52 protein-coding genes (1 of these 52 running past the window's edge) are annotated in these 57,671 nt (G+C 49.8%); 31 read left to right on the top strand and 21 right to left on the bottom strand.

Annotated features, from left to right (window positions below):
* Positions 1-1,435: the 3' portion of an oleate hydratase gene (locus tag HF569_RS05925; protein WP_168850002.1), read on the top strand. It extends 260 nt beyond the left edge of the window; only the last 1,435 of its 1,695 coding nucleotides appear in the window; the start codon falls outside the window, past its left edge; its stop codon occupies positions 1,433-1,435.
* 185 nt (positions 1,436-1,620) lie between these two features.
* Here the strand turns inward: HF569_RS05925 and lepB are convergent, their stop codons facing one another.
* The gene (gene lepB, locus HF569_RS05920; RefSeq protein ID WP_168901687.1) at positions 1,621-2,205 is read right to left on the bottom strand and encodes a signal peptidase I; all 585 of its coding nucleotides are present in this window, start codon (positions 2,203-2,205) and stop codon (positions 1,621-1,623) included.
* Between the two features lie 185 nt (positions 2,206-2,390).
* Here lepB and HF569_RS05915 point away from each other — a divergent pair, with 185 nt between their 5' ends.
* From HF569_RS05915 to HF569_RS05900, 4 genes are all read left to right on the top strand, one after another.
* On the top strand, positions 2,391-2,783 hold the full coding sequence (locus HF569_RS05915; protein WP_168849997.1) for a cytidine deaminase: 393 nt from the start codon (positions 2,391-2,393) through the stop codon (positions 2,781-2,783).
* 349 nt (positions 2,784-3,132) lie between these two features.
* Complete coding sequence (locus tag HF569_RS05910) at positions 3,133-3,483, top strand: PadR family transcriptional regulator (RefSeq protein ID WP_168849996.1); 351 nt, start codon at positions 3,133-3,135, stop codon at positions 3,481-3,483.
* A 2-nt stretch (positions 3,484-3,485) separates the two neighbouring features.
* Positions 3,486-4,901 carry a DUF4097 family beta strand repeat-containing protein gene (locus tag HF569_RS05905; RefSeq protein ID WP_168901686.1) on the top strand — a complete coding sequence of 472 codons (1,416 nt, stop codon included), beginning with the start codon at positions 3,486-3,488 and terminating at the stop codon, positions 4,899-4,901.
* Between the two features lie 867 nt (positions 4,902-5,768).
* Positions 5,769-6,296 carry a MarR family winged helix-turn-helix transcriptional regulator gene (locus HF569_RS05900; protein ID WP_168849993.1) on the top strand — a complete coding sequence of 176 codons (528 nt, stop codon included), beginning with the start codon at positions 5,769-5,771 and terminating at the stop codon, positions 6,294-6,296.
* A 95-nt stretch (positions 6,297-6,391) separates the two neighbouring features.
* Here HF569_RS05900 and HF569_RS05895 read toward each other — a convergent pair whose 3' ends face one another.
* Together HF569_RS05895 and HF569_RS05890 are read right to left on the bottom strand one after the other, a co-directional pair.
* Entirely contained in the window at positions 6,392-7,720 is a 1,329-nt protein-coding gene (locus tag HF569_RS05895; RefSeq protein WP_168901685.1) for an MFS transporter, read from the bottom strand.
* Between the two features lie 33 nt (positions 7,721-7,753).
* The gene (locus tag HF569_RS05890) at positions 7,754-8,272 is read right to left on the bottom strand and encodes a DUF1440 domain-containing protein (RefSeq protein WP_168901684.1); all 519 of its coding nucleotides are present in this window, start codon (positions 8,270-8,272) and stop codon (positions 7,754-7,756) included.
* A 224-nt stretch (positions 8,273-8,496) separates the two neighbouring features.
* On the opposite strand from HF569_RS05890, the gene HF569_RS05885 reads away from it, so the two are divergent.
* The 7 genes from HF569_RS05885 to HF569_RS05855 all read left to right on the top strand — a co-directional run bounded on the left by HF569_RS05885 (position 8,497) and on the right by HF569_RS05855 (position 17,037).
* On the top strand, positions 8,497-10,767 hold the full coding sequence (locus HF569_RS05885; RefSeq protein ID WP_168901683.1) for an ATP-binding cassette domain-containing protein: 2,271 nt from the start codon (positions 8,497-8,499) through the stop codon (positions 10,765-10,767).
* A 262-nt stretch (positions 10,768-11,029) separates the two neighbouring features.
* The gene (locus HF569_RS05880; RefSeq protein WP_168849989.1) at positions 11,030-11,419 is read left to right on the top strand and encodes a tautomerase family protein; all 390 of its coding nucleotides are present in this window, start codon (positions 11,030-11,032) and stop codon (positions 11,417-11,419) included.
* Between the two features lie 174 nt (positions 11,420-11,593).
* Positions 11,594-12,439: a GRP family sugar transporter gene (locus HF569_RS05875; protein WP_168901682.1), complete on the top strand. Its 846-nt coding sequence runs from the start codon at positions 11,594-11,596 to the stop codon at positions 12,437-12,439.
* A 122-nt stretch (positions 12,440-12,561) separates the two neighbouring features.
* Entirely contained in the window at positions 12,562-14,097 is a 1,536-nt protein-coding gene (locus tag HF569_RS05870) for a hypothetical protein (RefSeq protein ID WP_168901681.1), read from the top strand.
* A gap of 463 nt (positions 14,098-14,560) precedes the next feature.
* Positions 14,561-15,343, top strand: a complete 783-nt coding sequence (locus tag HF569_RS05865; protein ID WP_168901680.1) for a WxL domain-containing protein — start codon at positions 14,561-14,563, stop codon at positions 15,341-15,343.
* A gap of 120 nt (positions 15,344-15,463) precedes the next feature.
* The gene (locus HF569_RS05860) at positions 15,464-16,528 is read left to right on the top strand and encodes a DUF916 and DUF3324 domain-containing protein (protein WP_168901679.1); all 1,065 of its coding nucleotides are present in this window, start codon (positions 15,464-15,466) and stop codon (positions 16,526-16,528) included.
* 29 nt (positions 16,529-16,557) lie between these two features.
* Entirely contained in the window at positions 16,558-17,037 is a 480-nt protein-coding gene (locus HF569_RS05855; RefSeq protein ID WP_168901678.1) for an LPXTG cell wall anchor domain-containing protein, read from the top strand.
* Between the two features lie 107 nt (positions 17,038-17,144).
* Here the strand turns inward: HF569_RS05855 and HF569_RS05850 are convergent, their stop codons facing one another.
* Positions 17,145-17,306, bottom strand: coding sequence for a hypothetical protein (locus HF569_RS05850; protein WP_168901677.1), 162 nt, complete (start codon positions 17,304-17,306; stop codon positions 17,145-17,147).
* Entirely contained in the window at positions 17,306-17,860 is a 555-nt protein-coding gene (locus tag HF569_RS05845; protein ID WP_168901676.1) for a hypothetical protein, read from the bottom strand. The genes HF569_RS05850 and HF569_RS05845 overlap by 1 nt, the downstream gene beginning before the upstream one ends.
* Before the next feature lie 89 nt (positions 17,861-17,949).
* Between HF569_RS05845 and HF569_RS05840 the strand changes: the two genes are divergently transcribed.
* From HF569_RS05840 to HF569_RS05825, 4 genes are all read left to right on the top strand, one after another.
* Positions 17,950-18,594, top strand: a complete 645-nt coding sequence (locus HF569_RS05840) for a Crp/Fnr family transcriptional regulator (protein WP_168901675.1) — start codon at positions 17,950-17,952, stop codon at positions 18,592-18,594.
* Between the two features lie 100 nt (positions 18,595-18,694).
* Positions 18,695-19,069, top strand: coding sequence for a GntR family transcriptional regulator (locus HF569_RS05835; protein WP_168901674.1), 375 nt, complete (start codon positions 18,695-18,697; stop codon positions 19,067-19,069).
* A complete protein-coding gene (locus HF569_RS05830) occupies positions 19,062-19,772 on the top strand; it encodes an ATP-binding cassette domain-containing protein (protein ID WP_168901673.1) in 711 nt (236 codons plus the stop codon). The genes HF569_RS05835 and HF569_RS05830 overlap by 8 nt, the downstream gene beginning before the upstream one ends.
* Positions 19,765-20,529: an ABC transporter permease gene (locus HF569_RS05825; RefSeq protein WP_168901672.1), complete on the top strand. Its 765-nt coding sequence runs from the start codon at positions 19,765-19,767 to the stop codon at positions 20,527-20,529. The genes HF569_RS05830 and HF569_RS05825 overlap by 8 nt, the downstream gene beginning before the upstream one ends.
* An 88-nt stretch (positions 20,530-20,617) precedes the next feature.
* Here HF569_RS05825 and HF569_RS05820 read toward each other — a convergent pair whose 3' ends face one another.
* The 5 genes from HF569_RS05820 to HF569_RS05800 all read right to left on the bottom strand — a co-directional run bounded on the left by HF569_RS05820 (position 20,618) and on the right by HF569_RS05800 (position 25,550).
* A complete protein-coding gene (locus HF569_RS05820; protein ID WP_332870963.1) occupies positions 20,618-21,973 on the bottom strand; it encodes a hypothetical protein in 1,356 nt (451 codons plus the stop codon).
* 143 nt (positions 21,974-22,116) lie between these two features.
* Positions 22,117-22,779, bottom strand: coding sequence for an ABC transporter permease (locus tag HF569_RS05815; RefSeq protein WP_168901671.1), 663 nt, complete (start codon positions 22,777-22,779; stop codon positions 22,117-22,119).
* Between the two features lie 2 nt (positions 22,780-22,781).
* Positions 22,782-23,711 (bottom strand): osmoprotectant ABC transporter substrate-binding protein, encoded by a 930-nt coding sequence (locus HF569_RS05810; RefSeq protein WP_168849976.1) that lies wholly within the window; start codon positions 23,709-23,711, stop codon positions 22,782-22,784.
* 10 nt (positions 23,712-23,721) lie between these two features.
* A complete protein-coding gene (locus HF569_RS05805) occupies positions 23,722-24,348 on the bottom strand; it encodes an ABC transporter permease (protein WP_168849975.1) in 627 nt (208 codons plus the stop codon).
* Positions 24,345-25,550: a betaine/proline/choline family ABC transporter ATP-binding protein gene (locus HF569_RS05800; protein ID WP_168901670.1), complete on the bottom strand. Its 1,206-nt coding sequence runs from the start codon at positions 25,548-25,550 to the stop codon at positions 24,345-24,347. Before HF569_RS05800 ends, HF569_RS05805 begins: the two co-directional genes overlap by 4 nt.
* Positions 25,551-25,995: 445 nt before the next feature.
* Here HF569_RS05800 and HF569_RS05795 point away from each other — a divergent pair, with 445 nt between their 5' ends.
* Positions 25,996-26,463, top strand: a complete 468-nt coding sequence (locus HF569_RS05795) for a hypothetical protein (protein ID WP_168901669.1) — start codon at positions 25,996-25,998, stop codon at positions 26,461-26,463.
* 212 nt (positions 26,464-26,675) lie between these two features.
* On the opposite strand, the gene HF569_RS05790 is transcribed toward HF569_RS05795, so the two are convergent.
* From HF569_RS05790 to purH, 8 genes are all read right to left on the bottom strand, one after another.
* Positions 26,676-27,899 (bottom strand): MFS transporter, encoded by a 1,224-nt coding sequence (locus HF569_RS05790; RefSeq protein ID WP_168901668.1) that lies wholly within the window; start codon positions 27,897-27,899, stop codon positions 26,676-26,678.
* 149 nt (positions 27,900-28,048) lie between these two features.
* Entirely contained in the window at positions 28,049-29,284 is a 1,236-nt protein-coding gene (locus HF569_RS05785; RefSeq protein WP_168901667.1) for an MFS transporter, read from the bottom strand.
* A 274-nt stretch (positions 29,285-29,558) separates the two neighbouring features.
* Complete coding sequence (locus HF569_RS05780; RefSeq protein ID WP_168901666.1) at positions 29,559-30,515, bottom strand: Dyp-type peroxidase; 957 nt, start codon at positions 30,513-30,515, stop codon at positions 29,559-29,561.
* A gap of 609 nt (positions 30,516-31,124) precedes the next feature.
* Positions 31,125-32,294 (bottom strand): MalY/PatB family protein, encoded by a 1,170-nt coding sequence (locus HF569_RS05775; RefSeq protein ID WP_168901665.1) that lies wholly within the window; start codon positions 32,292-32,294, stop codon positions 31,125-31,127.
* Positions 32,294-33,148 (bottom strand): DUF3737 family protein, encoded by an 855-nt coding sequence (locus HF569_RS05770; protein ID WP_168901664.1) that lies wholly within the window; start codon positions 33,146-33,148, stop codon positions 32,294-32,296. Before HF569_RS05770 ends, HF569_RS05775 begins: the two co-directional genes overlap by 1 nt.
* 108 nt (positions 33,149-33,256) lie before the next feature.
* Positions 33,257-35,329, bottom strand: coding sequence for a glycosyltransferase family protein (locus tag HF569_RS05765; RefSeq protein WP_168901663.1), 2,073 nt, complete (start codon positions 35,327-35,329; stop codon positions 33,257-33,259).
* 11 nt (positions 35,330-35,340) lie between these two features.
* Entirely contained in the window at positions 35,341-36,366 is a 1,026-nt protein-coding gene (locus tag HF569_RS05760; RefSeq protein ID WP_168901662.1) for a glycosyltransferase family 2 protein, read from the bottom strand.
* A 195-nt stretch (positions 36,367-36,561) separates the two neighbouring features.
* Entirely contained in the window at positions 36,562-38,091 is a 1,530-nt protein-coding gene (gene purH / locus HF569_RS05755; protein ID WP_168901661.1) for a bifunctional phosphoribosylaminoimidazolecarboxamide formyltransferase/IMP cyclohydrolase, read from the bottom strand.
* 569 nt (positions 38,092-38,660) lie between these two features.
* On the opposite strand from purH, the gene HF569_RS05750 reads away from it, so the two are divergent.
* From HF569_RS05750 to HF569_RS05730, 5 genes are all read left to right on the top strand, one after another.
* Positions 38,661-40,010, top strand: coding sequence for a GH25 family lysozyme (locus HF569_RS05750; RefSeq protein ID WP_168901660.1), 1,350 nt, complete (start codon positions 38,661-38,663; stop codon positions 40,008-40,010).
* Positions 40,011-40,028: 18 nt separating this feature from the next.
* Positions 40,029-40,676: a hypothetical protein gene (locus HF569_RS05745; protein ID WP_168901659.1), complete on the top strand. Its 648-nt coding sequence runs from the start codon at positions 40,029-40,031 to the stop codon at positions 40,674-40,676.
* Between the two features lie 736 nt (positions 40,677-41,412).
* A complete protein-coding gene (locus HF569_RS05740) occupies positions 41,413-42,588 on the top strand; it encodes an AI-2E family transporter (RefSeq protein ID WP_168850010.1) in 1,176 nt (391 codons plus the stop codon).
* 180 nt (positions 42,589-42,768) lie between these two features.
* On the top strand, positions 42,769-44,220 hold the full coding sequence (locus tag HF569_RS05735) for an ABC transporter permease (protein ID WP_168901658.1): 1,452 nt from the start codon (positions 42,769-42,771) through the stop codon (positions 44,218-44,220).
* Between the two features lie 12 nt (positions 44,221-44,232).
* On the top strand, positions 44,233-44,901 hold the full coding sequence (locus HF569_RS05730; RefSeq protein WP_168901657.1) for an ABC transporter ATP-binding protein: 669 nt from the start codon (positions 44,233-44,235) through the stop codon (positions 44,899-44,901).
* A gap of 87 nt (positions 44,902-44,988) precedes the next feature.
* Here HF569_RS05730 and HF569_RS05725 read toward each other — a convergent pair whose 3' ends face one another.
* Both HF569_RS05725 and HF569_RS05720 read right to left on the bottom strand, forming a co-directional pair.
* Positions 44,989-45,483 carry a GNAT family N-acetyltransferase gene (locus HF569_RS05725; protein WP_232842576.1) on the bottom strand — a complete coding sequence of 165 codons (495 nt, stop codon included), beginning with the start codon at positions 45,481-45,483 and terminating at the stop codon, positions 44,989-44,991.
* A gap of 13 nt (positions 45,484-45,496) precedes the next feature.
* Positions 45,497-45,949, bottom strand: a complete 453-nt coding sequence (locus HF569_RS05720; RefSeq protein WP_168901655.1) for a MarR family winged helix-turn-helix transcriptional regulator — start codon at positions 45,947-45,949, stop codon at positions 45,497-45,499.
* Positions 45,950-46,092: 143 nt separating this feature from the next.
* Here HF569_RS05720 and HF569_RS05715 point away from each other — a divergent pair, with 143 nt between their 5' ends.
* From HF569_RS05715 to HF569_RS05675, 9 genes are all read left to right on the top strand, one after another.
* Positions 46,093-47,487, top strand: a complete 1,395-nt coding sequence (locus HF569_RS05715; protein ID WP_168901654.1) for an FAD-binding oxidoreductase — start codon at positions 46,093-46,095, stop codon at positions 47,485-47,487.
* A gap of 298 nt (positions 47,488-47,785) precedes the next feature.
* Positions 47,786-49,423 (top strand): alpha-glucosidase, encoded by a 1,638-nt coding sequence (locus HF569_RS05710; RefSeq protein ID WP_168901653.1) that lies wholly within the window; start codon positions 47,786-47,788, stop codon positions 49,421-49,423.
* Between the two features lie 279 nt (positions 49,424-49,702).
* Positions 49,703-50,173, top strand: coding sequence for a MarR family winged helix-turn-helix transcriptional regulator (locus tag HF569_RS05705; protein WP_168850014.1), 471 nt, complete (start codon positions 49,703-49,705; stop codon positions 50,171-50,173).
* A gap of 324 nt (positions 50,174-50,497) precedes the next feature.
* Positions 50,498-51,253: a nicotinamide riboside transporter PnuC gene (pnuC, locus tag HF569_RS05700; protein ID WP_168850015.1), complete on the top strand. Its 756-nt coding sequence runs from the start codon at positions 50,498-50,500 to the stop codon at positions 51,251-51,253.
* Positions 51,254-51,409: 156 nt separating this feature from the next.
* Positions 51,410-52,330 carry a magnesium transporter CorA family protein gene (locus tag HF569_RS05695; protein ID WP_168850016.1) on the top strand — a complete coding sequence of 307 codons (921 nt, stop codon included), beginning with the start codon at positions 51,410-51,412 and terminating at the stop codon, positions 52,328-52,330.
* A gap of 288 nt (positions 52,331-52,618) precedes the next feature.
* Positions 52,619-54,379 carry a pyruvate oxidase gene (gene spxB, locus HF569_RS05690; RefSeq protein WP_168901652.1) on the top strand — a complete coding sequence of 587 codons (1,761 nt, stop codon included), beginning with the start codon at positions 52,619-52,621 and terminating at the stop codon, positions 54,377-54,379.
* A 136-nt stretch (positions 54,380-54,515) separates the two neighbouring features.
* A complete protein-coding gene (locus HF569_RS05685) occupies positions 54,516-54,968 on the top strand; it encodes a MarR family winged helix-turn-helix transcriptional regulator (protein WP_168901651.1) in 453 nt (150 codons plus the stop codon).
* Positions 54,958-56,358, top strand: a complete 1,401-nt coding sequence (locus HF569_RS05680) for a DHA2 family efflux MFS transporter permease subunit (protein ID WP_211089648.1) — start codon at positions 54,958-54,960, stop codon at positions 56,356-56,358. The genes HF569_RS05685 and HF569_RS05680 overlap by 11 nt, the downstream gene beginning before the upstream one ends.
* A 111-nt stretch (positions 56,359-56,469) precedes the next feature.
* Positions 56,470-56,889: a hypothetical protein gene (locus tag HF569_RS05675; RefSeq protein WP_168850020.1), complete on the top strand. Its 420-nt coding sequence runs from the start codon at positions 56,470-56,472 to the stop codon at positions 56,887-56,889.
* 158 nt (positions 56,890-57,047) lie between these two features.
* Here the strand turns inward: HF569_RS05675 and HF569_RS05670 are convergent, their stop codons facing one another.
* The gene (locus tag HF569_RS05670) at positions 57,048-57,299 is read right to left on the bottom strand and encodes a hypothetical protein (protein ID WP_168850021.1); all 252 of its coding nucleotides are present in this window, start codon (positions 57,297-57,299) and stop codon (positions 57,048-57,050) included.
* Between the last annotated feature and the right edge of the window lie 372 nt (positions 57,300-57,671).

Below are 57,671 nucleotides of genomic sequence, written 5' to 3'. Positions count from 1 at the left end.
CTTACTTGACCGGATTCCATCGGCGACTGAGGCAGGCATGACGGCTGCCGAGGATACGCGGGACTTTGACGCTCATCACCGGACCTATGATATTGCCCGGTTGATGGAAGGCGGCAAAGGTATCATCGATGGCGGCAAGCTGGGCTTGAACAACAAAGATCGGGTATTGTTGTCTAAGCTGGTCTTAATGCCAGATGAAGAGGAAACTAAGCTGGATAACGTGACGATCGCTGAATACTTCAAAGACGATCCGCACATGTTCCAGACTAACTTCTGGTACATGTGGGAAACCACGTTTGCTTTCCGAATTCAGAGTTCGGTTCAAGAATTACGCCGCTACATGCACCAAATGATCTATGAATTTACGCAAATTGAACACTTGGTTGGGGTTAACCGGACCCGTTACAACCAATTTGAAAGTATGATGTTACCACTGATCAACTACTTAAAGGATGAGGGCGTCACCTTCATTTCCAACCGGATTGTGACGGATTGGGAGTTCGCTGACAGTGCGATGCAAGACGAGATTACGGTTACTGGTTTACACGTCAAGAACGTGGAAGACGGGACCGAAGAGCTGGTTGACATCGACGACGACACGGCTGTGATCTTCACCAACGGGTCAATCACTGACTCGGCAACGATGGGGGATTACAACACGCCGGCCCCAGAGAACATGGAATACGGGATCAGTGCCGCTCTGTGGAAGAAAGCCACGGAACGCTTCTACAACTTGGGGACGCCGGATAAGTTCTTCGATGACCGGAAGAATTCTGAATGGGTCAGCTTCACGTTGACGACTAAGAACCACCTGTTATTGAATGAAATTACCCGGATTACGACGCAAGTTCCTGGTAACGCGTTGAACTCCTTCATTTCGACCACCCCGATTACCCCATTAGGGCAAAAAGATGTGAACATGTCGATTGTGGTGCACCACCAACCACACTTTACGACGCAGAAACCTAATGAATCCGTTATCTGGGGTTACTTCCTGTATCCACGGCGTCAGGGTGAATTTGTCCACAAGCAATACATCAAGATGACCGGGAAGGAAATGGCGCAAGAACTGATTGGGCAATTGTCCAAGGTTGATCCAGGTCCTAATAACATTAAGAACCATGAAGCGGAAATCCTCGACAGTATTGTCAACAACATTCCAGTTTACATGCCATATGCGTCAGCCCTGTTCAATAACCGGGCAAAGAGTGATCGGCCAGAGGTTATTCCAGCACACTCCACGAACTTGGCCTTTACCGGTGAATTCGTTGAGCAACCTTACCAGATGATCTTTACGGAACAAAGTGCGACCCGGTCTGGTGAAATCGCCGCCTTCCACTTTGCTGGTGTGCCAATGGATAACTTGGTTGATACGCCACGTTATGACAAAGATCCGAAGACGTTGATGAGAGCAACGAAGAAGATGTTTAGTTAAGGATTACGATTTAGGAATAGGTGATTGAGAGGAGCGGGTGTCGACCCGCTTTTCTTTTTGACCAAAAAAGACGCTCCCAAGCCCGACAGATAATTGTCAGACTGGAGAGCGTCTCTGAGTTGAACAGGTCCTTGTGTTGCCTGTTTAACCATTTTTAGTAAGAAGCGAGTTGGGTCGTGTGCTGACTAACTCGCCCGATCATTCACGTTAATCCGATGTTGCTTGGTTCCTTGCCAGAATGGCACCTTCACGACACCCATGATTTTGTCGGCTTCGACGTAACCCCAGGCCCGGCCATCTTCAGAGATGCTCCGGTGATCGCCTAGCACGAAGTAGTGGCCCTTGGGAACGGCATTGCCTTTATAAGACCAGTTGTGATCCTTGGCAAGACTGCTCAGGGTCCAGTTCCCAGTGCCCGTGGTTCGTTCAGATTTGCTAATAAATGATTGGTTAATTTTATGATTGTTGACGTAGATGTAGCCGTTCTTGCTGACGACCTTATCGCCAGGTAGCCCGATGACCCGCTTCACGTAGTTCGTGTCTTTAGCGGCGTTGGGATCTTCACCGAAGGCATCGAAGACGATCACGCTCAGACGTTTAACGGGTAGTGGCTTCACCACAATCATCCGCTCTGTGTCGGCCAGATTCGGTTCCATGGATCCACCAGAAACCTTGACGACTTCCAGCCCATACGTCCGCACCAGAAAAACCAAGATAGCGGCAACGAGAATGGGGATAACCCAACTTAAGATGTTGCGTAACATTTTCATTTCGACAGAAAGCTCCCCTAAAATTAAGTTTAATAAGGCTAAGTGTACCATGAGTTCTTGGCTGAAATAGCGGTTTGATTAAAAGTTAAAGAAAACCCTAGAAATTTCGTTCGAATGGTAGCGCTTTCTTTGAAACTATGTCACAATTAAGGAGCACCATAGACCTATGCTAAGGAGGAAACACCATGGCGGAGCGAGAAGAATTATTGCAAGTTGCTACTGATATGTTGGACCGTGCCTACACGCCGTACTCACATTTTCATGTGGGGGCAGCAGCGGTAGGTGCTAGCGGTAAAATTTACGGTGGTTGTAATATTGAAAACGCGGCATACGGCTCGACTAACTGTGCCGAACGGACGGCGATTTTTTCAGGAATTGCTGCCGGCGAAAAGAGATTCACGGCACTGCTGGTGACGGGGAACACGGATCAGCCGATTGCCCCTTGTGGCACCTGTCGTCAGGTGATTAGCGAGTTCTTTGATCAAGATGCGGTGATTTACCTGACGAACCAAAAGGGCGCGCTGGCAGAGACTACGGTTGCAGGACTCTTACCAGGGGCTTTCTTGGAGCTGAAGTAAGTAAATATCCGGCTACATATGGACTGGGAAGTGATTTCCCAGTCTTTTTATTTGCTGTTAGAAAAGTTTAACCACGGATGATGCTGCGGTCATCAAACTTGGAGCTGGTGAAATTTTCTCGATGGGGTGAATGGTAAATGGCGCCTTTGAGACGTGGTTTACGGCTCAAAGCGAGGTCAGAGACCGCTCTGTGGCTCTGGCCGTCCTCCCCACAGCGATCCAGCCCAAATTTGGCGAACGGTAAGGCGGAAAGCGACGAGTAAAATACTACTCTGAAATAATTACTTTGACACGCACAGTAGTATGTGATACATTAAATGCATGCAAATGAACGAAAGGAAGTGGCAACATGGCTGAGGTGATCTCTAAAGATTTAATCCGGGGCCATACGGATACGATTGTCTTGAATATTTTGCAACAGGGTGACAGCTACGGGTATCAAGTGGCGAAGCGGGTGCGTGAGCTCAGTCATGGGCACTACGAATTAAACGAAGCGACGCTGTACACGGTATTTCGCCGTTTGGAAAAGAACGGGGCACTGACGGACTACTGGGGAGATGAGACCCAGGGCTCGCGCCGGAAGTACTATCACGTGACAGCCGTAGGACAGCAAATGCTGACTGAAAAGACGGCGGACTGGCAGTTTGCCAAGCCGATTATCGATGATTTGATTACAGGCAAGATTATTGAGGAGGATTAGGCATGGATGATATTACGATGGACATTCGCACGCGGTTAGATCAACGGTTTAGCCAGTATCAACCTTCCCGCGCGTTGACGGAATTAAAAGAAGAACTAGTCGGTGATCTCACCGAAGCAGTGACGGATAAGATCAATCAGGGGATGGCCGCCCCAGAGGCCCTTGACGAAGCGATGGCGCAGTTGGGGGATATCGACAGTCTCCTCAAAGAAGTGGCGGATGAAGATGCTCAGCGCGATCAGGCAAAGGCCGCGGAGCAGGATGAGCCAACCACCCGGTCACACGTCCAGATTGGCAAGCTCCACATTACGGATGATCAGGTTACTTGGGGTGATCACGTGGTGGTTGATGGGGATAACGATAAGGTTGATCTCGGAAAGTTGGTCCAGGTCGATGGCGATCACGTTTCAGTGGGCAATGGCTTTATTGATGTGAACGGCGATGACGTTAAGATCAATGGTGAACGGCCACAGCGCGCTTACGTCGGCTCACTCAAGCTGGTCAATACGCAATCCTTTGCGATCGGCGACGTGAAGAAATTGGTGATCGACTATCCCGACGCAGCCCTCAAAATTGGCCAGGCCAGCGCTTCAGAAATTGTGGTCAATGAATACATGAGTCGTGACAGTGAACGTTTCTACCTGCATGGCCGCCAATATGGGACCCAGTTGGAAATTCATCAGGGTGATCGGCCGCGGCTATGGCCGCTACACGTGCGCACGGAGATCTTCATTCCTAGTGCGCTAGCGGGACAGGTTCAGGTGCACGCGGGCAATGGAAGTTTGGAGCTCAGCGACCTGCGTTCGAACGCTGATTACGATGTACACGCCACTAACGGCGCTATCCGGGCATTTAACAACCAAGTGATGAACGTCGCCATTCGGTCAACCAACGGCGCCGTACGGGTGGATCAACTGACGGCGACCGGCTATCAGGTCACGAGTACCAATGGCGCAGTGACCCTGGCGAATGTGGATGGCGATGGTAAGATTGAGTCTTCCAATGGCGCTATTCGCCTGACGGATCAGACGGGGAATACGACGCTAAATTCGCGCAATGGGGCTATCCGCATTGAGGGCCTCACTGGTCAAGTCAATGGGACCTCTCGTAACGGGGCGATCCGGGTTCATCGGCTGAGTGGCGGTGGTCACTTACATTCCGGCAATGGCAAAATTAGCGTAGACGTTTCCGAGTTAACGACCGACTTACGGTTGACCGGTAACGGCGGCGCGAGTGTGGAAATGCCTGGTCAGGCAACGTACAAGTTCGACGTACGGAACGATGATGGTTCCCTAAGAGTTCCCCGGGTGGCGCAGCTTACATTGGATGACAGTCACCATAAGATTGGTGCAATTGGTGAGGATGCGACCCACACGGTTATGATTGATACAGTTCATGGAAGCATTCGACTTGATTAATGAACAAAGTTCCTCTAAACTATTGGCAATTGCTAATGGTTTAGGGGAGCTTTATTTTTTGGGGTAATATTTTCGCAAATGAGCGGTTGAACCCCTTCAATGAGTCAAACTATGCAAAATTGCAATTGTTACCAGCTTAAATAATCTGGTGCAGAATTTGCAGGACTGGAAGCGTTATAATCAAAAGTGGTTCACGCGAATTTTGCCGTAGTTTAATTGGCAATAAAGGGGCGATAAACAGGGGATAAATACGGAAGATAGCGTTTACCGTAAATTGTAAATAAAATACCAACAATTTACGAAAAAAGGTTTATTTTTTGGTCAATTGAGGAGATACTAGAGGGAGTTACCGTATGGTTGAATCATAAAGGTGCCACCAAGATTGAAATTGGTGTAGTTTTACCTGACTGATCTGCGCAAGGGGAATCTTGCGGGAACGGCCGGCTGCTAGACCGAGGTAAACGGTCGTCGGCGAAATAAAGTCTACGGTTCCCGTATAGGTAATATTGTGGCTATTAATTGTAGTCAGTTGATTTTTTTGGTAAGCAGTTTGGAGTAACGTTTTAATTTGTTGACGAGCTGGGGTGAACATTTTTATCACGTCCTTGATTTGATGATTGAATCTATTATAGAACGTGTGTTTGGTTTTGGAAACCACAATCGCTAATTTTTTATTAAAACGATAATTTGTTTCATTGGATAAGATAATTTTATAGTAAAAAGTAAGTAGGGTTATCCACTTACATAATATTGACTGGTGACGTGGCTGACTATTTCAACTAAACTTAAGACCCGTGGGCTGTACCCAATTCAGGACGGTAATAGGCAGCGCCCGGCGCTGAAACTAAAAGGAGTAATGGATTTATAATGACAGAGACGACGAATGACAACGTAACGGAAGCAGAATTGAAGAAAGAGTTTGACGACTTATACATGCACATTTTTAAATACATCGGTGATTTCGTTTCGATTCCCACCCAAAAGTATAACTTAACCTTTGAGGCTTTCATGGTGATGGAAAACGTTGCTCGGAGTAAGAATGGCCAAACGTTGGTTGAACTTGCCAAATTAGAAGGCGTCTCCAAGAGCGCTATCGCTCGTCAGGTTAATGTGTTACTCAAGGAAAACTATGTGATGCAGAAGGTCGACCCCAATGATCGGCGGGTTAAGTACATTACCTTAACTGCCGCAGGGAGCCGCGTTCAACGGAACTTGGCTCAAGCGACCGACGAACGGTTCCACCGTTGGTTAGGCTTCTTCGGTAAGGATGAAGCAGAACATTTCATCAAGGTATTACACCGCGCGAATGATCGGGCCGTAGCGGCTGGCTTTGTTGGATTCGATAGCTTACATGACAAGCGTCGTAATTCCAATCGTAGCCGGACACACGGCTAGTGAACTAATCTTAAGCTAACTAAATAGGCAGTACGACCTCATTTCTTGAAGTCGTACTGCCTTTTTTTCTGCCCTAATCGCAGGACAAAGTGGCGTTAACCATCCAGATCGGCTGGTGTGATGGCCGCTTGTAATTGACGTTCGTTGTACAGCAGTAAGATACCAAACATGATGATATAGAGGGCTAGCGGTAGCCAAGCGTAGTTGAGCGTGATCATGTGCTGCGTCGCCACATTTTGGCCGCGATTAGCGACGTAGCCGGACAGGTGAAAGAGCCCCGCCGTAATCAGGCCGCCCAGCCCGAGGCCCACGTTGACGCCGAAGTCATCGGTGGACGCGAGAATGCCCTCGGCTTGAATGCCCATCGCCATGCCGTAGCGGATCGTGTCCGCAATCATGATGGAGACTAGCCCGATAATTAGGCCGTTACCGACGGAGTTGAGCAGGATACCACCAAAAATCACGATGAGTTGGTTGGCGACTACGCCCAGGCTAAGGATTAATTGGCCCGTTGCCGCAATCGCAATGCCGCTAAGCATCGTCCGCTTCTTGCCCCATTGCTTGGCGGAGTTGACGATCAACAGGACCCCAATGAGGGCGGCAAACGTAAAGCCGTTGGCGTAAGGCACTAAGTTCTCACTGTGTTGGATGTATTTGAAGTAGTAAATGGTCGTCTGGTTCTTAATCGCCGTGGTTAACCAGTAGAGCAGGATGACCACCGAGATGACCAGCCACGGTTTATTTTGCCGGAGCATGTGGCCAACCGATCGCCAGGACTGATGGGACTGTTCGGGATTGCTGAAGCGTTCGTGGACGTGAAAGAATGTGTTCCAAATCAGTGCCAGTGAAATGGCACCGAACAGGATGATCGTGAGCAGGAACCCCTGTTGCTGATTGCCATGTCCGAAGAGTGCCACCAGCGGTAAAGTGAAGACGGCGACGATGATTTGAACGGAGCTGCCGCAGAATTGGCGAATCACGCCCAGCATCGTTTGCTCGCGGTCATTTTGAGTGAGCGTGGGGAGAATCGAGGTGATGGGAAGATTGACGGCGGTGTAGAAGAAGCCCAGTCCCAGGTAGGTGACGTAGGCCCAGATGAGCTTGCCGGTGGCGCCAAATGGGGGCGTCACGAAGGTCAGAATTGCAAAAATCACGTAGGGCAGGGCATACCACAGGAAGAACGGGCGACTCTTGCCCCATTTGGAATGGGTGCGATCAATCATCAACCCGATAATTAAACTTTCGACCACATCGGCCAGCCGGGCGACGACGAAAAGAATGGCGGCGGCACTGGCGCTCAGGCCGTAGACGTCGGTGTAAAAGAACAGAAGATAGGTGGTCATCATTTGGAAGACCAAGTTATCGGCGGCATCACTGAGCCCGTAGCTCAAGCGTTCCGGCCATTTTGTTTGCCAAGGATTCATGGGTGGCAGCACCTCCAACGATGAAGTGAGACTTTACTTGTGCTTTTCAGCGACGAGGCGACGGTAGACTTCTGCGCCGACGAGATCGTTGGTGACCATCCACGCAATGTGGCCAAGCGCTTCGGAAAGGTGTTCTTCTCGCGGCTGATCCTTCGCTGCTGGGACGATGCCCATGGCTGGCATGATCCCGAGGTGAAAGGCAATCCAGATGGTGAGGCCGAACCAGGTGCCGGCGTCCTTCTTAATCAACGGCAGCTTTTCGCCGACAATCTGGTACAGGACGGCAAAGGTGGTCGAGAAGCCAAAGTGGATGACGTAACTGACCCAAGGCAACTTGTGCCCAGAATAGGTATAGGTCGCGTGCGTCACCTTAGCGGGAATACCGAATTGTTCGAGCAGGGTTTGCGGTGGATTGGTGGCGTCGCGTTCCTCAGTCCGGGGTGGTAAGACGTTCTCCCAACCGAGCTTAACGAGGCCAGAGACGATGCCGGCCGCTCCTCCGGCGATGATGGCGGCGGGGAGATTTAAGGGGTGCTTTGCAAATAAGGACATAACAGAATTCCTCCTTGATAGACTTAATCACAAATTCGAGTATAAGCGTTTTAAGCCAGTTTTTGGGAATATTTGCTTGTAAGGTCGTCGAACTGGTGTTCAATTTTAGAGTATGGTAAGCTAGTTCGGTAGGCGTCATTGATGCGTGATTAAGTGAACGCAAACGGTGAAAGTGACTGCTATGACGCGATATTTGAACGGTAGACAAACGAAAGGAGTCTAGCATGCAAAACACATTTGACCAGGGGTATATTGAGATTCAGGATGCGACTCAAAATAATTTACGCCACGTTAATTTGCGGGTGCCTAAGTACCGGACCACGGTCTTCGTTGGCCTATCGGGATCGGGGAAATCCTCGCTGGTGTTCGATACGATTGCGGCGGCATCACGGCGCGAACTCAACGAGACGTTTCCTAGCTTTACGCAACAATACTTACCGAAATATGGTCAGCCGCACGTCGGCCACATTGACCATTTGCCGGTCGCGATTGTGATTGCCCAGCAGCGGTTGGGGAAGAATGCCCGCTCGACGTTGGCCACCTATACGGGGATTTATTCCTTATTGCGGTTGTTGTTTTCGCGAATTGGGAAGCCGTTCATCGGGTATTCGGATAGTTTTTCGTTTAATCTCCCCCAGGGGATGTGTCCGGCTTGCCAGGGCTTAGGCTACGTGGATGATATTGACGAGCACCAGTTGATTGATCCCAATAAGTCCCTTAACCAGGGGGCCATCACCTTCGTTAGTTTTGGGCCCAATACGTGGCGGTGGCGGCGGTATGCCACCAGCGGGTTATTTGACAACGACAAGCCAATTAAGGACTATACACCCGCAGAATATGATTTGTTGATGCATGCGCCCCAACAGCGACTCAAGCACCCGGGTGAGGGGTTCCCGCACACGGCCCTCTATGAAGGCGTCGTGCCGCGGATTCGCCGGTCGGTTATCGGGAAAAAGGAAGCCCAGCATCACCGCGAGGCCATCGCTAAAATTGTGACGCGTAAGCCATGCCCGGTTTGTCACGGCACCCGGTTGAAGCCGGAAGCTTTAACGACCCACATTAATGGGCGTAATATCGCTGAGGTGTCAGCTATGGATTTACGCCACGTTTTGGCCTTCTTACAGGCAATCACGGCGCCCTTGGCCACCGACGTTGTCCGCGAGCTGACCACGAAGATTCAGTCGCTGGTTGACATTGGCCTAGGCTATTTGACGCTGGATCGGGGCACCAGCACCCTGTCAGGCGGCGAGGCCCAGCGGATTAAGATTGCCAAATATCTGACGAGTGCTCTGGTAGATATGGTTTACATTTTGGATGAACCCAGTGTAGGTCTGCATCCACACGACATTCAGTTGATTAAGCAGGCGCTGACTAAGCTCAAGGATAAGGGCAACACGGTGTTAGTCGTGGAGCACAACCCCGCCATGATTTCATTCGCCGACTATGTAGTTGAAATGGGGCCACAAGCCGGTCAGGGCGGCGGTACCGTGACGTTTACCGGCACTTACCCAGAGTTATTGGCCTCGGACACGCTGACCGGGGAATGGCTACGGCGGCCGCACACTTGGGGCCCAGAGCGGCAGTCAACGCAGCACTTAGCCTTACGCCACGTGACTGAGAATAATTTGCAAGATGTCAGCGTGGACGTGCCGCTGGGTGTCATGACGGTGATCTCAGGTGTGGCCGGTTCGGGGAAATCCTCGTTGGTCACGGCGCTAAAACGGCAACTGCAGGAGGACTACATTGACCTTGCCCAGACGCCAGTGGGGATTAACATTCGGTCGACGCCAGCGACTTATTTAGGCATTTTAGATGAGATCCGTAAGCTGTTCAGTCAGGCAAACGGTCGCGTTGGCACCAGCATGTTTAGCTACAACGGTAAGGGTGCTTGCCCGCGGTGTAAGGGGAAGGGCGTCACGATTACCAATATGGCGTTTATGGACCCGGTTGTTCAGACGTGTGAGTTGTGTCAGGGCAAGCGGTATAGCGAGGAAGCCTTGCAGTACACGTATCAAGGTAAGACCATCGCTGAAGTTCTCCAATTATCGGTCACGGCTGCGGCAACGTTTTTCAAGGACAGTCCCAAATTAGCCAGTCAATTGGCGAACTTGGATCGCGTGGGACTGGGCTATCTCACGTTAGCGCAGCCGCTGACTACCTTGTCTGGTGGTGAATTACAGCGGTTGAAGTTGGCCGTCGAGTTAGGCAAGCAGGGGACCGTCTACTTGCTGGATGAACCCACGGCGGGGCTACATTTGAAGGATACGGCACGCTTGCTGAAATTATTCAATGAGCTCGTCGCGGCGGGCAATTCATTGATTGTGATCGAACACAATCTGGCTGTGATTAGTCAAGCTGATTGGTTGATTGACGTGGGACCGGACGCGGGTCGTTACGGCGGTCACATTCAATTTAGTGGGACGCCGCAAGCGGCCATCAAGCAGGCTGATTCACGAACCGGCGTCGCCTTGAAGGCGTGGATTGATGAAGATTAAATGAAACAGTACAGAAGGTCGAGATGAGAAATCTCGGCCTTTTTAAGCTTTAATGGATATAAAAGTTAACTTCTTGATAATTGTCAATTTATTGGTGCTCGTTTCCGCGTAGAATGACTCTTGTCAGTAAGGGTGGTCGCGTAGCTCGGCTGAAATCAACGAGTCGTAGCGTTAGGGAATTGGCGTTGAACCTGCTAGGGTAAGACCACCAGTGTTAATCAATTGAGTTGTCAGAAGATTTTTTCAAAAGGAGCTAACGATTATGCCATTAATGCGAATTGATATGTACAGAGGGCGGAGCAAAGCGGAAATCAAGAAGATTTTGGACATTGCTTATCAGGTCGCCACGGAAGAATTACACCTACTACCGCGTGATCGCTATCAGATTGTTACCCAGCACGATCCAGAAGAAATGATCGTGTGGGACGTTGGTCTGGGCTTTGATCGCACGGAAAAAACGTTGATTGTTAGCCTGACGTCGAGTCCCCGTGAAGAGGCGGATAAGGAGCGGTTCTATGCGCGATTGGTTAAAGAATTAGCCGCTGGTGCAGGCGTACCGCCAACCGATGTGTTAATCAACATCACCACGAATACCAAGGCCGACTGGAGCTTTGGCAATGGTGAAGCTCAATTTATGAATGGAAAATTGTAAGCGAAGTTAGCGGACCCGTCATGAGTTGTGACGCGGTCCTTTTATTTTGCGATGGACAGGCGTCGTGAAACAGGCGGGGCAAGATGGACAAAAGAATTGCCGTTGACGTTATTGACAGCGCTTTCATTATAGGCGTACGATTAATCTTACTGAAGGTAGAAATGAGGTGGGCGGATGAACATCCTTATCGGACTCATGCCGGCGCTATTTTGGGGAATTCTTCCCATTTGGATGCAAGGGCGGACGGGTGGTAATTGGACGGAGCAACTGTTGGGAACCAGCGTAGGTGGCGTCATCAGCGCGATTGTGTTGCAGCTCATCTTCCATTATGATGTCAGCCTCACGGATTTTCTGCTTTATTTCTGTTCGGGCGTCTGCTGGAGCGTCGGCCAAGGCGGGCAGTACTGGAGTTATAACGCGCTGGGTGTCAATAATGCCGTGCCGTTCTCGACGGCGCTACAAATCATTGGGAATTCGCTGATTGGCGGCTGGGTCTTTGGCGAGTGGGTCGGTTGGCACGACAGCGTGTTAGGAATCGTTGCGCTCGTGATTATCCTGTCTGGCGTGATGATCAGTAACGGCGTGATTCACGTGTCCCGTAAAGATATTGGGGCATACATCCTGTTGATTGTGACCTGTGTCGGGTATTGGGGCTATTCCGGATTTCCGCACTATGCGGTGAGCAAGGGCCTGCATGGCTTCTTGCCGCAAACGCTGGGGATGATGGCTGGGGCCCTCACTATTTACCTCGTGGGTCGAAAGAAGATTTCGAGTCAGGATCCGTGGGGGTTACGCAACATTACCTCGGGCTTTATCTTTGCCGTGGCGGCGGGAACGTACCTGATGTCGCTGAATCTCAATGGCTTAGTCAACGGGTTCGTGCTGACACAACTGAACGTGGTCGTCGCGACCTTGCTGGGCGTGGTGATCTTGAAAGAGGCTAACCTGAAACAGCTGATTCCGAAGACAATTGGTCTAGCAATCCTGATTGGTGGGGCGGTCATGATGGTCAACATTTAAATTTTGAAAAGATGGCGCGGGCCATCTTTTTTTGTCGGCCTAGTTAAACGTACGTTCCCCTTACTGGCGAAATATGGTATGATAGGCAAACGATATTTAACTGTGGAAGGACTGGAAAATTTATGGCAATCACGTTGCTCACGCCGGCGCAGAACCGGTTTCTTCAATTGACTCAACCGGCGCTGGAGTTACCGGCATTGACGCAGGTGCTCCCAGTTTTGCGGGATCATCCGACGGTGAAGGATACCAGTGATTTCTTGACGCGGTCGACGCGAGCGCTCATTCAGGAGCAACGGCTAGACTGGTTGGTTACGGGGAGTCTGGCGTGGAAATTGTTGGCACGATTGCCGTATGCCATTAATGCCAGTGACCGCCGAGCCGACTGGCACCACTGTGCGTTGTGTCATAAGCCGGTGCGTTACGAGTACCACGTGGTTTTGCGCGCAACCGGACGAGAGATTCTGGTGGGATCCGAATGCGTGAAGAAGTTTATGAGCGACGAAATGCAGTATCTCATGGCGATTACGACCGAAGATAATTTCCACGCCGTCGCCCAGTATGATGCGCTGACGGATCACTATCCAGTAGTGCCGGAGATTTTATGGACGAAGGATGCACTGCCAGACTTGCCTGAGCGGCACCGGAGAAGGCAGCGTTGGGTCCATAATGGCACGAAATCTACCGTCACGGGTTATTTACGGCGGCGGACGCAGAAGTTGCCAGACGAGCAGCTAGCCCCTTATTTGACGGCGTACGATCAGCTACGGCTTTCCGCACAGGCGGCCACGGCGAAGCGTCATGAGCGAGTTCAACGGCAACAGCAACGGGCTCAAGATTTGGCGGCTAAGGAAGAACAGGCGGCTTGGGCAGCGGCCAACACGGCCCAGTCTGCGGCGGAGAAGGCGTTACGGGCTTCGGCAGATTATCGCGGATATTTGGGCGCGGTCGCGGGATTATTGACGCAACACCTGAGCTTAGCCGCGTTTAAGGCACAACTGGCCACGATTCCCATGCCCCAGGCGTTAAATAAACTGGTGAATTCTTATCAGTTGGGGGTCATGGCGACCGAATTTGCGCGGACGGGTCAGATCAAGGCGGCGCGTCTGCAGATTGTGCCGCGTTACTTGGTGGCCGACCTTAATCGCCAGACACGGCGATTAGCGGCGCAGCGCCAGCGTGATTGGGATGACGATGTCTTTAATGCGGCCGTAGGGTTTGAGCTGACACCGGCTCAGCGGCAGACGCAGTTGGCCCAATTGCGCCAGAGTTGGGAAGGTCGCCAGGTGCCGTCGACGGTATACGCCCAATTGCTTCATTTAAAAGCGGATTTGGCAGCGGGACAGCCGGTGCCAGTGGATTGGCCGGAGCGACTACGAACGGCCCTTCAACAACGTTTAGACCAGCAGCCAACGACGGGCTGGGTGCCAGCACGTAAGAATCACGTGACAACGGAACAGCTTCGCCAATTAGTTCAGGGGCGTGACAGCTTTACCGTGGTGGCAGCGGATTATCATCGCTTGTATCAATTGGCTCAGCAGGATGAAGCACTGACGCTTTCCGCCCTACAGCAGTACTATTTAGTTCAGCAGGATCGTCAGGCCGGTCGTGCACCGGCCACGCAAAAGCTGGTGCAGCAGCTTTTACAGACGAAAGATTAAGCAAGAAGCTCCGGGAGACTGGGGCTTTTAATTTTGCCACGAAATAATTAGTTACTCTGATAGGAAAGGGGCGTGATGCATTATCACTTGACTAACTTTTAACCACATTTGGTAAAGCGCTCACTATTTTCCGATAAAATAAGTTTTACTTACGAACTTGTTAACGATTACAAGGACTGATATAACGCTTTTTATAAGGAATTTGGCCTTTTTTTGAAAAAGTTTCGTTTTTAATTGGAAAAACTATTTACAGGCAGACCTTCCCACGTTATAATGTACTTGTTACATATTTGGTAAAGCGTAACGTCCGACTAGGGAGGAAGTTACAAAAAGATCTCCCCTTAACTAAGCGAAGCCAGTCTTTGCGGTGACTAGTGGTTAAGAGGCGATTGAGCTTATTAAATATCAAAGAGTTGTTGTCGGATATTGAGGGATTTAACCAATTATGAGGGGTGCATAAATTATGAAGAAGACAGTAAGCAGTATTTTATTAGCAAGTGCATTATTATTAGGGACTATTGCTCCAGTTGCAGCTAGTGCAAACACTACCGGTGATGGATTCAGCGGTACCACGAGTAGCACTGTTCACTTCGCTAAGCCAGATTCAACGACTAATCCTGTTGATCCAACTGATCCAACTAAGCCAGTTGACCCAGGTAACACAACTGATCCAGAAGATCCAAACGGTGGGACTAATCCTAGTGGCGATTTAACTTTCCTGTTTGTTTCTGACAGTATTAACTTTGGTTCTGCCACTACGCCAATCAAGTCACAAACTTCTGGGACGACGCAAAGCATTAGTGATGGTAGTAAGAATGCTGATGGGACGACCAACGCTGTTACCGTTACCAACAATGCCTTCAAAACCAACGCTAACCTGTTAACTGAAGTTTCCGATACTCGTGGGACTAACGCTGGTTGGACAGTTACAGTTAACAGTTCAGCATTAACTGACTCTAAAGTTGGCGATCTAAAGGGTGCAACCATTGATCTTAATGGTAGCAAGGCCGTTGTTAAGAACTCCGCCGATGCTGAAGGAACTACAATTGATAAGACTGATACGGGTGCATTAGCAACTGATGGTACTGCCAACACGATCTACTCAGCTAAAACTGGCTTTGGTGCCGGTGCAACGACCATGCAACTTGATCCTGCAAATGTTACTTTGAATGTGCCTACTAACGTAGCTACTGGTACTTACACAGGCCAATTGAACTGGACCTTAAGTGACACCCCAGGCAAGTAATTATCAAAATGCGATTAAAGGTGTCCATTCTGTGCGAATGAACACCTTTTTGTTTATGAATGTAGTATTATAAAGATATTACAGGAGATGCATTAACTAGGGTAAGGCAGAGGTGTAAGGATGCTAGGATTTAAGCGGGTTTGGTTGGTGATGATGGCAATAGTTAGTTTCGTTTGTGCGGGGGTGTTTTCTGATGGAAACAGCGCGCAGGCGGCGACAGCAACTAATAACGTTGGGTACAACGTGTCTGCCAAATTACCAAGTAATCAAATCAACAAGAATAATTCATTTTTCGATTTGAGAATGAATTCTAATGAGACGCAGAAACTACAGGTTAGAGTTTACAATGTCACAAATGAAGAAATTAACGTTAAGACGGCTATTCATACGGCCTGGACTGGTTCAGCAGGAGCGATTGACTACGTGAATGCTGCTAAGTCATATGATCCATCGTTACGTTATAAAATGAGTGATATTACCAAGATTCAGGGAAAACAGACCATTACAATTCCCGCCAAGGGCTCGCGATTGGTGACAGCTAAAGTAAATATTCCAAAAACGAACTTTAATGGCGTCATTCTCGGTGGTTGGTATTTTCAACGTGTTGACGATAAGGTGACGGGGACTGTTAAAGGTGCCGGCAACCTGAAGAGTCGCTATTCGTACGTTATTGGAATGAAGTATACGATGGGACGTGTGCCTAATCCATCGATGAGTTTGGGTAAAGTCAGTGCGGGCCTCAGTAACTATCATCGCGGCGTGATTGCTAACATTCGAAATACGACAGCAGTGATGATCCCTAATTTGAAGACGACCACCACAATTACCAATCGTGATGGTGGAGAGGTCGTTCAAAAGGCCAAACAGGAAAATGTCCAGATGGCACCGAACACAACGTATAGTTATCCTATGTTATATGGGAAGACAGCGTTAGAAGCGGGCCACTATCACCTGCACATGGTGGTAAAGAATACGGATCATGAGTGGGTTTTTGATCGTAACTTTACGATTACGAAAGCACAAGCCGATAAATACAACAAAAATTCGGTTGATAACCAAGGTCTTAATATTTGGTTACTCGTGGCGCTGGGTGCCTTAGGGATGTTGATCCTCGTTCTCCTGATTCTGTTGATTATTTACCTGATTCGACGTAAGCGACGTAAGGACGACGAAGAGGAAGAGTAGTAAGGCAGTCTCGAAAGGAGGCGGCGGTCATGAAAAAGAGTATTAGGCGACTTGTGGTAGCAGTTGCGGTTGTTCTGGGACTAGGGTTTGGAACGACAGCATTTGCAGATGCCCCTCATGGCGAGGGGACAACTAGTACTGACACTCAAATTGGGCTTAGGATTGTGAACAACAATCACTATAGCGGTACTGGTACTGTCACTAACGGCGGTGATGGTGATGAGATTGATAATAATACAATCCCTAATGGTCACAAGCCAACGGTGACGCCTAACCATGGCGGCCAGGGGGCTCAAGGGACTAATGCTAATGGTCCGGCTAAGAAACCAGCTGGTGCAGTAGCCAGTGTTGTTCATTCTGGGACAGCAGATCTGGTTGCGGGACGATTGCCACAAACAGGTGAATCACAGGTGTTTTTAGCCAGCGTCTTTGGCTTGTTCCTGTTGATTGCGATTGTATTGCTGGCCGTCGTTCGGTGGCAAGCACGGTTGTTACGTGAGCACAGATGAATTGAATAGTTAAGATAAAACGATGTTGTCTACGGGCAGCATCGTTTTTGTTTATGGACAGATCAAAAAAGGCCACCACAGGGGCGACCTCAATCATAATTGACTGCTTAATTTTTAGGTGAACGACTGGAGAATAGGGCGACGAGTGCTTCAGCTAACATACCCACCGCCATGCCATACATCGCTAACATATCTTGTCGGAAAATGACCAGTAGTAAAACGATCACGTAGAACAACACGGTGATGAGTCGCCACAACTTACCACGCATTAGAGGGCAACGATCTTACCGACCGCGATTGGTAAGGTAACGTGAGTTGAGTAATGGCCTACCGCACCAGCCACCGTATCGGGTAAGTCGACATCGTCGGTGACCCCGTGGATGTAGATGACCCGCTTGTCTAATTCAAGTTCACTGTCGTTAAAGGTTTCCTTGAACTTGGCATCCAACGCAGCGAGCGGAACCACCTTAGTGTAGGCGAAATACCCGTTATCATCTGAGACGGGGTAGTTGTCGTTAGGGACGTTCATTTCGTGAGGTGCGGCGTCGAACGGTACCATGGTTGTACCAGAAACTGCGCCAGTTTCCGGTAAATCCACGAAGCCATCGTGATTGACGTCTTGGGCCGCCGTCGCAATTTCAGCGGGTTGGCCGTCCGGAAAACCGTGGAAATGTTCCCAATGTTGTAAGTTGGCAGGGGTATCGAACATTTCAATGTTAATCGTTAATTGATCACCATTAATTGTAAAGAGGGCGGTGCCGTGAGCCGCCGTACCGATAGCTTCTGCGTTCAGGGGTACAATATTTGCTTGATAGATTTTCATCGTTAAATGACCTCCTCGAATTGATACCCTTAGTGTATAATAAAAGCCAACGAGAAAAATTGATAATTATCAAGAAAGGAAGAAAAATTATGGCTCATGATCCCTTTAAATGTGTTCAGGGGGCGCCAATCTTTAAAGGATTAGCTGATGCTGATATTGCGGAGCTGGCGAAGATTTCCGTTCACCAACAGGAATTCAAACGTGGTAGTGTGCTTTACGATCCCACGACGCCGCTCGATCGGATGATGATCGTGGACGAGGGACGGGTCAAGGTGTATCAACTCAACGAGAATGGCAAGGAAAAAGTCCTGTACATGCTACGTGACGGGGCGATTGACAGTGAGGCCGCGCTCTTCAGTCAGCGGGATCATTTTAATTACGCCGAGGTCGTTGAAGACGCTAAGATTTGTTCGATTGGTCGGGAAGACTTTCAAGCCCTGTTACACCGGGTGCCGACAGTCGCCTTTAATCTGCTGAATATTCTGGGCGATCGGTTAACGGCGTTGGAAACGGTCAGTGCATTGACTGGGAATTTGAAGTCGAAGAACCGCGTGCTGGCGTATTTACAGCAAGTCGGTCAGGAGAAACAGGCCACGCAATTTATCTTGCCCGAAAAGAAGAAGGAGCTGGCGAGCTTCTTGGGCATTACCCCAGAAACCTTAAGTCGGCAGCTCAAACAGCTGGTAGCAGATGGGTTATTGGCGATTGATGGCCGCCAAATCACCCTGCGTTAATAGCAGGAATAGCCGCAGAAATGCGGCTTTTTATATTGCCAAATTTATTTAATGATGTTATAGTGTACTAGTAAAATATAACACTAGGAGGTGGCCGATCGTGAAATTTGACGATAAGGTCCCCATTTACTACCAAATCAAAAATTATCTTTATCATGAAATGATAACCGGTCAGCTTAAGCCGGGTGGTAAATTACCCGCAGTACGACAGCTAGCCGTTGATTTGACGGTGAACGTCAATACCGTTCAGCGGGCACTCGGCGAAATGATGACGGCGGGAATCATCACGTCGCAGCGGGGAAAAGGGAACTTTGTGACGACGGAGACGACCCGAATTACGCAGTTGAAGGAGAAGTTAGTCATGGAAGAACTGGAGCGGGCTTACGAGCAGCTACACGCACTGAATTTAACAGATGATGAAATTATCGTGGGGTTAAAACAATATATTGCGCAAAGGGGGCAACGGAATGACTAATGTTTTAGCAATTGATCACGTCGGTTACAAGCACAACTTTAAAACTATTCTGCACGATGTCGACCTCACCCTTGAACCCGGGAAAATTGTCGGGCTGTTGGGCGAAAATGGTGCTGGTAAAACAACGCTGATGCGGTTGATCACTGGTGGCGCTAAGGGGTCCGGCACAATTGCGGTGTGTGGGGACACCCAAGCAGCCCATCACCGGAGCCACGTCAGTTTTACGGAACAGCTACGCGGCTTTTCGGCCAGTACTCGGGTGGAACAGGTCGCCAGTTTTTATCGGACGGTCTATGCGGACTTTGACGGTGCCCGCTTTGAAGAGCTGGTCACGTTTTTACAGATTGACACCAGCCTAAAGATTGCGGCGTTATCCAAGGGGATGAAGGAAAAAGTGATCATTGCCCTCACGTTGGCTCGTCAGGTGAACCTCTACTTGTTGGACGAACCGTTTAGCGGGATCGACAGCATGAGTCGCAAGCGTATTATCAGTAGTATTCTCAAATGGAAGCCGGCTGACGCGACAATGGTCATCAGTGATCACTACGTTTCCGAGATTGCCCCCATCCTAGACGAAGTTGTGATTGTTAAGGATCAAACGGTTTACGCCCATCAGGCGGCTGATGATATTCGAGCAGAATTTGGCGTTGGAATTGAGCGTTATTATGAAAGTCTATACGAGGGGAGCGGTCAACGTGACTAGTTTTAAGGCGTTATTTAAGGTAATGAGTCGGGGCCGTTTTCGGTTAATGAACTGGGTGATTCTAGCAGAACTGGCCGTCATAGCAGCAACCTTGTTGTGGGGATTTGCGAGTGATGGCATCGAGCATGGTGATACCTTCTGGGTCACCCTGGCGTGGTCAATGGTGGCCTTCACGGTTGCCTTTATCCTGTTGTCCGTGCGGATGGAACGCGTTTACACCCGCGATACTTATCGACTCCTGCCACTGGGCGAAACGAAACTCTACTTAACGGACTTGTTGTCATCGGTCGTCATGTTTGTTTACTTTGGCGTTATTCAATGTGGACTTTACTTGATCACCGAGGCGATTGACAATCGTTATTTGATGACGCTACTGCAAGCGGTTGGCGGGCCGCACTACACCACGGGCCAAGCGTTTAAGGTAGCGACTGGACTCGTGGCGCTGGGACTGGCACTCCTCATTCTGGGGTGGACGACCATCTCGTTAGTTCATTTGGTGATTAGTGCCACCAACAACTTCCTGCCAAATACGAGCCGCCGGTTAATCAATGTCATTTTATACGTCGTTGTGATTCTCCTGGTCATTCGGATCACCGGTTTTCTGTTCCATGAAGTCAATAATTTAGGCCAGCTCATCGCGGGTGGTGTGACTGCTCAATTCATGATTAATATTGGCGGTGCGCTAGTGATCGCCGCGATTGAAGCGGTTCTGAACATCGTTCTGCTCAAGAAGTGGGTTGAAACCATTCCTAACTAGAGCGGCAATCAGCAAATAGAAGTAAAAGACAGGCCACCGCGTGGGGGCCTGTCTTTTGTCGTGGTGGGAACAGATTGGGAAAGCCAATTTAGCCTTCTTTAGACTGGATGGCTTGTTTCTCAGTGGGCAGTGAGTGAAGATTACCGATGGAAATTAGCAAGGAGACGAAGACCAGCGGCCAGCTCAGACCGTAAAAATAAAGGTTGAAATGACCGGTGTCACTAGGCTTGAAGAAGTCCAACAAGGACAAGTGGGTTCCCGCGCTAACGGCAACCAATAGGCCAAACATGACCAGTTGGCAGAGCAGACCGCCATACGTCGAGAAGCGATATTTGTGAATAATGGCGCTATCGGCATCAATGCTGTCTAGGCCGTAAAGGGTCTCGTTAATCGTGGGATTGTCGTAGCCCACGTAGAGGGTGATGAGCAACAACCCCAGTAGGTAGCTTCCTACCCAGGGAATGAGTAGCAGAAGCTGGCCAGCCATCAGACTGACGAGACTGTACTGACGGGCTTTGTGCGGCCGATGATGCCCCAGTAGGGTAAAGACCGTGTGACCCGTCTCAAATCCCACTAGGTAGACCCCAAAGACGGCGTACATCCCCGCATTTCCCAAGTAGAAGTAGGCGAAGAAGCTGTTGAATAGAAGAACGAGGCTGACTAAGAATCCCCGGTTCAGTAGGCGCATTTTAAAACTGGGTAGCACGTGCCAGTCGGCAATGAGTTCGACAATTAAGATGATCAGTGCCGCACCAATGATGGTGAGGGTGATCCAACTGGGGAGGATAACGGTCGCTTTACGAAGTGTGGTGAGGACGGCCAGTACGCCGAAGAAGACGAGCGATAGAATCCAGCGCCATGTCTGAGATAGGCCGTGGACTTGGTGCGGAGCGCTACGATAAAAATCACTGGTAAAGTTGTTCAGTAGGAGGCCTCCGGGTAAAGCCGCTAGATAGAGCCCGCCCAGCAGGATGAAGGTTAAGGTGTAATTGAACTGCGCCAGAATATCGGCGCCGATAATGAGGCCCAGCAGCGCAAAGATTAACCAGTAGAGCCGCTTCATTTTAAAATTAGCCGTGTGGGTCAGGTGGAGTTTGACGGTTAGAAAGTACGGCCAAATGGTGGCGGCACTGTAGCCCCACAGCAGGCTACCGACCACTAACCAACCCAGTTGACTGGTGAACGCAAAGATCAGGCTACCGGCCGCCCCGAGCGTGAGACTCAAGATCAGGTAAGTGCTCGACTTGAGGTTGAGTCGCTTAGTGTAAAAGATGCTGGCAGCTCGGGAAATATAAAAAGCGACCAATGCCATCAGGTAGGTCTCGCTCTGAGTCTGTTGCCACATGGCTAGAATTAGCACGTAGGGGAGCATGATCCCAATATTGGCCAGAAAATTTAACGTCCCGACTGAAAAGTCGATGGCGATTTGATTCGCGCGTTTCACGGGAAGAATCCCTCTTTCGTTTACAGTTTATTTTAGTATACCAAAGTTTGACAGAATGGTTGGTCGCCGAGCTTAGCGATTTTGGCCAAATAAATAGAGCTGGCAAATGACTGCCAGCTCTATTTTTCAGTTAAGTTTAAGCACTAATTCTCCGAAGACGTCTTTGGCGTCAACCGTTTTTCGATAAAGGATAGAACCAGGTCGGTGATGATGGCCATCAAAGCGGTTGGTAAGGCCCCGGCTAAGATGATCGCCCCACCATTAGTGGCGTTGGTCCCCCGAACGATGATATCGCCCAGGCCACCGGACCCAATGAAGGATCCGATGACGGTAATCCCGATACCAAGGACTAAGGCATTTCGGATACCGGCGATGATCACGGATAACGATAAGGGAATCCGAATCGTCTTCATGATTTGAAAACGAGTCATTCCCATCCCCTTACCGGCGTCGAGAACGTCTTGGTCAACGCTCAACATCCCCGTGTAAGTGTTTTTCACAATTGGGAGTAGGGAGTAGAGAAAGACGGTGGCAATCACCGTATTTTGCCCTAAGCCCAAGCCCAACATCAGAATTGACAGCATCGCCAGGGAAGGGATGGTCTGAATGACGTTGGCAATCCCAATAATGAGTGGGGAAAGCTTCCGGTTCTGTGAGATCCAGATCCCGATCGGAATACCCACGATCGCGCCGAACAGCACCCCGTAGATTGAAACGAGAAACGTTTGGTTAAATTGACTGAGAACGTACATCCCGTTGTGCGAGAAGTAATAAATTAATTGATTGAAAAGTCCCATGTCTTTCATGCCTAGTTCCCCCCTTCAAAGTAGTGGTGTTGCTTCAAGAAATCGGTGGCCACGGTTTGTGGTTCTTCCAATTGATCATCAACCTTATAGTTCAGCTCTTGCATGGTCTTCAAAGAAATCTTGCCGACCAAGCGGTTCAAGACAGACTTTAATTCAGGGTGTTGCTTCAAGATAGCATCGGTAGCGACTGGACTCCCATCATAAGGTGGGAAGAAGTTCCGGTCATCCTTCAAGATGGTAAGGTCATAACTGCCGACCCGACCATCGGTGGAGTACCCTAGAATGGCATCCATCTTACCCGCGGAAAGGGCATCGTAAAGTAACCCAACCTGCATCGGATAAACGGTGCCGAAGCTAAAGCCGTAGTCCTTCTGGAAGGCAGGATAGCCATCCCCAGGACGGTTTTGCCAGATTTGGTCAATGCCGACACGCATGTTAGGCGCCAGCTTCTTCAGGTCGCTGACCGTCTTTAAGTGGTGTTTCTTGGCGTAACTCTTCTTAACCATCCACGCGTAAGTATCGGCGAACCCGTAAGTTTTGAAATAAGTCATGTGATAACGATCCTTAAACTCTTGGGTAACGGTCGACTTAACCTTGGCGGGATCACGTTCGAATTTTTCATTCAGAACGGTTGTTAAATCGGTCCCGTTGAAGCGAATGGAAGAAATATCAGCGTTGTCGTTCTTTAAGGCGTTAAAACTAACATTTCCGGAACCGAGGTTATTGATAATAGTTGAATCGAGGTCGGTGTAGTGGCCGATCATGCCTTGAATCATATAAGCCATGATCTGCTGCTCGGTCGTGTTTTGCGACGCGATTCGGACGGTATTGTTGCCAGAACCACTCAGACCGGGAAGACTACAGCCCCCGAGGGGTAAGAGCACGATGACTAACAGGAGTCCGGCTAGCCATTGACGTAAATGTTTTCGCATGACGGACCTCCTATCGTAATTGCCGTGGTGTCACGGTGTTTTCCAATTTACCTAACAAATAGTCGACGATTAAGGCAAGCAAAATAACGGGAATGGACCCACCCAAGATTAGATCTGAGCGGTAGAGGTTCAAACCGTTAAAGATGAAGTCACCTAGACCACCGGCACCAATATAAGAAGCCAGCGTTGCCCATGCAATGACGTAGGTCGCGGACAGGCGAATCCCGGACATAATCACGGGAGCGGCCAAAGGAATCTCGGCGCGAATCATGGATTGCCACCAGGTCATCCCCATCCCTTTCGCGGCGTCCCGGACAGTGGGGGAAACGCCCTCCATGCCCAAGTAAGTGTTACGCAGGATTGGCAACAGAGAGTAGATGAACAGCGCCACAATGGCTGGCGTGGACCCAATCCCGAAGATGGGAATCATCATGGCTAATAGGGCCATGGCTGGGATAGTCTGCAGTACACCGGCAAGCGTGATCACCGCGTTGGCACCGTGCTTCATCCGCGTGAGTAGAATTCCCAGGGGCACTGCGACAATGATCCCTAAGAGCAGGGCCGCAGCCGAAATGTAAAGGTGTTGGCCGGTCTTATCGATCATCTGCATGCCATAAACTTGTAAGAAGTGAATCATTGTGATGATTCGCCCCCTTCATGAGTTGCGGCAGCGTGAATGTCGGCATTAATTGGTGAAGCGGGTTCTTCATCGGTCGCTGGTGCACCACGTAAGGCATCGTAAACGATATCAACTAACGCGGTTCTAGTGACGATACCGACCAAATGCTTCTTGGCGTCGACAACGGGAACGTTTTTAACCCCCTGTTTCAGAATCCGATCAACCGTGTCGCCGATCAAGGCGTTGGCTTGGACGTAGAAGACCTCTTTATTCGTAAAACGACTGACCGGCGTCGTGGCGTCCGTGATCCGGTTAATGTCATCCAAATCAACGTAGCCTTGAAGGACGTCGTCTGCGTCCGTAACCAGCAGCGTATCCACTCGCCGTTCATGCATGAGGTCGATAGCGTCATCCAATGTTTTGTCAGGGGTAATCGCTGCTGGGTTCTTCAACATGATCTGACTAACGGAGAGGATGTTCGGTTGCGCTCTAATCAGGCGTTCTTCCCCAATCAAGTTAGTCACGAACTCGTTGGCAGGATGCCGGAGAATGTTTTCCGGTGTGTCTACCTGAACTTGCTTCCCGTGGCTCATGATGACCACGCGAGTAGACAAATGGAGAGCTTCATCCATGTCGTGAGTCACGAAGATAAAGGTCTTGCCCAGATCTTCTTGCAAATGTTTGACCAAGTCCTGCAGGGATTCCCGCGTGATGGGGTCCAATGCCCCAAAGGGTTCGTCCATCAGAATGATTTCTTGGTCAGCCGCGAGGGCCCGAACGACCCCGATCCGTTGTTGCTGCCCACCAGAAAGCTCACCAGGGTAGCGTTGCAGCATTTCCTCTGGCAATTGGGCCAAGTTGATCATTTTTTTAGCTTGTTCGGCACGTTTTTCTTTGGACCAGCCCAGTAACTTAGGGACGATCTCAATGTTTTCTTGGATGGTCATGTGCGGCATCAGCCCGATATTTTGAATAACGTAGCCAATGGAGCGCCGTAGCTTGACAGGATCCATCTGGGAGATATCCTCACCATCAATCTTGATGGTTCCCGAAGTCTGGTTGAGCATGCGATTGATCATCCGCATGGTCGTGGTCTTTCCTGAACCAGACGTTCCGATGAAGGAGATAAATTCCCCGCGGTCGACTTGTAAGTTGAAGTCGTCAACGGCAATTTTACCATTGGGATATTCCTTACGTAGATGTTCCATTGAAAGTAGCATAGATTAACCTCCTGTGTAATGGTGTCACACTTCTGTAAAAGTGCCAGAAATATAAAAGAACGATCGGCATGCCAAAGCGGCACACGCAAGGTGAGACAATTTGGAATCCGATCGTATTTGGTTAAATGGGTGTTGATTAACATAGTTATTGTACACGATTTACGCGTATTTTCCAAAAGAAAACTATTGCCGGTGTTGATAATCCGCGGGTGTGTAACAGCTTACTTGGTGATTAGACTCACGGCTGACCACCGGCTGCTTTTTTTCGGCCCGTCACCAATTTAAGCATAACATACCTAGCGTTCTTTTTAATAAGGAATGACTTATTGAGGAGAAAAGGGTGGGCCTAAAATTAAATTGGCTAAATTAAAAAAAGAGGTTGCCTTAGACTTACTCTAACCCAGTATAATCTTTTTATCAGTTAAATCGAAAGGAAGTTATGAACTTGAAACGAATACTGATTGCTGGACCGTTAGACGCTGCGAGCCAGACCTTTGTTCGCCAGCTTAGTGCGGACCCCACCCTTAATTTAACCGTTTATACGCCTAGCCAAGTGACGCTCCCTGAGGCCGTCACGGGTTTCACTGAGGAAGCCTTGGATGAAGGCGGTCTGAGCGCCGCTATGCTCGATCAGGACCTGGTCGTCGCTTTAGCCCCAACCATTCATCTGGTCGAGACGGTCAAAACCGTGGTGACGGCTGCCCGTGCCGTCATGATTCCCAGAGTATTGGTGAGCCGAACCGATGAGATGGAGGGCTTGCCTCGAGACGTCCGAGCCGCTCGGCAATTGTTGTTAACGGCGGGAATGACCACTGACTTGGTCGAAGGACTGGGCAGTCTGAGGGCCTTACTGGGCGTCATGCCAGCTCCAGCTGAAGTTGATCCGCTATTTGATGCGCGGGTTGCGGGCTAAAGTGGCTACATTGGGCCCAGCTAGAGACATTTAAGGGCCTGGGATAAGAGCCCCAGACCCATTTCTATATCCAAATTTACATTGTCGAAACGTGCGCTAGAAGGCGGCTGGTTCCGCTTAAAACTGCTAACCAAACAATCTAGACCCGGGATTATTCGGTTATCAGCCTTAGTGCTCGCCAGCTAATCGCCTTTTATCCCACTCTCTTTACGTTAAGCCGTGGCTGGACGCCTGATTTCCGGGGCTAGCCACCAGAGCAGGGCTAGGTTGAGTAGCATTAGTAGCGCGGTTGAGAAGAAGACAGCGTTGTAATTAAAGATGCCGGCGAGCCAACCGCCGAGTAGGGCGCCCAACATGTTACCAATTGATTGAAACGATTGATTCCAACTGAAGACCGTGGATGTCAGGGCCACGGGCGTATTTTTAGTAAGTAGTGTCTGAATCTCCGGGAACAGCGCCCCGTCAGAAATACCGATCATAAAGCGTAGTATCCCCAGTAACCAGACGCTGGTCACGAATCCTTGTGGGAAGTACATGATGGTCGCGAAGATGTAGCCGAAGAGTAGGACGCGACCGGAGCCGTGGTGGTCACCGTAGCGACCGAGCCGCGGGGCAGCGATGATGTTAGAAATTCCTGGTAAGGCTGCTAAAATACCGGCAACAATGGTGATCGGTCCCACGTTGTGCATGAGTTCTTTGACGTACAGACTAATAATTGGTGAGATTGACGTATTGCCGAACTGAACGAACATGGTGGAACTTAGCAGTAAGACAATGAGTTTTAGGTTGGGCACAGCCATAAGGCGATTGGTGCGTTTGGCCGCGTGCGTGGGTTTAGGTGCTGGTTTGAAATCTTCTTTAACGAGGACCCAACTGAGGACGAAGGTCGTCAGAAGTAGGGTGGCCGTCACAAAGAAGGTCATGCGAATGGAGAAGATTTGGGCGAGCACGCCCCCGACGATGGGTCCCAGCAGATTACCGCTAGTGCCGCCAGTGGTGAGGGTGCTTAGCGCGGCCCCGGAATATTTACGCGGCGTCTGCGCAGCAATCAATGCTTGGGCGTTGGGGATGTATCCGGCGAAGACCCCTTGTAAGGAGCGCAGAGCGATGAGTTGCCAGACGTGCGTCGCTAGGCCCATGAGTCCCATGGCAACGGCAATCCCCAGCGATGTGCGTAGCAACATGAGCTTGCGGCCCTTGCGATCGGCGACCATGCCCCACAGCGGTGCGGCGATGGCGCCAACGAAAAAATCAGCGGCGTAGACGAGGCCGCTGTACATGGTGACTTGTGCTTTGGTGTAATGACCGAGACTGCTCACGTAGAGTGAAAGAAACGGCATGATTTCGCTGAAAGCCATGCCAACGATAAACGAACAGAACCACAGAATGTGGAGGTTCCGCCGCCAGAGAGTCTGCGTCTCTTGGGCATCATCCACAATGGGTCAACTCCTTAGTTGAACATAAAAAAATTGCTGATATTGTCATCAACATACCGCGCAAACCGCGAAACGTCAATGACTATCAGCAATTTTTTTGCGCTCGCACCAGTTAATTAACCGTGAAATACGGGGCGGTTAGTCGTCCATTAATCGTTGGCAACCTGAATCTGGGGCTTGCGAATTTCTGGGACGAGCCACCAGACCAGGGCAAGGTTGATGAGCATCAATAGGGCAGTCGAGATGAAAACGGCATTGTAATTGAAGATACCGGCGATCCACCCGCCGAGCAAGGATCCCAGCATGTTGCCAATGGACTGGAAGGACTGATTCCAGCTAAAGACCGTTGACGTTAATTCCACGGGGGAGTTCTTGGTCAACAGCGTTTGAATTTCGGGGAACAGTGCGCCATCCGAAATCCCAATCATGAAGCGTAGGATTCCGAGCATCCAGACACTGGTGACGAACCCTTGCGGTAGGTACATGATGGTGGCGAAAATGTAGCCAAACAGGAGGACCTTACCGGAACCGTGATGATCGCCGTAGCGGCCTAACCGTGGTGCGGCAATAATGTTAGAGATCCCCGGTAGTGCGGCGATAACCCCGGCGACCACGGTAATGGGGCCCACGTTGTGCATGAGTTCTTTGACATACAAACTGATAATAGGAGAGATCGAAATATTCCCAAACTGAACGATAAGAGTCGATGAAAGCAAGACCAGGATCAGCTTAGGGTTAGGAAAGGCCGCCAGCGGGTTGTGGCTGTGCTGCCCGCTCTGGTGCTGGCTGACTGGCTTAAATTGTTCTTCCACAAAGACCCAGCTCATGAAGAAGGTGAGTAGGAGTAACCCCGCCGTGATGAAGAAGGTGAGGCGAATGGAGAAGATTTGCGCGAGCACCCCACCGATGACGGGTCCCAGCAGCATCCCACTGGTCACCCCGGTCATCAAGGTGCTGAGCGAAGACCCAGAATGTTTGCGTGGCGTTTGTGAGGCAACTAATGCTTGTGCGTTAGAAATGAAGCCGGCAAAGACGCCTTGTAATGCTCGTAAGGCCACGAGTTGCCAGACGCTAGTGGCAAAGCCCATCAGGCCCATAGCGGCTGCCGTTCCTAATGACGACCGGAGCAACATGAGCTTACGGCCCTTGCGATCGGCAACCATGCCCCATAGTGGCGAAGCAATGGCGCTAACGAAGAAATCCGCAGCGTAGACTAAGCCACTGTACATGGTAACCTGTGATTTGGTGTAGTTACCAAGGCTACTGATATATAAAGATAAGAAGGGCATGATTTCACTAAAAGCCATCCCCGCGACGAACGTACAGAACCAGAGAACTCGGAGATTACGGCGCCAAGGTCCCTGTTCTCTTTCAGCTTCGTCCAAAATGAGTCAACTCCTTAGGGTCTAGATTGACTGGTAAGATTACCCCGGTAATGCAGACCAGTCGAGATTAAATTCTTAATAGCAACCCCACTAACATACCCTCTTAAGCGTGAAAGGTCAATTTTTAGGACTTATTTGTATGCGCTCGCAATGGTTTAACCGAGGGAGTCAGGTTATGATTCTAAAATATTTCTGGTAGGACGACCCCTGGATATTTGGTGCGTAGAAAGGGCCTGAGACGGTGGTCCCAGGCCCTTCGATAGGTTTAAATTGATTATTCTACCGGAAACAATTCGCCAGCTGCGATGCGTTCCAGCAGAAGACGGGAAGGAATGAAGAAGGCGTTACCGGTAACCGGCGTGCTGAAGTCCAGCAGGCGATCACTCTTAGTGAACATATTCTCTAACATACGTTGGGTCACTGTGAAGTGGCGCGCGTAACCGATGAAGTAGGTGCCGGCAATGCCTTTACCTGGTTCGCCGTAAGGAACGTTCATGCGGACAATCTTGTGTTCGATGCCGTTGTCATTGTCTTGTGAGGCTAGGTTGTGGGCGTTAGGTAACTTTTCCTCGTCGTCTAACTCACGATCGGTAAATTTATGCCGACCGATTGCCTTTTCTTGGTCCCCAGTCTCTAGGGCATTCCAAGCATCCATGTTGTGCGTGTATTTCTGAGCGAAAGCGTAGGAACCATTGACGAATTCAGGATCTTCATCGCCAATCAGCGCGTATTGGGTTGCGTCGCCAGCGGCTGGATTTTCAGTGCCGTCGATGAATCCAATGATGGCCCGGCCTTCAAAGTAGCGGAATCCCTGCGTTTCGTCCACGACGGTGGTCCAGTCACGTAAAAATTCGCGGGCTTGGTCCATGACTTCGTAGACGACGGCCCGTTCCTTGGCGCGGACGTGTAGAAATAAGTCGCCAGGGGTTGCCGGAGCGGTGTACCGCGGACCCTTGATTGGGGTAAAGTCGACGAGTTCTTTGGGTTGACTGGCGGTCGGAAAGAGTAAGCGCCAGGCGGTAGCGCCAAAGCCAAAGGCAACTTTTAGGTGGGCGTCGGGGTACCGAATCGCCATGCTACGTTGAATGGCGGCGAGGCGATCGGCAAATTCGGCCAATGCGTCGCGGTCCTTGGTAATATCGGTCTGGTCGATGAGATACGTGGTGAATTGAATGTTGTCACCGGCATCGCGATATACATCTTGTGCAGCTGCAGGATTAATCATCGTCATGTGAATGCCTCCTCATGGTGTGGACAAAATATCGTTATCACCAGTATACCAAGTGAGGGGGCAAAGGTTGGCGGGGATGCTTGTGAATGCCGGAAAAGTTATGTGGCCTGTAAAACAGCGAAAGTAGCTTTGTGAGGATAATGAAAGTTTGAGGAACGATTTATTTTCGTTTGGTGCTTAGGCAACATGGATAAAACTGCCGCCTTATCGTTCGCCGAATTTGAGCTGGAGCGCTGTGGGGAGGACGGTCCGAGCCATAGAGCGGTCTCGAACCTCGCTTTGAGCCGAGGATCACGTCTCAAAGACGCCATTTACCAAGCAAATCACTTGGTAAATCCCACGGCTGAGCTCAAATTTGGCTCACTCACGGCTACGTTGAGGTCATCCACTACTACCGAATATCGCCGTTTCATCTGTTCAAGTCAGCCTAGAGTTCAACGACTACCTTTAACCGCAGGCGGAATCTCTGCCAGCCGCAGGTGACTGGTTTCAGTCCGTAATCCCTGCTACATCAAGTGTTGATAACAAATTTCGCCATTTCCAACCTTTAGGTGGCGACACAAAAGCCCAGCTGTAATCACAACGGCTGGGCTTAAAAAATAGAATGAATTAGTGAGACTGTTGGAAATCTTCAACGCCGGCCACCAGACGGTTCAACCCATCCTGAAGGCGTTCAGCCGGGCAAGCCACGTTGATGCGGACAAAGTCGTGACCGTCGCCACCGTAGACGGAACCGGCAGTGATGAAGAGACCGGTCTTTTGCCGGATGAACGTGCAGAGTGCCGTGGTGTCACTGGTTACGGCGGTGCAGTCAATCCAGACTAAATAGGTAGCGTGTCCCGTGATGACGTGAAGTTGGGGCAACTTTTGTTGAATAACTTGGGTTAGGGCCTGCTTGTTGGCGGTGATCTGAGCATTCAGCTCGTGGACCCATTCGGCACCGGTCGTGTAGGCAGCGATACTACCATCAATGGCAAACGCATTCGGTTCGGCCAATTCGTCCGTATTGATGCCGCGGTCAACGATATTACGCAGATTTTCATTAGGAACAATGAGGGTTGCGGCGTGTAGCGCGGCCACGTTGAAGGTCTTGCTAGGCGAAACCGCGGTAATGCTGTTCGCGGCGTTAACCGAGCTAGCGGATGCGAACGGCGTGTAGCCATAACCGGTTTCAGTAATGTCACCGTGAATTTCATCGGCAAAGACAACGACGTGATTGGCCGCAGCCAATTCGCCAATCCGAGTCAGTTCAGCGCTGGTCCAGATCTTGCCCACGGGGTTGTGCGGATTGCAGAGAATCATCATGGTCGTTAACGGCTCCGCCAGCTTGGCTTCCAGATCGGCCCAGTCAATGCTGTACTGACCGTCGTGGTAGCGCAGGTCACTTGATAAAACGTGGCGACCGTTATTGACGATAGAATTATAGAAGATGTTGTAGACGGGAGCCTGCACTAAAACGTTGTCGCCAACGTGGCTAACGCGCCGAACAGCGGAAGAAATAGCGGGAACAACACCGGTCACAAAGCGCATCCAGTCTGTGTCGGGTGTCCAGTCATGTTCGGTTGCGTACCAGTGCTGAACAGCGTCAAAGTAAGCTTGCGGCACTTCTTCGTAGCCAAAGATCCCGGTGTCCGCCTTGCGTTTGATCGCATCCACGATTCCGGGCGCGGTCCGGAAGTCCATATCCGCGACCCACATGGGGAGTTCGTTAGCGGCAACGTCCCATTTAACGGAATTAGTGTGACGACGATCAATCATTTCAGAAAAATTGTAATGCATTATGCAGAAGCCTCCTGAGTGGTGGTAATGATAGTCTGACGAGCGTCAATGGCGGGGTCGTCGAAGATCACCTTGCCGATCCCTGGTGCGGTAATTCTACCATTAATAGGATTCTTCACGCTATCAATCGTGGTGTTGATGGTGGCGTCGATATCGGAACAGTACTCAAATGCCAAATCGGTATTGATTAGTGAACAGTTCTTCATTGTCAGATGGTCGACGTAACAGAGCCCCTGATCACTTTCTAACCAACAGTTGACGAACGTAATGTTCTTGGTGTTCCAGGCGAGGTATTCGCCGATAATGGTGGAGTCGTAGATAGTCACGTTATCGCAATTCCAGAACGCGTCGTGCGTGATGAAGGTTGAATTGTGAACTTCGACGTTTTTGCTGCCGTCAAACGCGTAGTTTCCATTGATGGTCAGATTGCGAGCCACGACGTTTTCACTGTTCATACCGAAGTAATCTCCAGTTGCCGTGACGTTATCTAGGGTTACATCCTGACACCACCAGAGTGTTTCGCCGGCATTGGAAAAGGTAACGTCGTCCAAATGGATGTCTTGGGCGTGCCGAAAGGTCTTAGTGGCCCGGACGGCACTGTGGGCCATGGTCAGATCACGTGTGTACCAGATACCAGCGTGGGCGTCCGGTTGCCAGGTGGTGTGGTCGAGGTTGGCGTGGTTGGTGTACCATAATGGATATTTCCATTTGAAGATCGTGTGGTCAATGGCAAGGTTGCGCCCGTGTTTTAACGGTGATTCGCCGTCAACAAAGGTACTATTAGTAATGTGAAGATCGTGGCCTTGGAATAGTGCCCGTTCTCCCGTTAAAGTTTGTTGGTTAATTTCTCTCAAAATGTTGACTCCTTTATCTGGTTCTAGAGTTTCGCTGGGCTAAATTCGCCTATGTTTCCATTCTAGTACCTTAGAGCTGCTCAAAGGCAAGGAATTTGGTTATCTTTTTTAAATCTGTTGGCGATACCAGTAAAAGCGGTCAATAATGAGCAAGCCGCCCAACCAGATGGCACCGATGATGAGCCAGAGCTTAGTTGGAGAAAGGATGGGGCCCGCGCTGTGCTGATTGACGAAGAAACGGAGATATTGATGCGGATGACCCACTAGTGCCTGAGGCAATAACGGATAGGTCGCCGGCGCGGTGACTAACGGTTGCTTCTGGGTCCCCATTGCCGTTATTGAGAGGGAATAGTGTCCGGCTGGCATCAGCGGAATGGTTTGCGTCAGTGAAATTTGTCGGCCGTGAGACTGCCAAACACGCTGACCAGCACGGTTACGCAGGACAAGTTGCCCAGTGAAGGCCTTGCCATTGTTGATGACCAGTTGATCAAAGGGCAGGGGCGCCGTAAATGGTTGGGTCAGGGACTGTTGCGCGGTAAGACGTAACCGGTGGTTCTGATAGTAGCGCCCTTCGTTTTGACTCACGACGCTGATGGGGTGGTTTTGTGGCTGGGTGAATAATGCGGCGTTCTGCCATGCGCCTAGCCCTAGTGCCAGGGTGAAACCAGCCGCGAGCCCTAGGGGAAGCCAACGGGTACGCTGCGACCAGCGAAGTAAGTTGAGGGGTTGTCGGTACCCGGCCGCCGTCCCCGCAATCAACAGGGGCAGTAGTGGGAGAGCGTAACGTTCTTCTGTTTCCCAGAAGATAATGTGAAAACAAGCGAGGCCCAAGATGAAGAGACCGCCAAGAAGGTAGCCGGTGTGAATCTTACGCCGCCGGATCTGTTGCAGTCCCCAACCGCAATTGACAATGAGTAATGCCAAATAGTTGATTTGACACCAGTTAGCCAGCAGCCAGTCGGTGGTGTTTCGGTGCTGGCGGTACCAAGTTGGCGCGTGATCGTAGGCTGGTGAAATTTGAAAGCTGTCGAAGGTCCCAGTGGCTAAGAAGAGCCGAGCCTTACGGTAAAGGTGAAGCAGGATGCCGCTGGGACCCATCTCGTTCAGGTAGTGCCGGAGATTGGACTCGGCACGGGCTTTCTTGGCGGCCGCTGAAGGTTGACGAATAATCTGGGTAGCATCGTGGCGGTTGTATTCGCCGTGGTTGGCGGGATTCCAGCTCATAGCAATCCAACTGGTGGTGGGCAATGCTTGGCTGGTGTTGGGTTGGTAACCGAATGCGCGCTGAGTCTGATGGCTGAGCCCAATGCCCCCCGCCAGGAGACCGACGATCAGGACCGTCACGCCGCTACGCATGAGTAGGGGATGAGCCGCAGTTAGCGGTAACAGCCAGATAACCAGCACGACGGCGATGATGAGCACAATGAAGTTGGCCTTTAGAAGATATGCAACGGTCAAAATGAGGCCTAGGCCGACTGTATTGGGCAGGATCTGTCGCCAGGTCTGGGCTTTCAGTAGATGGCGGACTAACACAACGGTCATGAGGCCGGCCGGTAAAACGAAAGTATCGCTATAGGTGTTGAGCGCGTACGCATACAGTGGCACGGTGCCGATCAGAATACTGAGAAATAACTGTCCCCGCGCCGGATTCTTGCGGTTAAGTTCGCGCCAGGCCAGCCACAAGCCGCAGTCTAGCCAAATGAATTGAACGAGATTAAGCCAAAGCCCTAGGTGGTGCGGTCCCACCACCCATCGGCCTAATTTGAGGAGCGCGCTGAGCAATATAGTGAAGCTAACATTGTTGGGATAGGTGGAAAAATAAGGCGCCCAGTGCCGAGAAACGGCCATGAGGTCTAGTGCCTGCTGGTGAACGAAGTAAAGGTCGGCCCGGGGAGCGGCGACCCAGTTGACCGCAACGATGATTTGGATGAGCAATAAGATGCCCCATAAAATCCCGTTGAGGGGGCGGTGAGCCTGGGCTGGCAGACGATGGAACCAGCGAAAGATGAGGCCCATGCCGCCAAGATAGACCCCGGTCGCTAGGAGGATGACGAGGGGGGAGAGCCAGTCATGGTCGGTTCGAAAGGTGACCGGAGCAAAACTAGCCAAGACGGCAGTGAGCAAAAATATTAAGCTAATGAGGCCGCACAGCAAGGTGGTCAGGCGTGTTCGAACCGACATGAGACTCCTCCTTATCTAGTAGACTGGTTTTCGAAGCGAATGGGTGTTGTGAGTGAGGTTGTTTGCGTAAAGGCTGCGCTGTAAGTGTCCATTTGAATGATAAACCGCGGCCGGTGTTTGGTTTCGGTAAAGATTCGACCAACGTATTCACCGATGATGCTGATGGCGACCAATTGAAAGCCGCCTAGGAACCAGACGGAAAGCATGATTGAGCTCCAGCCGGTGACGACGGCGCCACGCATGTGTTGAATCATAATCCACAGCAGCATGATAAAGGTCGTCCCGCAGATGCCGATGCCGGCGTAAAGAACAGCGCGGATCGGAGCGGTTGAGAAAGAAAGTAGGCCATCGAGCGCAAAGTGAATCATTTTACGCAAGGGGTACTTAGAAGTTCCGGCCTGGCGGGGTTGGCGCTTGTAAAAGAGCTTGGTGGTGGGAAAGCCCAACTGAGGAATAATGCCACGAATAAATGGCTTCGCTTCGTGGTACTGCATCAAAGCGCTGACGGCGCGGCGACTCATCAGACGAAAGTCAGAGTGGTTGGGCACGAGATTAACACTTAACTTGCGCATGATCCAATAGAAGCCTTGGGCTGTTGAGCGCTTGAACCAAGTGTCTGTGGAACGGTCATTGCGGACGCCGTAGACGATGTCGATCCCCGACCGCGCTTGTTCAATCATTTGTGGAATCAGCTGTGGATCATCTTGAAGGTCGGCGTCAATTGTGATGATGAGGTCAGAGAATTGCTGGGCGGCCTGCATGCCCGCCATTAAGGCGGCTTCTTGGCCGTAATTCCGGCTGAATTTGAGACCGGTAAACACAGCATCGTGGTGTTGGAGTTGTTCGATTAGCGCCCAAGTCTGGTCCCGGCTCCCATCGTCAACAAATAGAATCTTGCTGTCCACGGTGATCTGGCGGCGCATCATTAATTGTTGCATGAGATCGCGGAGCACGCGGGCACTGGTAGGCAGCATGGGTTCTTCGTTATAACACGGCACAACAACGGTTAGTCGCGGCGTTTGTCCTGTTTTTATCATAATCAATTCCCCCAAAGAATGATAGTCGTTTCTGATGCTGATTATAGACCGTGAGGGGTCCCGTCATGTTTCTGGTGCTTAATTTTAGGTTGATTTAAGTGGTTTGAGGCATTAACTAATATAACAAGATAACAAAGGACCGTCACAGGGAATCGATGTCGCCTGGGCGGTCCTTCATTACTAGGGGAGATTTGATTAGTGTCTAAAGTGACGGTTGCCCGTAAAGACGAGGACGACGCCTAACTTATCGGCCATGGCGATCGAGTCCTGATCCCGAATGCTACCGCCGGGTTCAGCGATGACTTTGATGCCATGTTGAGCAGCGTACGCCACGCAGTCGTCCATTGGGAAGAACGCGTCAGAAACGAGGACGGCTTGATCGAAGTTAGGCTTGGCTAGTGCCTTGGTTACCGCAATCTTAACGGCATCAATCCGGTTCATTTGGCCGGGACCGATGCCTAGCGTTTGGTCGGCCGTGTTCACGACAATGGCATTACTCTTGACGAACTTGATGGCTTTAAGACCAAAGGTGATCGCTGTCAGCTGATCAGCGGTCGGTTGAGTGGCACTGACCACGCGGAAGGCGGTGGGATCGTCGAGAACGTGATCACGTTCCTGCCGTAAGAGGCCACCCCGAACCGAAATCAGTTCGTCTGCTTCGGGGGCTGATGCGGTACTGAAATCAACCGTCATCAAGCGCAAGTTTTTCTTCTTGGCTAAGAGGTCGTAAGCGGCATCTTCAAATGCGGGTGCGATGATGATTTCCAAGAAAAGCTGGTGCATTTTGGTGGCCGTCGCGAGGTCAACGGGGCGATTTAAGACGATGATCCCGCCAAAAATTGACATGCTATCGGCCGCATAACATTTATCCCAAGCTGCTTCGAGGTGTGGAGCTGAACCGATACCACAGGGATTCATGTGCTTTAAGGCGACAACGGTAGGGTCGTTAAATTCACGGATGAGGCCTAAAGCGGCATCGGCATCCTTAATGTTGTTAAAGGAAAGGGGCTTGCCGTGAAGCTGTTTAGCTGCCGCAATGGAGAATGGCGCGGGTTGATAGTCAGCGTAAAAAGTGGCTGTTTGCTGGGGGTTTTCACCGTAGCGTAAAGCGGACTGGCGTTGGTACGTCAAGGTTAGTGTGTCTGGCTTAGCGTCATCGGTGAGGTAATTTGCGATAACGGCATCGTAGTGGGCGGTATGGTGAAAGACCTTGGCCGCCAAGTGCTTGCGGAAACGCAAATTATCGCCGTGTTCGGCCAACGTGGTGCCCACCTGATCGTAATCGTTGACGTCACAGACCACCAGAACATCCTGATAGTTCTTGGCCGCTGCTCGGATGAGGGAAGGCCCGCCAATGTCGATTTGCTCGACGGCTGCCGCTAGAGTGACCTGTGGATCACTGATTGTTTGGGCAAACGGGTAGAGGTTAACGCAGACCAGATCAATTGGTGCAATGTCATGTTCGGCTAAGGTGCGGGTATGCTCAGCGTTATCTCGTCGCGCCAAAATACCACCGAAAATTCGTGGATTTAAGGTTTTAACACGGCCGTCGAGCATTTCTGGAAAACGTGTGACGGTTTCAATGGGCGTCACCGTGATGCCGGCAGCACTAAGCGTGGCTTGTGTGCCGCCAGTTGAGATGATTTCGAAGTCGTGGGCAATTAGAGTACGAGCAAATTCAACAATTCCAGTCTTATCGGAAACACTTAGTAGGGCGCGACGCATAAGGAAGACCTCCTGAAGTCAGTTTGAAGTATCCCTATCATACGTGATTTTTCCGAAAGATTCAACGGGAACAAAATATAAATATTCGTATATTAGATAAATTGAGTCGCTGAATTGGTTGGCTGCTAAGATGGCTAATAAGATGATCGATGTTGTTGGTCAACTAGATTTGGGACTTGAACTGCTGAAGAAATATGCCTTTCCTTAGTATTGTTATTTTAATAAAAGCCGAACAACCACCTGTACCGCCCATCAGGGGATGCGCTCCCCCTAACTAGTGAAGATAGGCACGAGAAACGTAGTTGATTCTGTCGATGGTTGGTGGACTGACAAATACTCAGTATCGTTGGTTTAACGGCTTTCCTGTAATAAATATAATTGTAAAAGCTGGTAACGGAACTGCAATCGGATTGTTACTGAATGCACATTTAAATCAGGTAGGGTGGAAGAGAACGTAAAGTTGAGGTGATTAAGCAAATATAGTTATGGGGAGTAACCATCGCTGGGGCAATGGCGCATGGTCATTGCGGAGTAGGGCACGCCAAATATTGGATAGGGAAGTGCCAAGAATGTTGAATAAGCAACGATGGGTTAAACGATTGACGCAGCTTTTTCTCGCAGCCAGTACGTTGATCGGTATCGCCTGGGGCGGTCAGATGGTCGCTCAGGCCAGTACGTTAGCGATTCCGGATATTTCGGAGTGGCAAGGGAAGTTAACCGCTAGTCAAGTCGCCAATCTTAAGAGTCAGGTTCACTTTGTAATCAACCGGCGGCAGTATGGCTCCAATTACCAAGATTTATATGCGACGAATAATACGGCGCTGTATGTGAAGTATGGGATTCCGTTTGGTGAGTACGACTATGCACGCTTTACCAGTGCGGCCAGTGCTAGACAGGAAGCCAAGGACTTTTACAATCGCTCGAATAAGAATGCGGCGTTCTATGTGTTGGATTTTGAAGAAAATAATGTGACTTCTGGGACGACCAATGCGGCGGTCAAAGCGTGGTACGATGAAATGCGATCGCTGACGGGGAAAAATCTCGTCTTTTACTCCTACCAGTCGTTTGCGACGACCTATGCTGGTACGGCACGGACGAGTTTTGACGCCCAGTGGATTGCCAACTATTCGTCAACGCCCACGATCTCATTTGCTTTGTGGCAATATACGGACAATAACTATTTGTCGGCGTTGAACGAATACACGGACAACAGTAAAGCGGTCACTACTGTCCATCCGATTAGTTGGTGGACGGACGGCGTTACGACGGCCTTAGCCAGTGTTAACTATGCTTTTAGTAGTTATAAGGCGGGTCAGCATATCTATTTACATAAGAATGCGTCCAAATATGCTGACGGGTCCAAGATTGCGACGGCTGACCGACAGAAGTTCTATAAAATCACTAAAGTGAAAAAGCTAACGCAATCTCATTCTAAGCAAGCCTTGTATATTGGTGCACTGGGCAAGTGGGTCTTGTCACAGGACGGCACCGGGTACTACGTAGGCCAACATGGATCGTATACGTTACGCCACAAATTAAATCTGTATTCGGATTCAGCGCTTAGCAAAAAGACGGGCGGTTATTACGTCGCTGGTGATACCGTCGCTGGCAAGTTAGTTAAGGCGCCAAGTGGACACTCTTACCGAATTAAGACGAAGCTGGGCTATCTCTCGGCGAATACGCGCTTTGTGAAGCCGGCTTACTATGAGTCCTTGGGATCGGCAAAGACGGTCACGACGAAGAAGAAAATTTATGAGTATAAGAAGTCATCTTTTGCTAAGAACCAACGGGCAAAGGCAGTTAAGAAGGGCACCACGCTTAAGGTTACGGGCGTTAAGAAACGGTCCACGGGCTCACGCTACTTCGTATTGAGTAACGGGAAGTACGTGACCGCGTTGAAGAGTTATATGACGAAATAGCGAGGAGATTGAATGAAAATGCAACGAAAAACAAAAGCGCTAGTAGCAGTGACCACGGCATTGGCAGTGCTGACGGTGGGCTCAGGAACAGCCTTACAAATGCACGCGGCCAATAACGTGAGTGCAGTGAGTCAAACGGTGGCGCCCCAATCAGTTAAGGCGGACAATACCAAATTAAAGGCGGCCCAGACACGCGGCACGAAGCAGGATTATACGGTGACGTACCAGGATGCCAAGACGGCTAAGCAAACGACCACGTTGCAGAAAAAGACGTATGGTTCTGATGCCAGTGCGCAGAAGCAAGTGGACTACGTTGGTAACCAGACGCAGGGGACCAAGGTAAAACTCAATCGGTCCACGTCAGCGGTGGTTCAGGGCGTCATGGGCCATACCTATGTTCATTGGAATAAAGGCGATTGGTCGGTAACGGCGGTGGCTAACAATTCCGACGTGACGGGCACGCCCACGCAATTTGCCAAGCAGGTTAACCGGCAAGTGACTAAGGCCAGTTTGCCAAAGGACGCGGATACGGGGGCTATCACGGTTTATAGTGATCAGCAGAGTGGTGAAGCCAATTCAGTCGCTTGGCATGCAGGAAAACACCTCTATACGGTTAGCGGCAAAGAGGCAACGACAACGGTTAAGGTTGCCCAAGATGTTAAGTAGCATCGCCTCTGATAGTCAGGTGAATTGGATGTCTAGAAAAGAAATAGCGCCTATTCCGGCAGACTTGGAAGGAAGATTTATCCGTTGAAAGGTAGGCGGCATGGATCAGGCTGCCGCCTTGCCGTTCGTCAAGCTTTGAGCTGGAACGCTGTGGGCAGGACGGCCCGAGCCATAGGGCGGTCTCGAACCTCGCTTTGAGCCAGGAAACGCGTCTCAAAGGCGCCATTTACCAAGAGAATCACTTGGTAAATCCCACGGCTGAGCTCAAATTTGACTCACTCACGGCTACGTAAAGGTCGTCAATTCCTATTGGTTAGGTAATGGACTATCGGTTATTTAAGCAATTTTCGATTTAACGACTACCGTAACCGGAGGGGGGGAGAGATGGAGCCATCTGTGTCGACGGTGTTAGCCGATTCTCGGCTTACAGCGTGGGACGCGTTGGAAGACCGGTGTATTTCCGGGCTTCGAACCGAGCCGGAGGACCGCTTCTCAGGCCGCAGGCGGTCCCCACAGCAGGCGGAATCTCTGCCAGCCGCAGGTGAATGGTTTAGGATGCTTTTTAGCCGGTTATCCTTACAACCCAGGTTCTGACAATGATTTTTGTATTAAAAGATCGTTCACCGCAAGGCAACTGTGGTGAGCGGTTTTTTAATTTCAAACTGAGGCTTGGGACTAGTCAACGGTCGCGTTCAGCCGTACACTAGGAGAGAAGCGAAATCAGGGAGGGATCGGAGTGAAAAATCTGCGTCAACCGGAATCGGGATTTTCTTGGTTCTACCAACGGTTTTTGAATAATCATATTACAATATTGCTCTTAAATATTTTTCTTTTATTGCTGGTCGTTAACGAAGTCGTTCAGAATGCCGGGTTGCTGGACCCTATCTGGAAGTTTGCGAGCATCACGATGCCGGCCATTGTGGTGGCGGGGATCCTGTTCTATGTGTTAGATCCGTTTGTGCACTTGATGGAGCGGCACTTACATATGCGGCAAGGGTTGGCGATCACCATCGCCATGCTGGTTGCGGTGGGCGCCATCGTGCTGATCTTCCTTAATCTGATTCCTTTTCTAGCCAAACAGGCAGCGGGGGCGATCGGGACCTTGCCCCAGTTTGCCAATGATATGCTGGACAAATTAAATCATTTGAACCAGCAACACCATTGGATTTCTAATGATAACCTCAACAATATTAATCAACGGGTGACCACCTACTTCTCGAAGCGAGGGGTTAACCTGTTGACGGGAACCCTGACCTCGATCGGTAACGTGGTGACAACGGTTAGCGACTGGATCATCACGATTATTACGGCCCCGCTGGTCTTATTCTTCATGCTGAAGGATGGCGGGCGGTTCCCGCACTATGTCAGTCAAGTCGTGCCCACGGCTTACCGCGAACGCTTCGTGGTGATGCTTGATCAAATGAACGTGAAGGTCAGCTCCTACGTCCGCGGACAACTAACTGTGGCGCTGTGCGTGCTGATTATTTTTACGACGGGGTATTCAATCATCGGGTTGCGTTATGCCCTGCTGATTGGTCTGTTGGCGGGACCGCTAAATTTAATCCCGTACTTTGGATCGGCGATTGCCTTGATTCCGGCACTGATCATTGGGGCTATCACGAGTCCGTCGATGTTGCTGGGCGTTGTGATTGTCTATCTGATCGAATGGGTCTTGGAAACACAGGTACTGTCACCGCTGATTATGGGGAACAGTTTGGCCATGCATCCCATTACGATTGTCTTTGTGCTGTTGGCTGCGGGTAAGATGTTTGGCCTCCTAGGCGTGATCTTTGGGGTGCCAGGATTTGCCGTCCTGAAGGTCTTAGCCACGACCGGCTTTCAGTGGTATCAAGAATACTCGGCGCTTTACCCGGACGTTTTCCCACCAGAGGATAAACTGGGCGAGCCTTAACGGTTTATTAACCGAAACAATTAGAATAAAATTCAGCGAAAATGGCGGTGTTCTGCAGAATGCCGCCATTTTTGTATGCTTTGCGTGGCTAACTTACAAATTATTCGGCCGACGTTTTAGGTTTTCGATAAGCCCCGTTTGCCATAATCGACAACATGCTTATGAATGGAGGCGACTCGAATGAATTTTTTCAAACGGGCCTGGCTAAATGTGTGGGCGAAGAAGGGCCGATCAGTGTTGTTGATCTTGGTCTCGTCCGCCATTCTGATGTTTGTTCTGGCCGGTCTATTAATTAGAAGTGCGGCGGTCAAGGCAACGGAGACCGCTAAGACGAATGCCGGCGCAACCGTCACGTTGTCCGCTAACCGGCAAGCGGCGTTTAAGAAGATGCAGAGTCAGTCGAGTAGCTCGACGAAAGCTAGTCGACCGAAGCTGACGCTGACACCGGTGAAATTGAGCGATGCGAAAAATATTGCCAAGCTCAGTAACATCAAGAGTTATAACGTGACCAGTAGTACGACAGTCAACGCCAAGTCCTATGACACCGTCTCGACTAGCACGGGAATGGGGGCAGGTGGTGGCCCCGGTGGCATGAAAGGCAGTAGTCAATCGTCAGGAGACACGCAGATTGATGGGGTAACCGCGACGGCCTTAACGACGGCATTCACCGATAATCAAAGTAAGGTGACCAAGGGCCGCGGCATTACTGCGTCAGATGAAGGCACCAACAACGTGGTGATTGAAAAGGAACTCGCTAGTCAAAATAATATCACGGTGGGTGATACGTTAACGTTTAAGCAGACAACTGGGTCTAAAAAGACGATTAAGGCTAAGATTGTCGGTATCTATAAGGCCAGTTCGAGTTCAACCAGTACGGGGCCGATGAGTGTTGACCCCGCCAACACGATCTACGCTTCCTACACGCTGGCCAATACGCTTAAGGGTAGCAAGTATGCGGGAACAGCTGACTCAGTCACTTTCAACGTCAAGAATCCCGCAAAAGTGAGTGCGACGAAGCGGGCAGGCAAACAGCTCATCAGTAGTAAATACTCGCTGAGTACGGATGACGCGGCCTATCAGTCCGTCAAATCTTCGATGAACAACGTGGAAAGTTTTGCGAATAAGATTGTGTGGTTGGTCGCGATCGCTGGCACGATTATTTTGGCCTTGATTGTGATCTTAATGATTCGCGAACGGCGCTTTGAAATCGGCGTGCTGCTCTCGTTGGGTGAAGCACGGTGGAAGATTGTCGCCCAATTCTTTACGGAAATGTTGATGGTGATCGTCATTGCCCTGGCAGTTGCCGGTGTGGGTGGCAAATTTGTCGGCAATCAGTTGGGCTCCCAGCTGGTGGCGCAGAGCACGACCACACAAACCACTAGCCGTTCGTCGAATCAGCCAGGTGGCGGTCAACCGGGTGGTAGCAACGGTGGCAATCAGCATGGAGCTGGCGGACCGGACAGTACTGCCACAACAGCAGCGGCAACGAAGAAGGCAAACTTGGAGATCAGCATGAGTGCGGTTGATTTGGCCGAACTAGGTGGCTTTGGGTTGGCGATTACGTTCCTCTCAATCATGATTGCCTCCGGTGGCATTCTACGATTGGAGCCGAAGAAAGTCTTGATTTCCTAAGGAGGGATGCCTATGTTAAGAACAGAAGGATTAGGCTACTGGTATCAAAATAAAGACCAACCGCTGTTTCAACAAGTCAATCTTGAATTTGAGGTTGGCCAATCGTATGCCATTCTAGGGCACAGTGGTAGTGGGAAGACGACGTTTCTGTCGCTGATTGCGGGGTTGGATAAGCCGCGCGAAGGGGCCATTTTCTTAAATGATCGGCCCCTGACGGAGATTGGCTTGACCCATTATCGGCGGCATGAGGTGTCCATTGTCTTTCAAGCGTATAATTTGTTCACCTACATGTCGCCACTGAATAATTTATTGACGGCGATGGCGATTACCGGGGCCAGTCACGCGGGCGATCAAGACTACGCGCGCCAAATCTTGCGGGATTTAGGCATTGCTGATGAGCTGATGACGCGTAACGTCCAGCACCTCTCAGGGGGACAGCAACAGCGGGTGGCGATCGCCCGTACGATGTGTTGTGATGCTAAATTGGTGGTGGCAGACGAGCCCACCGGTAATCTGGATGAGGACAACACGCAAGCGGTGATTGCGCAGTTCCAACGCATTGCACACGATCAGCAGAAATGCGTGATCCTGGTGACCCATGAACCGGACGTGGCGGCGCAGTGTGACCAGCAGTACCGCTTAGAGAATAAACAATTCGTGCGGTTGGCAGAGAGGGCATAAACTGAGACCAATAAAAATGGACCGCGACAATGTCGTGATCCATTTTTATTTGCGCTGAACGGCCATGGTCATTCGACGCTGTTTCGCCTACAGAGACTTTTCCATCAGAAAATCAGTCTGATGGTCACTTCCCAAGTCAAACGTGTGGGCACCGTAGCGCTGGTAGCCCATCACTTTGTAGAAGGCTAGCGCATTGGTGTTATGCTCCCAAACGCCCAGAGTGAGTTTGGTGAAACCCTCTGTTGTTGCTGTTTGTTCAGCAAATTCTAGAAATTGGCGACCCAGGCCGTGATGCTGAAAGGCTTTTCGGACGTACACCCGTTGGATTTCTAGATTGTCGGCATGGCGGCGAAGTTTGCCGTAACCTGCTAACTGGTCATTCACTTTGATAAAGTAGAAGCTATCGGTGGGAGTGGCTAATTCTTGGCGTAATTGTTCGGGACTAAGATCGTGTTCCAGATAAGCCGCTAGATTTTCCGGCGTGTTCATAGCGCCAAATGTCGCAGCAAAAGTTTCGACACTGATATCGTGAAGTTGTGTGAGCTCGTCGGTCGTGACGAGGGTTATGTTAGCAGTGGTCATAGTCATTGTCCTTTCAATAGTGGCGGTGTTGGCCGTGCTTGACGGCTAACCAGTCGGTCGTGATGTTGGCTTCAACGCGATTGAGATAACGTGCGAGTTGCTCGCGTTCAGCAGTGGAAAAGCCTTGTAAGGCAACTTGATTGGAATAGGCATTCTCCCGTTGAATGGTGGGATAGAGGGTAGCGCCCTTAGCAGTCAAGAAGAGTTGTTTTTGTTTCTTATCGGTAGGGCTAGGTCGTCGTTCCAAAATACCATTTTTTTCTAACTTTTGGATTGCACGCGCGGCCGTTGTTTTATCCACCTTGAGTAGGGTGGCGAGCCGTTCCAGAATGATGCCGGGTGACTCTGCGACCCGCACCAAGTAGAGGTACTGACCACGATTAAGTTCTAGTTCCTTAAATTCAATGTTACTGATACCATCGAGGGCCCGCGCCACTGCCCCGATTGGTCGCAAAATCTCTGCCAAATCATCGCCTCATTTCATAATAAAAATGATTATAGACGAACTTTGTTGCATTTGCAACAACCGACGAGTAGTTATTTATGTTATTTGCTGATTTTACTGGTAAAATGACCAATGAGTAAAATCAAACAAAAGAGGTCTTGATGATGACGGTGTTCAGTGCTTATTCGGATGAGGATATTCTGGCTTATCTGAAATCTCAAGTAATGGATGGAACAGTGGCAACGGATGAAGAAACGTTGCGAAAACAATCGTTCAATCCCAACGCTACGGGTGGCGAGACGGGTTTGGCCCGGGCGTTTGTCTCGGTGGCCAGCGTTGCGGACATTCAGGGTGTTTTACGGACTGCTCGCAAGTTTCACATTGCAGTGATTCCCCAGACAACCTTTAGTAGCACGGTAATTGGGTCCGACGGTCTTACGGGGGCAATTATTTTGTCCACGCGAAAGATGAACAAAATTCTGGAAATCAGTAAGGAAGACTCGGTTGCGGTCGTTCAGCCTGGAGTGGTGAACGGTGATTTGGATCAAGAGGCACGTAAGCAAGGGTTGTTCTACGCGCCTGATCCAGGTTCTAAGCCCTTTTCTTCTATTGGTGGAAACGTTTCGACCAACGCCGGTGGGATGAGTACTGTCCGCTATGGTGCGACCAAGGATAATGTCTTGGGATTGAAGGCGGTCTTGGCTGACGGGCGGACGGTCAGTTTAGGTGGCCGGACGCTGAAGCAGGCCTTTGGGTACGATTTAACCCAATTGTTCGTGGGGTCGGAAGGAACCCTAGGGATTATTTATGAAGTGACCGTTAAATTAATGCCCATACCATTAGGCCAGTCCGTGATGGGCGTCGCCTTTTTTGACGATATGTTAGTTTTGGCTCAGGGGGTTACGGCCATTCGTATGTCTGGCGTCTACCCCACGATGCTGGAAGCACTGGATGGCAATACGGTCGTGGCTCTGGATAAATATGAACACACTCATTATGCGGATCACAGTGGGGCGATGCTGATCTTCCGGCTGGAGGGCGGCAGTCCCGAGAATGTTCAGGTGGTTCGGCAGTTGCTGGATCAGTATCATGGTCAGAACGTGACGGTTACCACGGATGAAACGGAACAGGAAAAGTTGGAACAGTTACGGCGAGATATGTTGCCGGCGGTCTTTGCTGGTCGCAATCATTTGATGGAAGACATGGCGATGCCGTTGTCGAAATTAGCGCCAATGATGGATTACTTGCAAGAATTGGGACAAAAATTGGGCATCACCATTTATACAGCCGGGCATGCCGGCGATGGCAACGTCCATCCAACCTTCGTCTGGGATAAGGATGTGGATGAGGTACCACCAGTCATTATTGAAGCCTTACGGCAGACCTTCTGGAAGACCTTGGAATTGGGTGGCACTATCTCCGGCGAACATGCCGTGGGGATGCTGAAAAATCAGTGGAACAACCCTGAATTGGGTGAAACGGTCGATCAACTGCAGCACCAGATTAAGACGTTGTTTGATCCAATGAATCTGTTGAATCCTAAGCGCAAGATCGATTAGTGTGAGCTTTATCGTTAAAATAGTGCAGATTGGCTGCACTCCAGCTGTCAGCAATTCCGCTTGCTGTGGCTGCTAGAACAGGCATGGTTGGTACTCTGGAACGGTCAACTTTCAGAACTAAATTAAATTGTCCAATAGCTGTTAATATTTGGCTATTGGACTTTTTTTAAATAAGCATAAAACTTGCAAAAGCCGCCGACAAACCTGATAATTATTGTTACAATGAAAGCGAATGCAAGACTGGTATTTACCAATCACAATCGGTTGCGCAAGTTTGAGGTATGGAAGGAAGAACGGCATGAGCGACGCACAGTGGTGGCAACACGCAGTCGGATATCAGATTTATCCGCAAAGTTTTTTAGATACAAATCATGATGGGATTGGCGATCTGCCTGGAATTCAGCAAAAGATTGACTATCTCAGGACCTTGCGGGTGGACTTTGTCTGGATTGCTTCATTCTATCCCTCTGGTGGGGTGGATAATGGCTACGATGTCACGCAATATTGTGGTGTGGCTCCACAGTTTGGGACGTTACATGATTTTGACCAGCTGGTGGCGGCGCTGCATGCGGCAGGAATCAAGGTCGTGATCGATCTGGCGTTGAATCACACGTCCAGCGAGCATCCCTGGTTCCAGCGGGCGTTGGCTGATCCGACGAGTAGTTACCACGATTACTATATCTGGCAGCCAGCCACTCCGGACACGGCGCCTAACAATTGGGAGTCCGTCTTTGGCGGTTCAGCGTGGACCTACCACGCCCCAAGCCAAGCAGCTTATCTGCACACGTTTGCTCAAAAGCAGCCGGACCTGAACTGGGAGAATCCCGCCGTTCGTCACGAAATGGTGACCATCATTCAGTGGTGGGCTGATCGTGGGGTCGACGGCTTCCGGTTGGATGGAATTACGCATTTGAAAAAACGGGCGGATTTCGCTGATGTAGCCGAACCTAGGAGAGGCTATTATCAAGACCTAACCGGTGTAGCGCCTTACCTGTCAGCGCTCAAACCAGTCTTGCGACGCAATCATTTACTAGTTATCGGCGAAGCAGGTGGCATTGATATGGCCACGGCTCAGCGTTGGTTAGATCCTGATACGGGTTACTTCGATCTGTTATTGGAATTTGACCACGTGCATTACTGGGAGGATGCGGAGCCCAAGCTGCCGGTAGCGGCTTTACGTGAGAATTTGACCAAATGGCAAACGGCGATGGCTGATAAAGGTTGGAACGCCTTGTTCATTGAAAATCATGACTTACCCCGAGCGGTTTCTTACTACGGTAACCCGACGGAATATCGCCGACGTTCTGCGAAGGCGTTGGGATTGTGGTACTTGTTGATGAAGGGAACGCCCTTCATTTATCAGGGCCAGGAGTTGGGATTGCCGAATGCACAGTTTGACCAAATCGCTGATTATCGGGATCTGGATAGTCGTTTGTACTATCAGCGTCAGCGAGCACAGGGCGTGGCACCGGCAACGATTTTGCAGCGATTAGCGGCCAAAAGTCGGGATAATGCCCGTACGCCGTTTCCTTGGAACGGCGAGGCTTACGGCGGGTTTTCGGATCATCAGCCGTGGATTCAGCCGACACAAATTGCGGAACGGGTTAACGTGGAACGCGAAAGTCACGATCCGTATTCAGTTTTTACGTTCTATCGCCAATTAATCCAATTGAAAAAGACCGTGCCAACTTTGCAAAAAGGACGTTACGAATTGATTGACACCAAGGACGACCAGCTGTATGTTTATCGTCGGACCTATAATGGCGATAATTGGTTGATTATGGTGAATATGAGTAATCAAACCGCGACAACACAGGAGTTTGACTTGAATCCGAGTGAATTAATTGTCACGAATATGCGGATTGACGCCGCATCAGATGAAACTCAGATTCAACCTTGGGAAGCGCGGTTGTATCATTTACGAAAATTTGAATAGTTGTGAAAGCGGGGCGGATCCGGACGAAAACGCGCCCGCCTTTTTTATACAATTTGTTGCATACCAAGCTGAAACGCTAATTTTCAAGGAAAAAAACCTTAAGGGGTAGTTTAAACCATAAACTTTTTGACAAATTAGTGAAATTCTATTGCATTTCGCCGGATTGTTCTTTATTATTAAATATATAGATATTTCTATGGGGTCAACCATTTTGCATATTACTAATCCTGTTAATTATCTTAGCGGTTAGTAAGTAAAGATAAGGATATGATGAATACTATGGCAAAGAGTAAGGTCGTACATGCGGAGAGTTTATTCGAATCTTACATGGAATTAAAGCGAGAGTTAGAAAAATCAGCAACGCGGTTCCAGCGAGCCATGGGGATTTCGGTGGATCAATATGCGATTTTGCACCATATTTTAGAAAATCCAGGCAAGCTGACATCAGCTACGGTAGCTGATAGTCGCGGGATTTCTCGGGCAGCGGTTTCTCGCGGAATTTCCCAGCTGATTCGTCGCGGATATGTCTTGCAGAGTTATCAGACATCCGATCGGCGAGTACGGCCGCTGTCATTGACGACAAGTGGGGAGAAACTGGAGCGTGCCTGTCATGATTTACTCGTTAAATCGGCTGAAATTATGAGTGATACCGATCTTACGGATGATGGGAGTCGACTAACCGTGGGTGAATTGACCCAGATGTTAGCGGCGGCGACTGCAAAATTAGCCCCAGAATCCCCTGAATCGTAAACCGCTTTAAATTATGGCTAAGCAAGATCAGTCGTTCACGACTGATCTTTTTTTATGCGCTTTTCTCCCCAAAAGCCGCAGAGTGTGCAAAGTGGGTGGCCACGACTTTTTTGTTTCACAAGCGGATTGTCGGGCGTGTAATCGCTTTCCTTAGGTGAAAAATGCATGAAACAAATCTGAAAATGCTTGTTTCAGGTGGGCCAGGTCGTGCTATAATCAATTCTGTTGTCCAAAAAGGACAGCACAATATATTGTGCTATTTAGCCACCTCACCGGTGAGAAATACTATATGTGGTTAATCAAAACATGAGGGAGCGCACTAGCATGAAGCATTATATTCAGTTTTTATCTCACCAACTTAAGGGTTGGCCACAACAGAACTACTACCTGTTCTTTTTCAGTCTCGGTTGTCAGGTCATGACGCTGGTGAATCAGCCCATCACGCCGCTGACTATCTTAACATTTATTGGGACTACCTTAGGGGTGCTCTGTGTGCTGGCCATCAATGCGGCCAAGTCAGTGAATGGCTGGCTGGGGGTTCTTTCCGCCATTTGTTTCATTGTCACGGGATTGGCAGCTAAGAACTACTTGAGTATTTTTGAACAGCTGGCTTATGTGGCCACTCTGGATATTCCAGTGCTGTTGAGTGCTAGTTGGAATGTCAATATGGCCTCTAAGATTCGGCAATTTACGGGTAAAAGCTGGGCCATTGCGCTATTTGGAACGGCAGCAGTTTATCTCATTTCTGGCTGGGGAATTGGAACATTCACGGATGATCCACGGCCTTGGGTCGATGCGATCAGTTTTGCCATCAGTTTGGCAGCTGGGATCATTTGTTTCCTACGGTTCAACAACCAATACGTTTGGTGGATTGCTTCTGGATTGGCCCAAATGGTACTCTGGTTTATTTCATTCCGGCAAGGTTCAGCAACGCTGGCCATGTTCATCAACAGTTCCATCTATCTGATGAACGACGTGCTGGCTTTCACGATTTCACCTTGGTACAACCAGAAGGAACGGGCGCGGTTGATTAAGCAAGAAACAGCATATGCTGCTAGTTTAAGCGAGAACGCCAACTAAAATAAGGTTTAGTGATTGGTCGTCATTTCAGGCGTGGGGTCTGAAATGGCGGCTTTTATGATGACCAAGATAGGGATATAAGTGATGATTTCTCCAGCGAAACGCGGTCGGAACGTGGTACACTAAGAGCATTGTTTGAGTGAGGGAGTAGAAATCATGATAGTTGAAAAGAAGATTGGGGCGAAGGATCAAGACCTGGTGTGGGTGATGACCATGGTGGAGGACGATACAGACCGCGAAACATTGCAAGTGAAGTATGGCCTAACGGACGAAATCTTAACTTATATCACCGATGAGAATGAACGGTCGCACTATGACCGCGATGAATTTTTAAATTCACAATTGTTCGTCTTGCATGTGCCTGTGGTCGTTGATCAAGTTTCACAACGCTACATTACGCGGCCAGTGACGTTTTTGCTCAAGGGAAACGCCGTTTTTTCCATTACGACTAAGACGACGCATTGGGTGAATACGTTGCTGAGCGAGCGATTGAAGCTCCATCAAATTTATGACACCAACGAGTTGTTATTGGTGGGGATGTTTATTCTGTTCGATCAATTCATTGGACCGATTCGTAAGATTAATGCGGAACAGAACCGGTTGGATCAGCAGTTGAATAGGTCGCCAGATAACAAGGATTTAATTGCGTTATCTAACTTGCAACAGAGCTTGGCGTACTTTGTGAGTGCCACGCGGAACAACGCGATGATGGCCGTCAATTTAAGCAATACGCCGTTCGGTCGACAGCTGTCGGACACCAATCAAGAACGCCTAGACGATGCGGTGATTGAAGCTCGCCAGACATCCGAAATGACAGCGATTGAGGCCGATGTCGTCGACCGAATTTCGCGGACGTTTAATAACGTCTTGAATAATAACTTGAACGACACGATGAAATTCTTAACGATCTGGTCGTTAGTCCTGACCATTCCGACCATTGTTACCGGATTCTATGGGATGAATGTGAAGCTGCCATTGACCGAGTACGGCGGCATTTCATGGCTGATAACGGTCGCCATTACGCTGGGAATTATGGTGTGGGTGGCCTTGATGTTGAAACATCGCCATTTTTGGTAAAATTGAACACGTTGATTTTGAGCGGAAGCTGGGATGATGATCCTGGCTTCTTTTTTTAGGATAATTCGGTGGTAGCGGCGTGAGGTTTAATTATTTTGTGAAAGGGCTTTAGCCGAAGAAACGCGTGGGTACAACAGTTAGTAAGCCCAAGGAACTAAGTGATTAATTTCACTAACAAAAAGTAAGTATAAATGCTGGTATTCGCTTACAAAACGGATTATGATGTTACCAATCAATGATTTCGGGGTGCTTTTTTTACAGCACCTACATCTAAGGAGCGCGATTAAAATGGCAAAGATGATTGCGGGTCAAGCATTGGTCAAAGTTTTGGAAGCATGGGGTGTTGATCACCTATACGGTATTCCAGGTGGGTCGATTAACCATACGGTAGAAGGGTTGTACCTTGAAAAGGATAAAGTTCAATATATTCAGGTACGCCACGAAGAGGTTGGGGCTTTAGCCGCAGCCGCCGATGCCAAGTACACTGGCAAGATTGGGGTGGCATTTGGTTCCGCAGGCCCCGGTGCCACGCATCTATTTAATGGGTTATACGATGCCAAGATGGATCACGTGCCGATGTTAGCGTTAGTTGGGCAAGTCCCAACGGCTACGATGAATACGAACTATTTCCAAGAAATGGACGAGACGCCGATGTTCAGTGACGTTGCCGTTTACAACCGCACGGCGACCACGGCGGAACAGTTGCCATATGTCGTTAACCAGGCGATTCGGGAAGCTTATCGGCAAAAGGGACCAGCAGTTGTGATTATCCCGGAAGATCTGTCGGCTACGGAAATTGATTATGAACCCGTTAAGACGCCGAATACAGTTTCGGATACGTTTACGCAGCAGATTGATCCTAAGGCGGTTACCGCGACGCTAGACCTATTGAAGGCGGCCAAACACCCGCTGATTTATGCCGGCCGTGGCTTGCTGGGTGCTCGGGCTGAGTTAGTAAAATTCAGTGAGCAATTCAATATTCCGGTGATCAACACGGTACCAGCTACCGGGGTGATTCCGACCAACCATCCTAATGCCATTGGGACGTTCGGGCGGTTAGGCTCAAAGTCAGGTTTTGAAGCCTTACAGCATACGGATCTGATTTTGTTCTTAGGCTCCGAATTTCCATTCGCTCAATTCTGGCCGAAGAATATTAAGATCATTCAGGTTAACAATAATTCGTTTGATATTGGCAAGATGGTCCCCGTGGACTACGCAGTGATCAGCGATGCTAAGAGTTACCTGCAAGCCATGATTGATACGGGTGAAACACTACCTGAAACAGAGTGGTTGAAAGCCAACCGGGTTAATAAGCAAAACTGGAACAAATGGTTATCCCAGCTGGCTGACGATGACAGTCATGGCTTAGCGCCTGAAGCGGTCACTAAAAAGGTGGCCTCAATGGTCGGCCCTAAGGACACGTATGGGGTGGACACTGGTAACGTTTCAGAATGGTCTGTTCGCGGTTTGCCGATGGATCAACAGCAACGGTTTGTTCTTTCGGGTCTCTTTGCGACGATGGGCTACGGTCTTCCCGCTGGAATGGCCGGTGCATTGAGCGTTCCAGATGGCCAAGCCTGGTCGTTCTCTGGTGATGGGGGCTTTGCAATGGTGGCGCCCGATATCATCACGGAAGCCCGCTATGAACTGCCAGTTATTAATGTTGTCTTTAGTAATCGGCGCTTTGGCTTCATCTACCGTGAACAAGTTGATACGAAACAACATCTCTACGGGGTTGATCTGACGGATGCCGACTGGGCTAAGGTTGCCGAGGGGCTCGGCGGCATTGGGTTCACGGTTACTAATAATGCTGAAGTCGATCAAGTCTTTGATAAAATTAAGGACTTGCAGGCAAGCGGCAACAAGAAACCAATCGTGGTTAACGCCGTGATCAAGGATGATGATCCGATTGGCACTGCCTTTATGCCACTTGATGCTAAGCTGTACGGCCAAGACACCGTCGATGCTTACGCCAAGGAAAATCACATTGATGTGACGCAGCAGCCGGCCCTGGGTGAACTGTTACGGGCCAAGGGTGACAATCTGTAAATAGTTTCCATTAAAAAGTCGATTCCAAACGCAATTTGGAATCGGCTTTTTTGCTGTCTTCGTTAAGGTGACTTGAATTTAGGACGACGATGGCTTAAAATCGTTAGCTGACTAACAATAAGAAAGGCGGGATGATTTGCCAGTCAGACGATTGGGGGCTTGGCTTCGGGATGCCGAACACCAGATGAACTTTGAAATGAACGAGTTTGCGCGAGCTTATGGCCTAACAGGAATGCAGATGTCCGTGATTGATTTTTTAAGTCGACGAGCAGCGGCAACGTTTCAAGTTGATGTGGAACGTGAATTTCACGTCCAACGATCTACGGCGTCCGTGTTGATTAAGCGAATGATGGCGCGTGGCTTGGTCACCCGGGTGGTTGCGATCAGTGATAGCCGCAAACGCCAGCTGCGATTGACCAGCCAAGGTCAAAAGCTAGTGCCGATTGTGACCGCGTATTTGGAACAACAAGACGCCAAAATGGTGGCGGGTTTGTCTGCCGGTGAAGCCGTCGCGTTCCGATTAGCCTTGCGGCAGGTGGCCCAGTGGGGAAAGGTCACGGAGAGAGAGGATGAAGAGAATGGCAACTGAAAAAATTGAACCACGCGTCGTGGGCGCGGTTGTGGCAACGGGATTGATGTCACTGAGTGGCGTGATCATTGAAACAGCGATGAACGTGACGTTTCCTACTTTGATGAAACAATTTGGGGTGACGACGGGAACGGTTCAGTGGATGACCACGCTCTATCTATTAATTGTGGCTTGTATTGTTCCCATCTCGTCTTATTTGAAACGCCGGTTTAAAATGAAACAGCTGTTTGTTACGGCTAACCTCTTGTTCATTGCGGGGGTCCTGATTGATGCGCTAGCGCCAACTTTCAGCTGGTTGTTGCTGGGACGAGTGGTGCAGGCGATTGGCACTGGGATTGCCCTGCCGTTGATGTTCAATATCATTCTGGAACAGGTGCCGTTGAGTCGAATCGGAATGATGACGGGGGTCGGCACGCTAATCACAGCGGTTGGACCAGCCATTGGCCCGACGTATGGTGGTATTCTAGTGACTAACTTTAATTGGCGGTATATTTTCTGGATTTTACTTCCATTCTTGGTCATTTCATTTTTCGTTGGGGTGAAAACCGTACGGCAAGTGACTCCCACGGTACATGAACGGTTCGACCTACTCAGTATGTTAACGATTGTGGCGACTTTTGCGGGCTTAATCTGTGGGTTTAGTTCGCTGGGAAGTCAGCCGTTCTTCAGTTGGGCCGTGCTGGGTGCTTGGATCGTTGGCGTGCTGGGCCTGATTGGGTTTATCTGGCGGTCACGACGTGTAGCCCAGCCGTTGATTAAATTAGCAGCGGTGGAAAATGGCGCGTTTGCTTGGCACCTGTTGGCTTTTTTCTTAATTCAGACGACGGCGTTAGGATTATCGTTTATTTTGCCTAACTACTTGCAGTTAGTCGACCACCAGACTGCCTTTGTGGCGGGGTTAGTCGTGCTTCCCGGAGCAGTTATCGGAGCCGCCTTTTCACCTATTGGCGGTCAAATCTTGGATCGGTTCGGCGCCCATAAGCCAATCTTGTTGGGCTTAAGCCTCATGACGGTAAGCCTCATTGTGATGACCGTGTTTGCCCACCATTTAGCGGCGCTCACGGTGTTAGGATTATACATTATCTACATGGTAGGGATTGGCGTGGCGTTCGGTAACGTGATGACGGCAGGCATCAAGCAACTTTCCGCTGACTTAAAAGCGGATGGGAATGCTCTGATGAATGCCATGCAACAGTTTGCGGGGGCGCTGGGAACGGCGATCGTTTCCATGATTATTTCGACTAGCCAGGCATCTGGTCAGGGCAGTGTCATGACGAAAACAGCAATTGGTTCGCAGTGGGCGCTGTTGGTATTGGTCATTACAGCAGGACTGGCACTGTTGAGTATGTTGATGGCCTTTAGGGTGTCACGTCCAACGGCTTCGCGTTAGTATTGCTATTGGCTTTACCATAGCGCACGCGGGTTAACCTTTCTTTAGGGACCTCATGCTAAACTTCAAATAATGAAGATGCGGCGTTTGAGTGAAAGAGAGGCGACCGGAATGCGGTATGATTGGCGGTATGGTTTTCATTCATTTTGGTTTCTAATGACGTTAATGCTGATGATGAGTCCCGTGATCTTTATTGACCGAGTGGCTGTTAAGCACATGGCGTTAGGCACGATGGTAGCGATCCTGATTGTCGATTATCTATTTACCCGACAATATCCATATTTCAATCGATTTGGACGACAGGGATTTAGCGGATTACTTAGTATTGGCTTCTTCGTTATTATGGTGGCGGTAGCGCCCTACTTCGGCTACTGGTCACCAGCAGCATGGGGCTTCGTCAGTTTCTGTGTCGCTAGTTTTGGTGGGTCGTTGGACGGACGGATCGTCCATCCCACCGATATTTTAGTCAGTCAGACCCGAGCACAGCTACGCAAGAAAGCAGAAATTTTGCGGAAGCCGATGCCCCGGTAATGTGCATAGTTAGAATAAGTAAAATAGTCCTGAGTCACCAGTGAATACGGCTGACTCAGGACTATTTGTTATGGTAAAGGTTAAGGGTTACGAACCATTGCGTTACCAGCTCACGGGGAGGTTTAAACGCGGGAAAATAATTTTTTAGTGTAGTTATTTTAGTAGGCCGCCGAGTAAGTCCAGTCGTAGGCTAGCAATTGGTGGAATTTCTCACCAATGGGGACCCAGAGCTTGGCTTTGGCAATGTTAGCAATCGACTCCCAAAACAGCGGATCGTGCCGTTCCTGATCGCTCAAGTTAATGTTGACGTAATGGCCGGCTTCCGTTTTGGCGATAACGTAGGGATAGAACACCTTCGTAATTTGCGCGGGAGTAATGGTATGAATCTTAGGGTTATCATCAATCAGCATAATTGTCCGCTTCCTTTCATTTGATGAACTTAGTATACCGAAAAAAGGTAGCGTTGGTCATTGATTTTAGTTAAGGATTGATTGAGAATTTCTTATTTTCGAAGGTTGAAAGATAAAATACCTATCTTATCCCGGTATTGGTAAAAATTCGCGCTGTTGAGTTAGGCTAAATTGGTCGCGCTCCGGCTGCCAGGGATTCCGCCTGCTGTGGGGACGCTTCAGCCTGGCAGAACACCAGTCTTCTCGCTCGATTTGAAGCCACGAAAGATGACGTGTACCCCAAAAGTTGGAACGTTTTATGCTGCTTGTGCTAGCTCAAAGTCACGTGGTGATAAATACCCAAGCTTACCTTGAATCCGATCATTATTATAA

This window comes from Levilactobacillus tujiorum (genome assembly GCF_012641185.1).
Lineage (GTDB): Bacteria > Bacillota > Bacilli > Lactobacillales > Lactobacillaceae > Levilactobacillus > Levilactobacillus tujiorum.
The sequence above is the reverse complement of the archived record's forward strand: the minus strand, read 5'-3'. Positions and strand labels throughout refer to the sequence as shown.

What these genes read in the sequence shown, in the direction of transcription:
- lepB (WP_168901687.1), bottom strand. Translation starts at nt 2,205, where the DNA reads ATGAAAATGTTACGCAACATCTTAAGTTGGGTTATCCCCATTCTCGTT.
- HF569_RS05815 (WP_168901671.1), bottom strand. Translation starts at nt 22,779, where the DNA reads ATGAAAGACATGGGACTTTTCAATCAATTAATTTATTACTTCTCGCAC.
- HF569_RS05670 (WP_168850021.1), bottom strand. Translation starts at nt 57,299, where the DNA reads ATGCTGATTGATGATAACCCTAAGATTCATACCATTACTCCCGCGCAA.
- HF569_RS05895 (WP_168901685.1), bottom strand. Translation starts at nt 7,720, where the DNA reads ATGAATCCTTGGCAAACAAAATGGCCGGAACGCTTGAGCTACGGGCTC.
- HF569_RS05805 (WP_168849975.1), bottom strand. Translation starts at nt 24,348, where the DNA reads ATGATTCACTTCTTACAAGTTTATGGCATGCAGATGATCGATAAGACC.
- purH (WP_168901661.1), bottom strand. Translation starts at nt 38,091, where the DNA reads ATGCGTCGCGCCCTACTAAGTGTTTCCGATAAGACTGGAATTGTTGAA.
- HF569_RS05875 (WP_168901682.1), top strand. Translation starts at nt 11,594, where the DNA reads ATGAACATCCTTATCGGACTCATGCCGGCGCTATTTTGGGGAATTCTT.
- HF569_RS05745 (WP_168901659.1), top strand. Translation starts at nt 40,029, where the DNA reads ATGCAACGAAAAACAAAAGCGCTAGTAGCAGTGACCACGGCATTGGCA.
- HF569_RS05680 (WP_211089648.1), top strand. Translation starts at nt 54,958, where the DNA reads ATGGCAACTGAAAAAATTGAACCACGCGTCGTGGGCGCGGTTGTGGCA.
- HF569_RS05710 (WP_168901653.1), top strand. Translation starts at nt 47,786, where the DNA reads ATGAGCGACGCACAGTGGTGGCAACACGCAGTCGGATATCAGATTTAT.
- HF569_RS05845 (WP_168901676.1), bottom strand. Translation starts at nt 17,860, where the DNA reads ATGAAAATCTATCAAGCAAATATTGTACCCCTGAACGCAGAAGCTATC.
- HF569_RS05810 (WP_168849976.1), bottom strand. Translation starts at nt 23,711, where the DNA reads ATGCGAAAACATTTACGTCAATGGCTAGCCGGACTCCTGTTAGTCATC.
- HF569_RS05800 (WP_168901670.1), bottom strand. Translation starts at nt 25,550, where the DNA reads ATGCTACTTTCAATGGAACATCTACGTAAGGAATATCCCAATGGTAAA.
- HF569_RS05910 (WP_168849996.1), top strand. Translation starts at nt 3,133, where the DNA reads ATGGCTGAGGTGATCTCTAAAGATTTAATCCGGGGCCATACGGATACG.
- HF569_RS05880 (WP_168849989.1), top strand. Translation starts at nt 11,030, where the DNA reads ATGCCATTAATGCGAATTGATATGTACAGAGGGCGGAGCAAAGCGGAA.
- HF569_RS05840 (WP_168901675.1), top strand. Translation starts at nt 17,950, where the DNA reads ATGGCTCATGATCCCTTTAAATGTGTTCAGGGGGCGCCAATCTTTAAA.
- HF569_RS05780 (WP_168901666.1), bottom strand. Translation starts at nt 30,515, where the DNA reads ATGACGATGATTAATCCTGCAGCTGCACAAGATGTATATCGCGATGCC.
- HF569_RS05830 (WP_168901673.1), top strand. Translation starts at nt 19,062, where the DNA reads ATGACTAATGTTTTAGCAATTGATCACGTCGGTTACAAGCACAACTTT.
- HF569_RS05725 (WP_232842576.1), bottom strand. Translation starts at nt 45,483, where the DNA reads ATGACCACTGCTAACATAACCCTCGTCACGACCGACGAGCTCACACAA.
- HF569_RS05900 (WP_168849993.1), top strand. Translation starts at nt 5,769, where the DNA reads ATGACAGAGACGACGAATGACAACGTAACGGAAGCAGAATTGAAGAAA.
- HF569_RS05870 (WP_168901681.1), top strand. Translation starts at nt 12,562, where the DNA reads ATGGCAATCACGTTGCTCACGCCGGCGCAGAACCGGTTTCTTCAATTG.
- HF569_RS05860 (WP_168901679.1), top strand. Translation starts at nt 15,464, where the DNA reads ATGCTAGGATTTAAGCGGGTTTGGTTGGTGATGATGGCAATAGTTAGT.
- HF569_RS05750 (WP_168901660.1), top strand. Translation starts at nt 38,661, where the DNA reads ATGTTGAATAAGCAACGATGGGTTAAACGATTGACGCAGCTTTTTCTC.
- HF569_RS05730 (WP_168901657.1), top strand. Translation starts at nt 44,233, where the DNA reads ATGTTAAGAACAGAAGGATTAGGCTACTGGTATCAAAATAAAGACCAA.
- HF569_RS05675 (WP_168850020.1), top strand. Translation starts at nt 56,470, where the DNA reads ATGCGGTATGATTGGCGGTATGGTTTTCATTCATTTTGGTTTCTAATG.
- HF569_RS05850 (WP_168901677.1), bottom strand. Translation starts at nt 17,306, where the DNA reads ATGCGTGGTAAGTTGTGGCGACTCATCACCGTGTTGTTCTACGTGATC.
- spxB (WP_168901652.1), top strand. Translation starts at nt 52,619, where the DNA reads ATGGCAAAGATGATTGCGGGTCAAGCATTGGTCAAAGTTTTGGAAGCA.
- HF569_RS05855 (WP_168901678.1), top strand. Translation starts at nt 16,558, where the DNA reads ATGAAAAAGAGTATTAGGCGACTTGTGGTAGCAGTTGCGGTTGTTCTG.
- HF569_RS05735 (WP_168901658.1), top strand. Translation starts at nt 42,769, where the DNA reads ATGAATTTTTTCAAACGGGCCTGGCTAAATGTGTGGGCGAAGAAGGGC.
- pnuC (WP_168850015.1), top strand. Translation starts at nt 50,498, where the DNA reads ATGAAGCATTATATTCAGTTTTTATCTCACCAACTTAAGGGTTGGCCA.
- HF569_RS05890 (WP_168901684.1), bottom strand. Translation starts at nt 8,272, where the DNA reads ATGTCCTTATTTGCAAAGCACCCCTTAAATCTCCCCGCCGCCATCATC.
- HF569_RS05775 (WP_168901665.1), bottom strand. Translation starts at nt 32,294, where the DNA reads ATGCATTACAATTTTTCTGAAATGATTGATCGTCGTCACACTAATTCC.
- HF569_RS05705 (WP_168850014.1), top strand. Translation starts at nt 49,703, where the DNA reads ATGGCAAAGAGTAAGGTCGTACATGCGGAGAGTTTATTCGAATCTTAC.
- HF569_RS05905 (WP_168901686.1), top strand. Translation starts at nt 3,486, where the DNA reads ATGGATGATATTACGATGGACATTCGCACGCGGTTAGATCAACGGTTT.
- HF569_RS05760 (WP_168901662.1), bottom strand. Translation starts at nt 36,366, where the DNA reads ATGATAAAAACAGGACAAACGCCGCGACTAACCGTTGTTGTGCCGTGT.
- HF569_RS05865 (WP_168901680.1), top strand. Translation starts at nt 14,561, where the DNA reads ATGAAGAAGACAGTAAGCAGTATTTTATTAGCAAGTGCATTATTATTA.
- HF569_RS05695 (WP_168850016.1), top strand. Translation starts at nt 51,410, where the DNA reads ATGATAGTTGAAAAGAAGATTGGGGCGAAGGATCAAGACCTGGTGTGG.
- HF569_RS05715 (WP_168901654.1), top strand. Translation starts at nt 46,093, where the DNA reads ATGACGGTGTTCAGTGCTTATTCGGATGAGGATATTCTGGCTTATCTG.
- HF569_RS05765 (WP_168901663.1), bottom strand. Translation starts at nt 35,329, where the DNA reads ATGTCGGTTCGAACACGCCTGACCACCTTGCTGTGCGGCCTCATTAGC.
- HF569_RS05885 (WP_168901683.1), top strand. Translation starts at nt 8,497, where the DNA reads ATGCAAAACACATTTGACCAGGGGTATATTGAGATTCAGGATGCGACT.
- HF569_RS05915 (WP_168849997.1), top strand. Translation starts at nt 2,391, where the DNA reads ATGGCGGAGCGAGAAGAATTATTGCAAGTTGCTACTGATATGTTGGAC.